This window comes from Paraburkholderia sp. A1RI-2L (assembly GCF_048957375.1).
Lineage (GTDB): Bacteria > Pseudomonadota > Gammaproteobacteria > Burkholderiales > Burkholderiaceae > Paraburkholderia.
This window is the reverse complement of sequence record NZ_JARBTA010000002.1, coordinates 1145300-1202970: the sequence shown is the minus strand read 5'-3', so window position 1 is coordinate 1202970 and position 57671 is coordinate 1145300. Positions and strand designations below refer to the sequence as shown.

Below are 57671 nucleotides of genomic sequence, written 5' to 3'. Positions count from 1 at the left end.
GCGAGGCGTTGCTGCGGCGCGATCTGGATCTCATCGTCACGAGTGACGCGTTGATAGACGCCAATGACGTCGTCCGGTTCCGGCTCTTCTCCGAGCAATACCTGGTCATCACGCCCCGGGATTTTCGCAGGTCGATCCGAACCGTGGAGGACATCCGGGCGTTGTCCAATGCATTGCCGATCGTGCGCTTTAACCGGAAATCACAGGTCGGCATGCAGATTGAGCGTTATTTGCGGCGCATCGAAGTGCGTGCACCGAACCGGCTCGAACTCGATACCGCCGATGCGCTCACGTCGATGGTGGCAGAGGGTATCGGATGGGCAGTGACCTCGCCGATGTGCCTGCTCCAGGGAGCGGCTTATGCCGACCAGGTGGCCACCCACGTGGTCGACAGGCTGGGTCTCGAACGCTCGCTGTACCTGGTAGCGCGTCGGGATGAATACAGCGCCTTTTTCGAAGATGCATGTGACACGGCATCCGAAGTTATCGAAACATCATTTCTGCCGAGAGTGAAAAAAGCACTCGGCCAGGAAATTGAACAACTCATTGATGTGGAAAACAGGAACACAAATGAATAGTCAAGCCAAAGCTGAAACGCGTACGGAACGCGACTACATCGGCGAAGTTGATATTCCCGTCGAAAAATTATACGGCGTCAACTCGGTAAGGGGCGTCGACAATCTGACGGTTTCGCTGCTCAGCATTGCGCACTATCCTGCGTTTGCGGTGGCCTTTGCGCAGTGCAAATGGGCGGCCGCGCTCGCGAACCGCGACAACGACGTGATCACGCTGGAACAATGCGATGCAATCAGCCGGGCGTGTCAGGAAATCATCGAAGGCAAGCTTGGCGACTCCCTGATCGTTGATCTGCTCGAAGGCTCGGGTGGAACCTCGACGAACATGAACTTCAACGAGGTGATCGCGAATCGGGCGCAACAGCTTTTGGGGCATGCGTCAGGCTCGTACGACGTGATCCATCCCAACGACCATGTCAACCGCTCGCAGTCCACGAATGACGTGTATCCGGCCGCGCTGAAAATTGCGACCTACGCGATGCTTGGACCGCTCAGTGCGGAAGTAGAAAAACTGGCTGAGAAGTTCGAGGGTAAGGCTCTCGAGTTTGCCGACGTCCTTCACCTCGGCCGAACGTGTCTCCAGGATGCGCAGCCTATGCGCCTCGGCCAGCTTTTCAGCGGTTATGCGTCGCTTGCGCGACGTCTGGCGGAAGAGTTGACGGCAGTGCGCGACAAGCTGCGGACACTGCCCCTAGGTGGTACGGCAATCGGTACGGGTTTCGGTGCGCCCGCGGGATATCGATCCGCGGTCTACCGGCACCTCTCGGACATCGCGGGTGTCGACTATGTCGCGCCGGCAAACCCGTTCGACGCGATGCAGAACATGGACGTGTTCTCGCGCGTTTCGGGGGAGCTTCGGACCTGTGCGGCGTCCATTGCGAAAATTGCATCGGACCTTACGGTGCTGTCCTCGGGTCCAGTGGGCGGAATTGGGGAGTTGCGCCTGCCGGAGGCGCAGGCCGGCTCCTCGATCATGCCGGGCAAGGTGAACCCCGTGCTGCCAATGGCCATGATCCAGCTGAGCTTTGCGGTTATCGGAAATGATGTCGCGGTGGCTCAGGCCGTGCAGTATGGCGAGCTGGAAATCAATCACTTCGAGCCTGTCGTGGCCTCGCGCGTGTTTGACAGCATCATGCTGCTGACCAACGGCATCCAGCGGTTCACGCAGAAGTGCGTTGCCGGCATTACCGCAGACGTTGCGTGCAACGAACGGCACCTGATGGATTCGATGGCTGTGGCGACGGCGCTCGTGCCGAAACTTGGCTATGCTCGAGTGAGCAAGCTGGCGCGGCAGTCGGTGGCGGAAGGTCGGCCGCTGGTGGAGATTCTCGACGAATCTGGCCTGCTGTCGCGCGATGACACCCTGTCGGCCATCGACGCGGCCTCGTACCCGGTTTATGAGCCGCGTTGATCGCCCCCTGGCCGGCCGCGCAAGATCACGGCCGGCCTTTGCAACATTGTGGAGCGAATGGGAAATGATAGAAAGGGACGAACTGCTCACGCTGCTCGAGGAGCAAGACGTGCCGTTTGAGTGTGAGTACCATGAGCAGGTGCTCAACATGACGGAATCCGGCGCGCTCAAGCTTTCGCTCGACGGTGCGCGCTGCAAGAATCTTCTGCTCCTGGACAAGCAGGGCGGTTTATACCTCGTCGTCACGACCGCGCATAAATCGCTGGACCTGCCCGCGGTCGCGAAGACGCTGAACAGCAAACGTCTCTCGTTCGCTTCGGCCGATCGCCTTTTCGATCTGCTTGGGGTTCGGCCCGGTTCGTTGAGCCCACTCGCTTTGGTCAATGACCGCGCTCATGACGTTCGCCTCGTCATCGACGATGACCTGGCGCATGAACGGGTCTTTTTGTTTCATCCGCTCGATAGCACAGCGACAATCGCGTTGTCGAGACAAGATCTCGAAGATTTTATGAAGCACATTGGTCACGCTCCGTCGTGGCACGCCCTCGCTGCCGGCGCGCCCTCGCAAGCCGAAGGATAAGGCGAAGGTCGAAGTCGGCGTGCAGATCGTCGAACGCTGGATTCTTGCCCGCTTCCGGAATCACCGGTTCCACAGTCTGGCCGAACTGAACAAGGCGATCGCTGGGTTGATCAACGATCTGAATACGCGGCCGTTCAAGAAGCTTGATGGCACTCGGCGCGAGCGGTTCGAGCGACTCGACAAACCGGCGCTGCGCCCGCTGCCGACGCGCCGCTACGAAATCGCCACCTTCCAGAAGTGCCGCATCAACATTGACTCGCATATCGAGGTCGATGGCCACTACTACAGCGCGCCGCACAGCCTTGTACGCCAGGAAGTCCACGCGCGCGTGACGCGCTACGGTGTGGAAATCCTGCATGGCGGCAAACGCGTCGCCGCCCACGCTCGCAGTCGGCTCAAGGGGAAGTACACCACCGTGGCCGAGCATATGCCTGCGGCTTACCGCGCCCACATGGAATGGACACCGAGCCGGTTGCTGAACTGGGGCGCATCGATCGGCGTCAGCGCCGAGGCGGTCGTCAGGCATTTGCTGACGAACCGTCCGCACCCAGAAATGGGATACCGCGCGTGCCTGGGCCTGCTGTCGCTGTCGCGCAAATACGGCAAGGAGAGGCTGGAAGCGGCGTGCCAGCGCGCACTCGTGATTGGCGCGCCAACCCAGCGGTCCGTGCGCACCATCCTGCAAACCGGCTCCGACAAGCAACCGCTGCCACAAAGCGGGACCACCGAATGGCAGTCGCCCCTGCACGAGAACGTGCGCGGGCCCAAGTATTACCACTGACCCAAGGAGGTCACGACGTTGATGCAGCAAACCCTCTCCCAGCTCAAGGCCCTGAAGCTGGACGGCATGGCTCGCGCGTTCGAGGAACAGGCCGCGCTGACGGCCAGCACGAGCCTGTCGTTCGAGGAACGCTTCGGCATGGTCGTGGATCGTGAGATCGCCTGGCGCGATACCCGCCGGCTCGAGCGATTGCTCAAGTCTGCGAAACTCAAGAATCCCCAAGCCTGCATTGAGGACATCGAGTACCGGCAGAGCCGTGGGCTCGACAAGGGTATGGTCGCCACGCTCGCCGGCTGTGACTGGATCCGCAATGCACAGAACCTCATCCTCACGGGGCCAACTGGTGCCGGAAAAACTTGGGTCGCCTGCGCCTTCGGCCAGCAGGCCTGCCGACAGGGCTTCTCCGTGCTGTACGTGCGCGTCGCGCGGCTGTTCGAGGAATTGAAGATCGCCCACGGCGACGGCAGCTTCACACGTCGGCTCGCGCAGCTCGCCAAGATGGACGTCTTGTTGCTCGACGACTGGGGACTGCAGGACGTCGACCAGGGCGCGCGCAACGATCTGCTCGAAGTGCTCGACGATCGCGTCGGCACGCGATCCACGATCATCACAAGTCAACTGCCCCTTGAACACTGGCACGCCTGGCTGCAAGACCCGACCCTCGCCGACGCAATCCTCGACCGCCTCGTCCATCAGGCTCACAAGCTTCCGTTGAAGGGCGATTCGATGCGCAAGAAGAACGCACCTGATCAAAAAGTAGCCTGATCTCGAACACCCGCAGTACAATCTAAGCACTACGCAGCACCTCCCTCCTGGCCTGTTCGACTTCACCGAAACGGGCGTTCAGCTTCCCCGAAATACGCACATAGGGCTGTGCCGGCAACGGCTGCAGTGCCGGCGCGTCCAACTGGGCGAACGCGCTGGCACGACATCCCGGCAGCTTCTGGAATGGCCTCTCATTCAGGTTCTTGAGCAGCGGGCAGATCGCCTCATTGACCGAGTGGACCGAGTCAAACCGGTGATGACGTAGGCGCGCCATGATCCAGCGTTCGACCACCTGGACCGCAACCTCTACCTTCGGTTTGTCCTGCGGACGATATACGCGCGCAGGAAGGAATGATGTGCCGTAGTGACGCGCGAAGTCCAGCACAGTGTCGCCGGCGCGAGGTTCATAGCGATCGGGATCGGCAATCATCGCACGCGGGTTATCCGGGACGATCAACTGCGGCACACCACCATAGAAGGTCAGCGCGCGAGCAATCCCGCCCAGCCAGTCCTCCATCGTCTCGGCCGGCGTCGCACATGCGAACGTGTAACTCGATGCGCCCATAGCCGCTACGAAGATGTGCGCGCGGCGTCCAGTCGTCAGTGGCAACGTGGGGCCGGCGAAGTCGACAAACAGCTTCTCGCCGGCGCGATGAATCTGACGCATCGAGCGCTTCAGGCGTTTTGTGAACGCCTTGTAGTGCCCACAGAACTGCGTATAGCGGTAGGTCTGCCGGTCCGCGAACTCAGCCTGGTATTCCTCCCATAGCAACGTCAGCGTCATGCCCTTGCGACGCAGCTCCTGATGGATGCGTCCATAGTCGGGCTGGGCATAGGCTGCTGGCCCCGTGGGCTTGCCGAGAAGCCGCCGCTCGAGTTCGCCTTCATCCATATCGCAGGCGCTTGCCCAGTCCAGCCCGGCGGCACTGGCTAGTCCGATGTATTTCGTGACCACGCCCTTGGATATGCCCAGTGATGCGGCGATCCGATCGTGCGAGAAGCCGCCGTCGAACTTAAGTCGTAAAACGTCCTTGATCATGCGCATGTTCATCCGGTGCGCGGGCATCGTCTCTCCGGCCAAAGCCGGCGAGCATAGCCCGCGAGGTTGATGTCATGCGCAACGCCAATCCTGCCTTCCGGTCCGCTCGGTCACGTTTCCGAAATGACCGGTCACGTTGCCGAAATCGCCGGTCACCATCCCGAAACGGCCGGTCACGTTCGTCCGAAATACGCAGTAATGAACCAGTCGGACCCGTGCTGAGTCATGTCCAGCGTTGAAGAGGCCGCAACTTGGGTCCGACTTCGCATCGCGTGATCGCCCGGAAGCAGCGCTAAAAGCTGCAACTGGTTGCGGGTTTCGGTTCACTGCGAACGGAAGAACCACGATGGACGCTGGTGATCGCGCGAAGTCAGGCGCATCGTTGCAGAAAACGACAGCTATTCGGTATCGAAGCCTGCATTATGATCAGGAATGCGAATGCAATAGGCGTGAGTATTCATGACGCGTAGCGCCCTCAGCGAAATACGATTCGTCGACGATTCAGCAGTAGTGACGCAGGTTGATCATCGTATAGGCAAGCGTCTTGAACGCGTAGTGCACGTCACTGATGCGTTCAAAGCGTAGCAGCAGACGGCGGAATTTGTCCTCCCAGGCAAAGACCCGCTCAATGGTCCTGAAGCGCTCCTCGAAGATGGCCGGATCATAGCGCTGCTTGCGGCCGCGCTTCGGTGTTTTGCGCCCGCGTGGATTCTCGGGGATGTTTGGGATCATGCCGCGGTTGAAAATCGCCTTGCGGTTGACCCTGCAGTCGTAGACGCCATCCAGGCTGAAGATTGAACAGCGCAGGTCCGCGCCAATGGCGCGTGCCATGGCGGTAAGACTGGGCAGCGCGTCGCGCAACAGCGGTGATTCGTTGCGGTTGCCGGGAGCACTGATAAATGGAGCAATGACGTTGCAGTTGCGATCACACAAGGCCACCACTTTGTCGCCCTTCATATGCTTGTGCCCACTGTATCCGAGATTGTCGCCACCTTTCTTCGCCGCCGTCGTGGTACCGTCACCGTGGATGATCGAAAGATCAAGCCGCTGGTCCTGATGAAGTTGCTGCACCGAGCCTGAAAAGATGGCATCGATGCAACCGTCGGCCTGCCAGCGACGAAACATCCGGTAGATACGTGTATAGTGGATTTCAGGGTGACCTTCTGCATTCCTCTCGATCGGCAGCATCTTCCATTGACAACCCATGTACAGTACCTGCAGGATGTAGTTGAAGATTTTGTGCAAGGCCAGCGTGGGGGAAGGTCCGCGCCGGCCCAGGCTCAGATGCGGCCAGACAAATTGCTCGAACTGCTCCAGGCTCAATCTTGTTGGAATCTCTTGCCAGCATGGGATTCGGGTCATTCGCTGCGTCCAGAAATCTGGACTTTAGCCGATCTGGCCACTCTGACCTGAGATCCAGTCCTGGTGCGGCTTGCAGACAAATTCCCCGACCGTCGAAAACCCGCAACCAGTTGTACTCGATAAGGTATCCTTCTTATAGGAACCTTCTAAACCTGCTTTCCTATTTGCACCAGAACCAATAATGACCCACGACGGAGGAGCAAATTTACAACGGCTTCGCGCCTATGATGGCGACTCAGTCTTGCCTTGATGCCATGTAGGCTCTACATCGCACCCGTATGGGTCGAACAATTTATGCGGAGTCCGGTGGCGCGAACCCCACTACCATCAGCATCGAGCCGCTGTCCGCCAACGCAAGGTTGCTTTTGGGACAACAGAGCACAGGTGACTACGCCTTGTTAAACAATTCTGCCAGCCGCATTCTGTGCACCTTTCGCGTGCTGGTCTGCGGAATTTCGTGCATGGGGACAAACACCACTTCACGCGGCACTTTGTAGGCGGCCAACGAAGCTCGACAGTATTCAAGCACCGCCGCCTTGTCGAGCACCGCTCCGCGCGCCAGCACTATCACCGCCGCGACCACCTCGTCGCGCACGGGGTCGGGCAGTCCGGTAACAAACGCCTCCTCAATGGCCGGATGGGTGCGCAACACCTCTTCCACTTCGATCGGCGCCACGTTGATGCCGCCGGTCTTCAGCATTTCCTTGATGCGCCCCTTGAAATGCAGGAAGCCTTCCGCATCGAGCACGCCGAGATCCCCGGTATGGAAGAATCCGTCGGCGTCAAAGCTCGCCGCCGTCGCGTCCGGATTCTTGAAGTAGCCGCGCATCACGTGCCCGCGCAGACACACCTCGCCTGCCTCCCCAGCCGGCAGGGTATGCCCGGTCTCCGGACATACGATGCGTACCTCCGTCCCCGGCAGCACCTGGCCTTCTGTTTCGGCGCGCTTGGCCACGGAATCGTTCGCGTCGTTCACCGTAGCAAAGCCATAACATTCGGTGAGCCCATAGCAGTGGCACAGCAGTGGCATGGCCGTTGCGATCAGCTTGCGCGACACCTCGGGCGATCCGGATGCCACACCCTTTCGCAGTCCAGAAAGATCGTATTCGCCGCGTTGTGGATGCTCGAAGATCGCGTGGACGATATTCGGCGTCGCGCCAAGCGCCGTGCAACGGTAGCGGGAGATGAGGTAAAGAGCATCTGTTGCGTCGAACTGCTGCTGCATGACGATATGCACGCCATGTGTCCAACTCGTCAACAGGAGGTTCTCGCAACCCATTCCCCAGAATAGCGAAACGGGCAGAAACAACGCGTCGTCGCTATCCAGATGCAAACGCTCGCCGATATTCCAGGTATTCTCGATCAGGCTGTCGTGCTGCAACAGCACGCCCTTCGGGTGTGAAGTGGAGCCCGACGTGTAGAGCAGATAAGCAATGTCGCGCGGTTGCACGGCGGCGAGCCTCGTGTGGATGGCCGTGTCGGCAACCGCCGCACCGCGCGCGATGAATTCCTCGTAGCCAATTGCCTGCGCGGCCGTGCGCTCCCCGAGCATGACTACGCGCTTGAGTCGCGGAAATGTCTCGGACAGAGGCGCGAGACCATCGAGCATTTCCACATAGTCGGCGCTCAGATAGCGATCCACGGTGACGAGCACGGAAACGTCCGCATGATCGAGCACATATGCCAGTTCCCGTGCGGTGTACCACGTGTTGAGCGCCACCATGGTCGCGCCCAGGTACTGGATGGCGAAGTTGACGACCAGCCATTCGATCCGGTTGCCCATCAGGATGCCCACCTTGTCGCCGGGCATGACTCCCTCCGCCTGCAAGGCCTTCGCGAACTCGATCGCCAGCGCGCGAAACTGCGCGAAGTTGACCGTGCGCCCTTCGAAACTGGCCGCGGGACGCTCAGGAAAGCGCATGGCCAACTCCTCGACTAGCGCCCCGAGTGTCCGGCTTTCAGGCTTCTTCATATGTCTCTCCAATGGTTTTAGATCGAAAGCTTTGCCCAGCGGTTTATTTTAAACAAATTGTATAAACTAGCCGTTTTTTACAAGTATACGTATTTACCCTGCACCCGGTGAGGACGCCTCTTAAACTGAAGTGGAGAAAGCGCAAAGCGGAGAATCGACGAGCGGCGCGCGAGCGCCGCGAGCGGAAAGCGGGGTACTGGCAGTGCGACGTTCAGGCGCCGAAACGCGCCATCATCGCGTCAACGAGAAAGCGCTCCAACTGAGGCGCGCCTAGCGACAGGCCGCTGATCGACCCCTCAATCGCGAGGCCGGCAACGACCCCCAGCAGAATGACCGCGAATTCTTCCTGAGCCTCTGGCTGGCTGTGCGGGAAGGCCTCCTTCAACACGCCGGCTATCTGATGATAGAAGCCCGCCCTCAGCTTCGCCAGCCGCTCCATGATGCCTTCGGAACCCAGCGCGTCCAGCCAGGTTTCCGCGAACAGCGTGGTCCAGCTGCGCCATTCCAGAATATCCTCTGCGAGCAGGGCCGCCACCTTGTTCACCCTCGCGGCGGGCTCGCTCGCTTGCAACACCTTGCGCAGCCCGGCCATCCGTCGGTCCATCAAATGTTCGAGCAGGCTCAGGAACAGATCGTCGCGCCCCTTGAAGTTGTAATAGATCGCGCCGCGCGTGACCCCGGCCGCTTTCGCGATACCTTCGAACGAGACCGCGCGCACGCCGTTACGCCGGATCAGGCGCGCGGCGGCGGTCAGGATGCGGGTGGGCGCTTCCTGCGAGTAATCGATACGATCGGGCGCGTCCGCCTGAACGTCCTTATCATCCGTCTGCATTGACAAGCCATCTCCGTGATTCGCCGGATTTTGCGCATGCCGGCGCATGGTAGTTCCGAATGGACAAATGCGCGGACATGCAAAATGTCATGTATCCACAGGCATTTGGCGCCGTTTTTTGCACAGCGTGTATATATTAGCATCCAGGCAATTGCACCGGCGCGTCGGGAGGCGAAGGTGGCTGGAGGCGGCGCACTAACGGCCCTGAAAATCCGGCGCACGCTTTTCGCGGAAGGCATCGATGCCCTCGCGGCAGTCGAAGCTGGAGGCATGACGAAGCCGCGCCTGGCGTTCGAGCCGCAGCGCCTCGGCGAGCGTGGCGTCCGCCCCGCTCGCGAGCAGGCGCTTCACGCTCGCCAGCATGAGCGGGCTGTTGGCGGCCAGTGTGTCGGCGAGCGCTGCGGTCGCCGATTCGAGCAAGCCGTCGTCGACCACGCGATGAATCAGAGCCGCCAGTAGCGGATCGTCGGCGGGGAGCATATCGCCGGAGAACAGCAGAAACCTGGCGTGCGCGGACGGCAAACGTCGCGGCAGGCGCGCGCTCGCGCCGGAGCCCGGCAGCGCGCCGATTTTCGCATGGCCGTCGCCGATGCGGGCGCTGCGCGCAGCGACGATCAAATCGCAGCACAGGAGCAGTTCGAGGCCGCCGCCCACCGTGAGCCCATTCACGGCCGCCAGCACGGGCTTGCTCATGCGGTCGAGGCGGCGCATCAAGGCCGCGCATTGATCGACGAGGCGGGCCGCGCGGCGCGCGCCGTCACCCGGCGCGGCTTGCGCCTGTCCGAGCGCGCGCAGATCGGCACCCGCGCAAAACGCTCGACCGGTTCCGGTGAGCACGACCACCCTCGCGCGGTCATCGCGCTGGGCCTGGCGCAAGGCGAGCCCCAAAGCGTGAACCGCCGGCCTGTCCAGCGCGTTGAGCAGCGCCGGGCGGTTGATACGCAACCATCGCACGCGGCCACGCGTCTCGACGCGCAGGCTGCAAGCGCCCTCTCCCACGCAATCCATCGAAGTGCTTATTGTTTTCGTCATGCGCAGTGTCGCTCGCTATGCGGCGCGACTGGCGGCACTAGCACCATAAACGCGCTCGATCAATCCAGCGGGCAATTCCCAGCCTTCGAGGATCTCGCGGTTATGCTGCCCAGGCGTCGCGGGACCGCTGTGCACGCTCGCCTGCGTACGGCTGAAGCGCGGCGCGGGGGCCGGCTGGATGACGCCGTCCACGTCGATGAAATTGTTGCGCGCGACATTTTGCTCATGGCGAGGTGCCTCATGCAGATCGAGGACGGGCGCGAAGCACGCATCCGTGCCTGCGAGCAGCGCACTCCATTCGTCGCGAGTGCGGGTCTTGAAGAGCTCGACAGTCTTCGCCTTGAGCGCGGGCCAGTTCGCTTCGTTCATCTGGTCGCGGAAGGCGTCGTCCGTCACTCCGCAGCGATCGAGCAGGAGTGCGTAGAAATGCGGCTCGATCGCGCCCACGCAAATATACTTGCCGTCCGCACATGCGTAGGTACCGTAGAAGTGCGAGCCGCCCGCGACGATATTGGTCTCGCGTCCGTCGCGCCACGAACCGTGCGCGAGAAAGCCGTGAATCATCGCGCCGAGCAGGTTCGACCCGTCCAGCATCGCGGAGTCGACGATCTGGCCGTGCCCTGACTGGCGCGCCTCGAACAGCGCGCATAGCACGCCGAACGCGAACATCATGCCACCGCCGCCGAAGTCGCCCACGAGGTTCAGCGGCGGCGTGGGCGGCACGTCGGCCGGCCCCATCTCGTGGAGCAAGCCAGTCAACGCGAGGTAGTTGATGTCGTGCCCGGCCGTGTGTGCTAGCGGCCCGGTCTGCCCCCAGCCCGTCACGCGCCCATACACCAGCTTCGGATTGCGACCCAGGCAATCGTCGGGACCAATGCCTAGTCGCTCCATCACGCCGGGGCGAAATCCTTCTATGATTGCGTCGGCCTTTTCACACAGGTGCAGCATGACGTCCCGCGCTTCGGGGTGCTTCAGATCGAGGGTCAGTGAGCGGCGGCCTCGCGCCATCACGTCAAAGCGCGTGCCAAGCATGGGATAGGGATTGGCTGCGCCCGGCACAGGTGGCCGGTCGATGCGGATAACTTCCGCTCCCATGTCGGCCAGCATCATCGCCGTGAACGGGCAAGGCCCGATGCCGACCATCTCGATGATGCGCAGCCCCTCCAGTGGTCCTGCCATGTTGTCTCTCCTCCAGTGTTTCGCGTTGATGCCGGGCTACGCCGGCGGATTCAATACTGGCCTTCGCCTGCGGGCGGCTTCCGGCGGCCCACGCGTTCATAAAAGTGCACCGGTATCGCTTCGGCCTTCTTGTAGAGCAGCCAGGCGCAGGGCCGCGAGGCATCCGGGTCGAACGCGGTGACCCAGAGCGGATGGCCGCCCCAGTCCATCGGCAGGATTTCGTTGATCGCGCAATGCGCGCAGTAGTACGGCACGTTTTCCTGGCCCCATGACCAGTCGTGTGCCTGCGTGGTCACGCCGAACTGATAGGGTGGCCCTAGGCGCGATGGCGAGCCGTCGGCCGGATCGCCCCGCCGCATCCGTCCGCCGGACCCGCAAGGGTCGAGCCGGATCGTGTACTTGTCTTCGTCCTCCTCGACCGTGACACCATTGGCGCCGGGCTCCGCACTGAATGCGTGCGAGCGCATCATTTCCACGCAAAGCTGCGTGCGCTCCTCGACCGTCATTTTCAGGAACGCCTTCCACGTGCGCCGCAGCATCCACGTCGACTGGACGTCCTGCAACATCTCGCCCACCGCGTCCTCGCCCCAGCGTTGCGCAATGCGGGTGAGCGAGTCCCACACCCAGTCGGCGCTGAGGTCGTGTACGGGCTTGCGCTCGTTCAGCGCGTAGCGCACCAGCGATTTCGCGCGCTCCGCGTCGCCTGCGTCGATTGCTTCGCATAGCAGGCGCTCGGTCGATTCCCCCAGGGTACGCCAGTCGTCGCGGCGCAGCGGGCGGCCGATCTTGTCGAACTGTTCAGGTTGGATCGGTTTGGTTTCGGTGTCAGTCACGGCTGGACTCCTCTTTTCTCCAGTTTTGAACTCGCAGCGCCAAACTGCCGGCTCAACGCTGCTTTCATGATCTTGCCGGTCGAGGTGTGCGGCATCGGCTCACCACCCAAGGGCCACCACGCACAGGCGAGCCACACAGTCGGGTGGCCTCACGCTCCGACGATCGCCTTGGTTTCCAGATATTCGGAGAATGCGTACTCGCCCCACTCGCGGCCATTGCCCGATTGCTTGTAGCCGCCGAACGGCGCGTCGGTGTCGAGGCTCGCGCCGTTGAGCACCACCTGCCCCGCGCGCAAGCGCGCCGCTACGCGATGGGCCTCGCCCGGCTCCCCCTGCACGTAGGCGGCGAGTCCATAAGGCGTGTCGTTCGCGATCGCGATTGCTTCTTCCTCGCTGTCATAGCCGATCATCACCAGCACCGGACCGAAGATCTCCTCACGCGCAATGGTCATGTCGTTGCGCACGTCCGCGAACACCGTGGGACGGACGAAAAAGCCGCGCTCGACGCCATCGGGCCGCCCGGGTCCACCGGCCACGAGCCTGGCGCCCTCCTCCACCCCGCGGCGAATCAGGCCCTGGACCTTCTCGAACTGCGCGCGCGAAGCCACTGGTCCGATGGTGCCTTGCGCGCCCCCGGGCCTGGCCTCGATCGCCTGAGCCGCAAGCCGCGCGTAGTCACTCGCCTGCGCAAGGCGCTCGTGCGGCACCAGCATGCGCGACGGTGCGTTGCAAGACTGCCCCGAGTTCAGCATCATCGTGCGCACGCCGTCGACCACGGCCGCTTCGAGATCCGCGCTGCGCAAGATGAGGTTGGCGGACTTGCCGCCCAGCTCCTGGCTCACGCGCTTGACGGTGGGCGCCGCGTTCAGCGCGACCTGCACGCCCGCGCGCGTGGAGCCCGTAAACGACACCATGTCGACGTCCAGATGGCTGCTCAGCGCCGAGCCGACCGTCGCGCCGTCGCCATGCACCAGATTGAAGACGCCGGCGGGCGTCTGCGCCTCGTCCAGGATTTCGGCGAACAAGGTGGCCGAAAACGGCGCCAGCTCGGATGGCTTGAGGACCATCGTGCAGCCGGTTGCGAGCGCGGGCGCCACCTTGCACGCGATCTGGTTGAGCGGCCAGTTCCACGGCGTGATCAGCGCGCACACGCCGATCGGCTCAGCAACGATGCGCGAGCGGCCGGCGTCGCGCTCGAATTCATAGCGATCGAGCACCTCACGCGCCGAGCGCAAATGTGCGAGACCAAGATCGACCTGGAGACCGGCGGCAAGCCAGGCGGGCGCGCCCATCTCGCGGCGCACGGCGTCGGCGAGTTCGGCGCGGCGCGCCGAGTAACACTCGATGATCCGCTCCAGCAGTTGCTTGCGCGTCGTGCGGCCGAACGTTTCGAAGGCGGCGCGCGCCGCGCGCACCGCGTCATCCACATCCGCCTTGCCGCCCAGCGCAAGCGTGCCGCAGCCGGATTCCTCAGCCGGATCGACGATTTCCAGAGTGCCGCCCATGCCCGCTTCGACCCATCGGCCGTTAATGTAGTGATGCAGGTTGTTACGCCATTCGCCGTCTTTGCTCATTTGCCCTCCTCGATGTGATTTTTTGATTGTACATGGTGTATAAACAAGATCAACCAAGGGATTTAACGGATGTCTTGAATCCGTTCCTCCATGGGCCTACAAATTATTTGAATTTTGCACACGCTGTATGTAGACTGAAAAACAAAATATCTTGTTTTGCACACATTGTTCAAAAGGAATGCCATGCCAGGAACCGGATCCGCCGAGCCGCTCGGCGAGCTGCGTTGCGACCTGGGCGAGTCGCCCATCTGGGACGAGCGCCGCTCATGTCTGTGGGGAATCGATGTCACCGCGCCCGCCATCTGGCGCATGACGCTCGATGGCCGCCATCATTCGATTCCCATCGAGCGCCCCATCGGGGCGCTGGCGCTCTCCCCCAGGACGCTGGTTTGCGTCCAGCGCAACCAGATTCGCTGTTACGACCCGGAGGAAGGCACATTCGCCGATCTTTGGCGCGACGACGTCTTTCTTGGCGACCAACGTTTCAACGATGCGGGCGTCGATCCCTCGGGCGCACTCTGGGTGGGTGGCATGGACCGGCGCGTGCAGGCGCCGCGTGGCAGCCTGTTCCGCTTCGAGGGCGGCGTGCCCGCCGCGTTCGACGCCGGCTTCGTGTTGGGCAACGGCCTGGCATGGAGCCCGGACGCACGCACCCAGTACTTCGTGGACACCTACCGCAATTCGGTCTGGCGCTACCCGTGGGCGCACGAGGAAGGGCTCGGCGGGCCGCGCACCCTGCACGCGAGGACCGAAGGACCGGGCCATCCGGATGGTTGCGCCATCGACGAAGCCGGCTGCCTCTGGGTCGCGATGGCGGGCGGCGGCCGGATTGACCGCATCGACCCGTTGGGGCGCGTCGCGGAGTCGATCCGGCTGCCGGTCAGCAAACCGACGAGTTGCGCCTTCGGCGACGCCGACCGACGCACGCTCTTCATCACCACGGCGCGCATGGGCCTTGGCGAAGCGACCCTGCACGACGAGCCGGGCGCGGGCGCCGTGTTCGCGGTGCGGGTCGCGACGCCGGGCCTCGTCCAGCCTTTTGTCACGCAATCATTTCAGGAGTGCAAATGAAGTCTTCTGTTGCAGTGGTCGGCGTAGGCACGACCGGATTCGGCCGCCTCCCGGATCGGACCAGCTTCGACCTGGGCGTCGAAGCGCTCCAGGCGGCTCTTGACGACGCAGGTCTGGAGGCCGCGGACATCGACGGCCTGGTCGTCGCCCGCATCCCCGACAACCAGCGTTTCGCCGAACTCGCCGGGCTCGCGCCCAAAGTCTCCTCCACGTGGCCCGCCGCCGGGCGCGTCTGCGGCATCGCCATCGCGTACGCGGCCATGCTGATAGAAAGCGGTCAGGCGCGCCGCGTCGCGCTCGTCTACGGCAACGACGGGCGCTCCGCGGGAGCCACCTATGGCGGCGCGGGCGACGCCTACGGCGGCGGCATGAGCTTCTGGGCGCCCTACGGCATGACTTCGCCGGGCGCGTTTCACGCGCTCATGTACGCCCGCTACGCTCATGAGCATCGTAGCGATCCGGCCGCGCTCGCCGAGATCTCGCTCACGTTCCGCCGCCACGCGGCGCTCAACCCGCTCGCGGTCATGAAAAAGCCGCTCACGCGCGACGATTACTTCGCATCCCGATATATCGCGGAGCCCCTGCGCCTGCTCGATTACTGCCTCATCAACGACGGCGGCGTCGCGATGATCATGAGCGCCGCTCAAGAGGCGCGAGGTCTCGCGAAGCCTCCGGTGTACCTCGCCGGACATGGGCAATGCGCGGACTTCGCCGGCGCCAGCTTTCCCCCCGCCGACCACTGGCGCGGCGCGCTCGCGAGCGCGCACGAGTCGGCCCGCGCGATGGCCGGGCGCGGGGCCGCCGAAGCCGACGCGCTGATGCTGTACGACAACTTCACGCCCGCCGTCCTGTTCGAACTGGAAGGCCTCGGCCTCGCCGAAGCCGGCCGCGCCGACCGCCTCGTGCTTGATGGCGCGCTCGGCCTGCAAGGCGCGCATCCCGCGAATCCAAGCGGCGGTCATCTCTCCGAAAGCTACATGCAGGGCTGGGCGCTCAACGTCGAAGCCGTGCGGCAGATTCGCGGCGAAGCGCTCGCCCGGCAGATTCCTGGCGCCGAAACGATCGTCTATGCGTGCACGGCGCCCCAAAGTTCCGTACTCATCTATGGAGGTGAAGCATGAACATCGAACCGCGGCCCATGCCGCCCATGCGCGAGCGCGACGCCCGCTTCTGGCGGGCGCTGCGCGCCGGCGAATTTGTCGGTGAAGCGTGCCGCCAGTGCGGCGCCGTGCGCTATCCCACCGCGCTGCGCTGCCCCGCTTGCCGCTCGGCACAAGCCGAATTGCGCGCGCTGTCCGGGCGCGGCGAGATTGTCAGCGCGTGCCGGTTCCATCGGCCGTATTTCGCCGAGTTCACCGATGCGCTGCCCTATACCGTGATCGTTGTACGTCTGGAGGAAGGGCCGCTGCTCTATGCCAATCTGGTCGACGAACCGGACGCGCTGCCCACGCCGGGCGAGCGCGTGCGCGCTGTCCTCGACCCGCTCGGCGAACACGCCGCGCTCGTACGCTTCGAAAGGGTGAACGCATGAGAGCCATCGTCGTACGCGAAACTGGCGGCGTGGACGCCCTCAAGCTCGAAACCCTGCCGCGCCCCGAAGTCGGCCCCTCCGATGTGCTGATCCGCGTGGCCGCCAGCGGCGTCTGCGCGCACGACATCGCGGTGCGCGCCGGCGTGCTGCACAAAGGCGTGCAGTTGCCGCTGATTCCGGGTCACGAAGTCGCGGGCATCGTGGAGGCTGCCGGGCCGGCCGTGCGCGGCTTCAAGCCAGGCGATCGCGTGGCCACCACGCAGCGGCGCTACATCTGCGGCGCCTGCCGGCTTTGCCGCGGCGGCTGGGAAACACTGTGCGGCGAGCGCGTTTTCCTCGGCGACTGGGGGCTCAACGGCGGCTACGCAGAGTTCGTCTCGGTCGATCAGCGCAACGTGGCGCGGGTGCCCGAGCGCGTGCGGCTCGCCGAGGCGTCGATTGCCGCGTGCTGCGTCGGTACCTCGCTGAACGCCGTACGCGACGTCGCGCGCGTCGCACCTGGCGAGCGCGTGCTGGTGACCGGCGCGGCGGGCGGCTTGGGCCTGCACGCGCTGCAACTGCTGCGCGCCGCAGGCGCCTTCGTCGTGGCCACCACGTCGTCGCCCGCCAAGGCGGCCATCATCCGCGAGAACGGCGCGCATGAAGTCGTAATCGCCCAACGCGGCGCGGATTTTTCCGCCGACGTGCGCCGCGCGTGCGGCGGCGAGGGCGTGGACGTGGTGCTCGACAATGTCGGCGGCGCGTGTTTTCACGCCACCCGCCGCAGCCTCGCGCCGCTTGGAACGTGGCTGCTGATTGGTCAGGTCGATCCCGCCTTCGTGAGCTTCAGCCCGGCGCAACTTATCCACGGCACGGTCAGCCTGCTGCCGGTTTCCAGTTGCTCGCGCACGCAGCTCGAAGACACGCTCGCGTTGATTGCGCGTTCGGTGGTGCGCCCCATCGTGGCCGAGACGCTGCCGCTTGAAGCAGCGGCGGATGCCCACGCGCGCGTGGAAGCGGCGCGTGTGTCGGGCCGCCTCGTCCTCACGCCCAACCCCGAACTGCTACAGGCCTGAGCGTGACCCGCCCTGCGGCCGCCGTGGCCGCAGGGCTTCCTCATCGCACCGTCCTTGCGCAAATCTTGCCAAGGCAAATCCACAGCAACAGCGCCGCCGCGCCGAGCACCGCGAGGCATACGAGGCCCAGCAGCAGGCTCAACGGCCGCCCCGCTGCGCCCCACAGATCATTCGCATAGCCGATGCACGCCGGGCCGCCAGCCGACCCGATCAAACCCGTGAAGATCAGATAGATCGACGAAATCTGCCCGCGCGAGCGCGCGGGCGCGAGGTCGGCGATTGAGAGCAGGCCGATCACCATGGCCACGCCGAGCGCCGCCGAGAGCAGCGCCGTGCCCGCGAGAACAATGCCCGCATTGGGCGCGAACGCGACGGTCGCGAATCCCGCGGCCGCGAACGGCAAGCACCACGCCGCCACGGCCACGCGCCCGTAGCCTCCAGCCCTTCGGCTGCGGTAGTCGCCGATCACGCCGCCGAGATACGCGGCGGCGCAGCCGATGACCGCGAGCATGCAGCCGTACGTCATGCCCGCTTCGCGCGCGGCGAAACCATGCTCGCGGATCAGGACCGTCGGCAGCCAGCCCGTAGTGGCGAACGAGCAGAACGTGACCAGCGCGAACGAGACGTGGTGCGGCACGTAAAGCGCGACGCCGTGGACCCAGTCGCGCAGCCCCGACCAGTCGAGCGGCGCCGCGTGCGAGGCGGCGAATGCGCGCGGCGGCTCCTGCACGAAAACTAGCAAGGCGCAGCAGAGCGCGCCGGGCAGCAGCATCGCGAACATCACGAGACGCCACGTTTCAATGGGCAACCCGGTGGCGGCGAGCCGCGCGGCGAGCGCATCCATGCCGGGCAACGCAAAGCCGACGATGGCGAGCGACAGACCGGCGCCGGCGTAGACGCCCGTCAGAAAGAAGCCCAGCGCCTTGCCGCGGCGCGACGCGTCGAAGTAGTCGGCGATCAGCGAGAGCGCCGCGGGCAGCAGCGCGGCCTCTCCCATGCCCACACCCATGCGGGCGATGAAAAGCTGCGTGGCGTTGTGGGCGAGGCCGCTCGCGGCCGCGCTGAGCGACCAGATTGCGATGCACGCCACCAGCACCTTGCGCCGATTGCGCTGATCGACGAGACGGCCGATGAAGGGCCCGGCCACCGTGAAGGCGAGCACGAACGCGGCACCCTGCATCAGTCCCATTTGCCCGTCGCTGAGTCCCAGCGAGTGCTTGATGGGCTGCACGAAGAGTGTGAGGATCTGGCGGTCCAGATAGCCCACCATGTTGATGAAGAACAGCGCCCCGACGACGAATTTCGCACGGCTCGCCGTCGTGCCGGCAGCCGATAGCGCGCGATTCGCGTTTTCGATCGATTCCATGGATAGCTCCGCATTGGACGGCCCGACCGCTTTCGCGGCGCGGGCAGGATGGCGCATGCGCGCCGACGGTTTAGAAGACATGACGAATGGCGAGGCGCAAGGCCGCCTGCCGGTTCGAGGACGAAGGCGTGAGCCCGAAGATCGAAGCGACCGCGCGTGTGCCCGTCGACTGCGTGCCCGAGGCAACCTGATACACGGCCGTGGCGTAGAGGTCGGTTCGCTTGGAAAGCGAGTACAGCGCGCCGAGATCGAACTGGCCATACTTGCCGCCGGGCTCGCCCGCTACCGCGCTGCCATGGCTGTATGACGCCTGGCCGCCCAGCAGCAGTTCCGGCGAAACCCGGTAGCGCAAGTTAAGTGCGACGTTGTTGAATGCCGCGTCGCCCTTGAGCCCGGTGGGATTGAGCACGCCCGCATGGCCGCTCAAGCCCTTGAACTGGCTGTTTGAATAGTTCATGCCGAGCGTGGCCTGCCCGAGCGTCCACGCAAGCGCGACGTTGACCATCTGGAGCGTGTGCGCCGAGGCGTAACCGCTGTTGACAGGCGTGTAGAAGTTGTTGGTCGCGGCAGTGGCATTCGGCAGGCTCGTCGCGTAATACGAGGCGTTCGGATTGCGTGCGTTCAGATAGGAGGTTCCGATCGCGATCCAGCCGTTCGCGTAGTTCGCGCCAACTGAAATGATCTGGTTCTGCGTGAAGTCGCCGGCCACGCCGCCAAGCGAGTAGACGCCGCCGAACGTCAAGCCGTCGAAACTGGCGCTTTTGTACTTGATCGAGTTGTTGAGGTGATTGGCGGCGCTGTAGTTTTCGATGTCGCCGGGATTCGTGACGATATAGCCGCCCCACTGGCTCGGCGCAGCGAGTGGCCCTACATAGTCGATCGACGCATCGTATTGCCGCCCGAACGTGACGCTCCCCCAACGCGCGTTCGACACGCCGACCCAAGCCTGCCTGCCGAACATCAACCCGCCCTGGCCGAGCTTGCCGGTGTTGATGTCAAACCCGTTCTCAAGCGTGAAAACCGCCTGTAGGCCGTCCCCCAGATCCTCGCTGCCGCGCAATCCAAAACGGTTGCCGCTCAGCACGCTGCCGACCATCGCGTACTGGCGGTGGCCGGCGGCGTTGTCGTTGAACAGCAAACCCTCATCGAGAATCCCGTAAAGCGTCACGCTGCCCTGCGCCCATGAAACGCCGGCATACAGACCTAGCAACGCACTTAACAGCACCTTTCCGTTCATGCCTGAGTCTCCTATTCACTGGTTTTAACTACGAACTACCAATCAACTTGAAGCGTTGCGCGAAGCCGGTCGCAGGTCCGCTAGCTGGACACGGGTGCACGGGGCCGTGGCAATTTGCGCGACTTGCGCGCAAATGCGGGCAAAAGGGTGCCCCGGCCGCGTGCGCCAAGGGCGACGTGGCCTTGCAGACAGGTCTTTCCGCTGGTGCCAAAAAGCGGCAACGGGCGGCGTTTGCGGGGCCTTAATCCAGCCGCGCTCGCTGGTTCGTGCCGCCTCGCGTCGGATCTCCCATCCGTTTCGCACGATATCTATTTTCCAGGCGATCTTATTAAACAATGTGTTTATACACTGTGTTTTTTAGATATTCAAATACGGCATTTCCCGCATGTGCCACCGCGCGTGCCAGCTGGCAAGGCGGCGCGACGCGGCAAGCAGTGCGATTGGAGGGGGAACGGCGGGAAAGGGTGAGCCGGGCATGGCGGCTCGAGACTCCCCAAAGCTTTGGGAGACGGTGGAAATAACGTGGCGGCGGCCAACGGCGCGCCACCCGCAGCATTACTTTAACGGTGAATACGCTTCCGGCAACGCGATCGTCGAAGTCGCGCGGGCAATCTGCTGGGGACCGCCAACGGGCGGCCAAAGACCTTGCGCATAATGCCGCGCGCGCAGCTCGATCCGCTCGGCGAAGCTCGAAAATCCCCAGATGTGGGTAATGCGCGGCGGCCCGTCGAGCGCGTAGAGGTTCACGACGAGATGCGACGTATACGCGTGCGCCGGTTCGATCGCCCGCTCCCAGCCCGCGAGGGTCGGCTCGAGGCCGCCGGGCCTCAGGCAATACGTCCGGAACTCGTACACGCCGCCAAACACCGCAGGCTTCACGGGCGGCAAAAATGAGAACGGCGCATAGCGCTCCATGCTCAAGCCCACGCTCGGCGTTTCGATATTGAAGGGCCGCGTGCTGGCGAGCGCGCGGGCGCGCTCCTGTTCCAGCGCCTCGGGCGTCTCGAACGCGCGCAGGAGCTTGATCTGAAAGAGCTCGCCGATTTCCGTGCGCCAGGCCCCGAGCAGACGACCCGACGCGTCGGCATCCGATACCCAGCGATATGCGCCGGCGGAAACGGTGTCCTGCTCGAACGGCAGGCAAGAAAGCGTCACGATTTCATATAGCATGTCACGATTCTCATGATGAAGAGGTCCATGATCCGAATGGCGCTCGCGCTTCATGCGAGCGCGGCCAGTTCGGGCGGCAACCTATGGCTCGAATGTTCGGCGAGCATGCCGAAGAGCGGGTCCCACTCCTCGATGGTGAGCGCGCAAATCAGGCCCTCGCGCGCAAAGGGATCGGCGTCGACAAGCGCCTGCACCGCCGCGCGGTCGTGGGCTTTCATGACGATGAAGCCCGCCCGGCGCGCGCCTGGTCCCGCCTTGAGCGGCCCCGATGCAAGCAGCTGGCCGCGGGCGATCAACGCTTTCAGATACTGCACGTGTTCGACGACGTGCTGATTCCAGCCTTCCCCGTCGGGATGCTCCATTCTGACAAGGTAGATGTGCATGGCGATTGCCTCGTTGAAAAAGGATGGCCAAGGATAATTCACCGCCATCTGGCGATAAACGCCCCGCGCGATATCTGTTTTCACAATATCGTATTAGACAAAGTGTTTATACACAGTGTTTTTTAGATATTCAAGTACGGCATTTCCCGCATGCGACACCGCCCGCGCCGGCTGGCGCGGGCGCGCGATCGTCTCCATGGAAACGCTTCCGCCCCATGCAGTTCGCGCTGCCTTCCCCGGCGAAGAGAGGTGGCTGCGCGAATTCGGACAGCCGGATAAGTGGAACGACCGGGGCCTGAGCCGGCGATAACGTCGGCCAAGGAACGTGAAAAATGACGAAGAGAACCCGACGGACCCACTCATCAGCATTCAAGGCCAAGGTGGCACTGGCGGCGGTCAAAGGCGACCGGACGCTGGCCGAACTGGCGCAGCAGTTCGATGTACATCCGAACCAAATAACGGAGTGGAAACGGCAGTTGCAGGAGCGCGCAGCGGACGTGTTCGGTGCGGCCGGCGCGCCATCGAACGAACCGCCGGTGGACCTGAAGTCTCTGCACACGAAGATCGGCGAGTTGACGCTGGAGAACGATTCCTAACAACTGATTGCGCGTTTTTCGGCGGGATGGAATTGTCTGAAAGGCTTGCCGGGCGAGGATCCGGGCTGCAGCGACGGGATCGGCTAGAATGTCGAGCCTTTGCCGGCCCACATGACCCGAAGCCAATCGCGGCAAGCGATTCCGAGGAAATTGAGCGAAGCGCAGTTCGAGCAATTCGTCTTGCCCCACCTAAGCCGCGGCCGACGCGGACCGCCAGGTTCTGGTGCAAATAGGAAAGCAGGTTTAGAAGGTTCCTATAAGAAGGATACCTTATCGGGTAGAAAGGACCGCATTCCATACGGCGGGCGCAGTGACCTCCTTGAGGCCGAGTTCCGTGAGATCGAACTGACCCTTGCGAATGCGATGCGTCAATTCGATGCCTGAAATTGTGGTCGCGGCGCTCCTGAACCGCTTGAATCCAAGCATCACGTTCGTTCTCGATTTGATGTGACGACGGTCCTGTTCGATCAAGTTATTCAGATATTTTGAGGACCGGACCTTCGTGTCTTGAGGCAGCAGACCATCGGCCTTCATTTCGCGCACCGCGCGGTGCGAGGCCGCATAGCCGTCGAGCGTGATGGTCTCCGGCGACTGGCCCTGATGCCTGATGGCCTTGCTGAAAAAGGCTTTGGCCGCGGCCACGTCGCGCTTCGCCCTGAGCAGGAAGTCCACCGTCTGGCCAGCCCGATCCACCGCCCGGTACAGGTAGACCCATTTGCCGCGAATCTTCAGGTAGGTCTCGTCGACGCGCCACGAGCGACCAGCTGGCGTAGCAAAGCGGTTCCAGCGTTTGACGAACTCGGGCGTATAGCGTCTCACCCAGCGCAGGATCGTCGTGTGAGCCAGCGATAATTTCCGTTCGGCCATCATCTCGACCAGATCGCGCAGGCTGAGCTTGTAGCGCAGATACCAGCGAACGCACAGAATGATGATCTCCCGATCAAAATGACGTCCACCGAACAACTCCTCCAGACTCTTCAGCTTGCTCATCGCGGTTCATCAGTTCATTTTGCTCCGACAACTCTAACCGATTTCCCCGACCCTATTTGCACCAGAGCCTAGCAAACAACGTGTAATGGCATAGTCGCGCATGCCCGTTGGATTGTTGTGGTCAAAGGCACCGAGCAGTTGCCTGATCTCCTCAACCGATAGCACATCGGGCAACCCAGCGAGCCGCCACGAAGGTACACGCGGCAATGCGGCGATGAGCGCTGTAGTTGGGATACCGCGACTGGCCGTGAATCGGAAATAGCGACGTAGCGAATTGCTCACGCCCCTGATGGTACCGGGTGCGAGTCCACGCGTTCGGTGCAGGACGAAGCGGGAGACATCCTCCGGCTTGAGCCTGGAAATGTCGACCTTGCGGGAGCCAAACCTATCAACGAGAAATTCTCCGACATGTAGCTTCCGTGTCCGTCGGGTGCTGTCGGCAAGCCCACAAACTTCCATCAAGTAGTGGTCGAAATCAGCAAGCTCTCGTGCGATGAACACTGACACACTCGAAACTGACTCTACATCGGTGACATTCGACATCTCCACAAAACTCATCACTGCGGCATGCATGTCGGCTCTTGTTCTTTTGCATTTGCGCGCACAATGGCAGTGCGGAAGATGTCCGGAGAGGAATCGATCAATCAATGGTCCGCTGAGTTCACGCAGGCCAATTCCCTGACCCGATATCCAGTGCAAGAAGTGCGCGACACTCCGGAAGTAGCTCTCGACGGTTACCGGCCGATATCCACGCTCGGTCAGATATCGGCAGTATGAATCTGCATGCGCCCCCAAGCCTGCCTCGGAAAACCACCGTTGCGCAAGTATATGGCCGGGTCTGACGCGTGAGTGCGTTTACATGATGATTCTCCTCAAAACCACAAGAAAGAAAAGAGGAAAGTACTCCAAATTATGGAAGGGTGCAGAGCGTAATCCACAGATTCTAGTCCGTGGAAATTGGGACTACTGCTCGCACGTTAGAGGCGAACCTTCGATAACTACCGGGCGTCGATAATTTCGATTAGAGAAATGTTTCTCTAATCGAAAGAGCTGGCTCTTTAGTTTGACTAAGGATGGTGCGAAAGCGAGCGCAATGGTGTACAGCCTGATGCTCACGTGTCGGGCCTGTGGCGTTGAACCCCATGCCTGGCTACTGCACGTGTTGAATGAGCTGCCACAGCGCGCACCGGACGCCGACATTACCGACCTGTTGCCGTTCAACTACGCGAAACGGCAAGCCGAAACGAGCGAGAGCTGATCTGCCGAATACGCGCCACCCATCCGGCCCGGCGCGTAGCCCCAGGACGCAGTCGAGGACATCGCCGGTCACGCCAGACCGCCGCGATGCGGCCATGCTCGCCTCTCAGTTGCGAACGATTCTCTATCCGGTGTGCTGGATTTAGCGCTTACGTCTAAAGCACAGTGCCGCACTGCTCGTTACGACCTACATAGACCTTTCAATCACGAAGCGCTGCTCAAGAATTAAGCCCTCACTGGCGACCGGGTGTCGCACCGCACAAACGGGTAAAACCTTTATATTGGCGGGGTTTGGGTCGCCCTCTTTTTGCAGTGCGGTCCAGATCGCCAGGCGCGATCGGACCCCGTGTGCGGCCTTGCCGGTTGTCGACAGCCATGGCACCAAAGTGATTCGCCCCCCTGTCAGCGTCGCCAGTTTCTGCCTATACCTCGAAAGGAAGTCCCTGTGAAATACATTCCCCGCATCGCCGCATCTGCCGCCCTCGTCGTCGTCGCCTTCGCTGTTGTCACGTTCGCCCAGATCAAGTTCGCGCCCCATTCCGCAGACAACAACCCGCTCGCACAGATCGTCCTCAACGTCGAGTCGCAACTGAACGGCTGATCCCCGCCGTCAAAGACAGGCGCCATCGTCCTCGGCACTCTCGCGCCAGTCGCGACCCGTCCGGCGGCACCACGCGCACTGCTGGCAGGCAGTGCCAAACTCATGTTTGAGCGCTTCCAATCCCTCGTCTCACGCCGGATTGCTGCACGGAAAGAACGTCTGCATTTCTCCCTCTGAGCGTGCACCAAAGCGCCAGCGCTCCCACATCAGCGCTTTTTGCTTCTCGCTGTAATAGATCCGGCGCCTCTGTTTCATTTGCAACACTGCGCTGTCGGTCGCCTACGGTGCCGGGCTGCGCGCGAGCGAAGTGGTGGCGCTGAAGGTCACCGACGTCGACAGCCAGCGCATGACACTGCGTATCGAGCAGGGCAAGGGCCGCCGCGACCGCTACGCAATGCTGTCACCGGTTCTACTTGAGCGTCTGCGTGTGTGGTGGCGCGTGGCCCGTGCGCAGGGCAAGATGCTCGACGGCGGGTGGCTGTTTCCCGGGCTCGATCCGGTCGATGCGCTGAGCACGCGGCAACTGAACCGCGCCATTCACGCCGCCGCCGAGGCCGCGCACATCGACAAGCGCGTGTCCATGCACACGCTTCGACACAGTTTCGCGACACACCTCCTTGAACAGAAGGTGGACATCCGCGTGATCCAGGTCCTGCTTGGCCATGCGAAGCTGGAGAACACCGCGCTTTACGTCCAGGTCGCCACCGACCTGCTGCAGGAGGTCACCAGCCCGCTGGACCGGCTGCCTCCCGAGTAAGCCCGCAGCCGCAACGCCTCATGCTGGAGGTTGCGGAGATCTTCCGCAGCCACGTGCCAGCGTGGCGAGCCACGACACACCTGAGCCTGGGGCAGCTGAAGGTCATGTCAGCCATCGAACGGTGCCGCACGGCGGCACTGGGCGGACATGTGCTGCGCTGTTCAGGCTGCGCAAGGACGGAGGTGTCCTTCAACTCGTGCCGCAACCGCCATTGCCCGAAGTGCCAGGCCAGTGCCGCACACCGCTGGCTGGAGGCGCGCCAGGCCGACCTGCTACCCGTTGAGTACTTCCACGTCGTCTTCACGCTTCCCGCACCCATCGGCGCGATCGCCTGGCACAACAAACGGATCATCTACGGCCTGCTGCTCGACATCGCCGCCGACACGCTGCGCACGATCGCTGCCGATCCCAGGCATCTCGGCGCGCAGATCGGGGCCACGCTCGTATTGCACACCTGGGGCTCGGCGCTCACGCATCATCCACACGCGCACGGCATCGTACCCGGCGGCGGACTCTCGCCCGATGGCGAGCGCTGGATTGCGTGCCGGCCCGGCTTCTTCCTGCCGGTGCGCGTGCTCTCACGCCTGTTCCGCCGGCGCTTCCTCGAAGCGCTCGAACTGGCCCACCGGAATCGCCAGCTGCAGTTCTTCGGCGAGTACACCGGGCTCGCTGATCCCGCCACCCTTGCCCGCTGGCTTGCGCCGCTGCGTACCTGCGAATGGGTGGTCTACGCCAAGCGCCCGTTCGCCGGACCGAAGGCGGTGCTCGAGTACCTCTCACGCTACACGCACCGCGTTGCCATCTCCAACCAGCGTCTGGTCGCCTTCGATGAGCGCGGTGTGACGTTCCGCTGGAAGGACTACCGCGCGAAGGGACACACCCGCTACAAGACCATGACCCTCGAAACCGGCGAATTCATGCGCCGCTTCCTGCTCCATGTGCTGCCTGGCGGCTTCCATCGCATCCGTCACTACGGACTGCTCGCCAACCCGGTACACCGCATCAGGCTCGCCAGGGTGCGCGATCTGCTACACGTCGAACCCGTGATCAGCCCGTCACCGGACAACGCCACCATCGAAACCCGGCCCGTCTTCATCTGCCGGCACTGTGGCGCACCGATGATCGTCGTCGACATCCTCGCGCGCAGCGCTCCGATCCGCGCACCGCCAATACGCCGGGATCAGACATGAACTTCATGGCTCCTCGATATCCGAACCGACCGTCGGCTTTGCGGCAACGCGGCCCACGAGCGGACGTTTGCGCGTGTCGCTTCTCGAAGCGCCTCCCAAGCCCGCGTCATCACCGCGATCGCACCTCAGCACCGCTTCGCCATCGCGTCAGTGCCCGTCCGGCATCCTGCCTGAACGCGCCGCATCCGGCACCACTGTGCATCCCGGCCTATCAATCGCCATAGCCGCGAAGACTTCAAGCGCTTCGGGGCACTCCGCGGTTTCCTCCATCGAGGCTTATTCGACGCCTGCCGACATGCGCGGAGGCACTGTCACAATCCTGTGGCCGATGGCAGGCATCGAATAACCCTTAACGCACAGCGACCGATGGCTGATCGCCGTCCAGCAGTGCCTGCGTTCACACGCAGGCCTGCTCCGCAATCTCAAGTGCGTCGTGGACCATAGTGTCAAGGTAGCCGTCACGTACCCGATCGATAAGAACAAGGCCTCGGCGCCTGTAGATGCCAAGGCTTCTTCATCGCAGCTCAAGAACGAAATGCGTTGCTGCGTCTGAGTATCGTCAGCGCATGCCGCCGCTCGCGACGATGCGGTCGCCCGTTAGCCAGCCTGAGTCGTCGGATGCGAGGAACACGGCAATCGATGCGATGTCTTCCGGCTGACCCACACGGCCGAGCGGCGTCTGGCTCACCGCCATCGTTTCGAAGTCCGACCCGACGATCCCTGCCGCGTGCGTGCCTTCGGTGATCACGACACCCGGATTGATTGCGTTCACGCGGATCTTTCGCTGCCCCAGTTCGCGCGAAAGCACACCCGTAATTGCGTCAACAGCGCCTTTCGTGCCGGTATATACAGCGCTCGCCGGCGGCGTGATTGTGGTCACCACGGAACTCACGTTGATAATGCTCGCACCCTCGCCTAAATGCTTCAGAGCGGCTTGTGTCGTGAGCAGCAGGCCGAGCACATTGATATTGAACTGCCGGTGGAATTGCTCTTCGGTGATCTCTTCGATCGGCGCCAACTCATAGACACCCGAATTATTGACGAGGATGTCGATGCGGCCATAGGTTTCGATCGCTGCGTCGATGATGCGCTGCGCGTCTGCAGCCTTGGACACATCGCCGCCAACTGCAATCGCCTTGCCGTTGGCCGATGTGATCCCGGCGACGACGGCGTCGGCACCCGCCTTGCTGCTTGCGTAATTGACAACCACCGAAGCGCCCTCCGCCGCGAGCGCCTTGGCAATACCTGCGCCGATTCCCTTCGACGCACCAGTGACGACGGCCACTTTGCCTGCGAGCTTGCCCATATCCTTTTCTCCAATCGATTCGATGGCATTGAACGGAACCGGCTGCTTCCCACGCCAACCGGCCTGCGATGGAATGAGTGTAGAAAGTCGCTGCGCTGCGATAAAGCGGCTCAAGGCGAATTGACCTGAAGGATCTCGCGAACAATCCCGCCCGCCTCCGAGACCGTGCAGCGGCTTATGTGGACATCCCTCCGGGCTATTTGAGCAGCAACGGACATATCGCCTGATGTGAACCTGACATTCTTTTGCGGCCGGAACGCTCGTGATCCTGGTGGAGGACCGTAATGACACACAGGATCTTCACTCCACAGACGCGGCGCTTTTGCCCACGACTGCATAGTGGATCAACCCGCGGCGCCTGCCTGAACACGGCGAAGCAGGTCGTCAGTCAGACCCTCCGACACCCGTTGCTCAGCTGTCTTATAGTCGAACACGGGCAAAGGCTCGTCTCGACCCTTCTCTGTCGTTCCACTCAGGCCGCAGTAGCGACCGCTATCGTGTGTAAAGCGTGCTCTGCCTGCTCGCGCGGACGGCTTTTGCGCTCATGCAATGGCCTCGCCCATTAGTCGTCCTCGCATCATCCATAGGTTGCTCAGGGCGAACAGCGTATGCATGCCGCGCGTTCTTCATCGACCGCAATAGCGCACCTTTAGATGCCACCGTGCGCAGCGATGAACATGGCGACGGCCGACCGGCAATAGGATTCGATTTCGTTGTCGTCCTCTGCTCTCGCCTCATCGAAGCGTACGATCAACAGGAGATCGGCTCCTTTGAAAAGCGCGGCAAACAAGCGGGCGGACAAGTGAGCATCGGGTACGTTCAGCATCGCTTTCGCATGCAACTGACGCAATACGGCCTCGATTTGAGCGATGACATGGGCTGGCCCGGCTTCGTAATGGAGCTTGCTTAACGCCTTTTGATTCGTCTTGTCGGCCAAGACCATGGCTTCGACACTGCGGACGTCCGGGCTCAGCAGCGTGCGAAGCAGGGATGATCCCACCGCCATGAGCTGATCTTCAGCCGAACCGTCAACGCCTTCAGAAAGGGCCTGCGGTGCAAATTGATCGCAGCGGGCCACCATGGCCGCGCTGAACAGCGCCTCCTTGTTCTCGAAGTGCCGATAGATGCTCAGCTTGGATATCTTCGCCCGCTGCGCGACCTTGTCCATGGTCGTCGCTTGAAAACCCAATTCCACAAAGAGTTCGCAGGCGGCGTCGACTATCGTTTGGCGAAGCGCCTCGTTGGCGGGCCGGCCCCGCCGGCCCTGGCTGTTTTCGGTCACGACAATTCCAGTACTTGACAGTATTCAAAGTCTTGCAATACGATACCACGCAGTATCTTAAATGTGCAAGCCAAGGGCAGGTCTCAACCGGTTGTCCGAATCAGGTTTCCCCGGCCGCCCGGCGATATCGAATGCGGCATTGTCCGACCGGTCAACACAGTGATGGGCGCCTTTCTCGCCGATGCCGATGCCCTGCCCGCTGGCCGTCTCGAACGCGTATCGCCGGACGATATTGCAAACCACGCCCAGCCCCCCTCCATCCACAACACGGAGCCCATCACCATGGATGACGTCATCATCATCGGCGGCAGCTTTGCCGGCCTAGCCGCCGCCCTGCAGCTTGGCCGTGCCCGCCGCAAGGTCACCGTTCTCGATACCGGCCGGCCGCGCAACCGCTTTGCGGGCCACTCGCATGGCTTGCTCGGCCACGATCATAAGCCGCCGCTGGACATCCTGATCGAGGCGCGGCAGCAGTTGACGCGCTATCCAACGATCAGGCTGGTCAATGCCCGGGCCGAGAGCGTGTCTGGTACCATCGACGATTTCTGCGTCGTCACTGACGATAACGAAAGCCTAAGGGCGCACCGCCTGATCCTGAGCTATGGTGTCGCCGACCAGATGCCGGATGTTCCGGGCTTTGCCGAAAGCTGGGGCACGTCCATCGTGCCCTGCCCCTATTGCGACGGCTTTGAAGTCGCCGGCCAGCATTGGGGCCTCGTCTGGTCCGGCCCGCAGTCGTACCAGTCGGTCAGGTTGTTCCGCGATTGGACGGACAAGCTGACTGTCTTCGCCGATGGTCATGACATTGCGCCCGATATCCAGGCCGATCTGGCGCGCCGCAACATACCTCTCGTCGATGGCCGGATCATCGAGATCGCCCACCAGAAAGGCCATATCACCACCGTCAATCTCGATTCCGGTCGCAACGTGGCGGTCGACGTCCTGTTCGCCAATCCGCGCAACAAGCCGTCGGCAAGCCTGCATGAATCACTGGGCCTCGCCACGGTGGATACGCCCACCGGCATCGTTCTCAAGGTCGACGAGCGCCGCCAAACCAGCATGCCCGGCATCTACGCCGCTGGCGACCTCGCCACGCCCTTCTTACCATCGGTTACCCAGGCATCCTCGCAGGGTGCGATGGCGGGCATCTTCGCCCAGCAGTCGATGGTGGTTTGAGAGCACAGATTCCCTTCTCCTGTTGCGTCGTCGCCTTCGAAAAGGTTGGCGTAGATCGACGCGGTGAAGGGTGGATCGTCGAGTCAAGGAGAATGACATGGCAAAGCAAAGTGCGAATCAGGTGGGTGACTGGAACGGTCAAAGCGGGGAGCGCTGGGTCGCCAACCAGGCCCGGCTCGACGCTCTGGTAGCGGTGTTCGGCCAGGCCGCGATAGAAGCCGCCGCGCCCGCGACGGGCGAGCGCGTGCTAGACATCGGCTGCGGCGCGGGCGCGTCAACTCTGACTCTGGCAGCCCGCGTCGGCGCGGGGGGCCAAGTGCTGGGCGTGGACATATCCGAACCGCTGATCGACCGAGCCCGCGCGCTTGCGCGACACGATACGCCGGCCCTGTTTCAGGTGGCCGACGCCAGCAGCGCCGATCTGCCCGAGGGCGCGTTCGATATCCTGTTCTCGCGTTTCGGCGTGATGTTCTTCGACGATCCGACAGCGGCGTTCACCCATATGCGACGCGCGCTCCGGCCGGGCGGCCGGGTCGCCTTCGTCTGCTGGCGCGGTGTGGCCGAGAACGATTGGATGCGCCTGCCGGTGGGCGCGCTCAAGGGCATCCTCCCACCGAGTGCGCTGCCCGATCCCGAAGCGCCCGGCCCGTTTTCTTTCGGCGACCGGGAGCGCGTGGCACGCATCCTGACGGCGGCCGGCTTTACCGATATCGCTATCTCGCCCTTCGACGCGGCCGTCCCATTCGGCGAGGGCGAAACGCGGGACGCTGCGATCGACGACGCGGTGAAGATGACGCTCGAGGTCGGTCCGCTGTCGCGCGCGCTCGCTGATCAGCCCGACGACATCCGCGCCCGCGCCTCGGCCGCGGTTCGTGCCGCCTTCGCGGGCCTCCCCGGCGAGCGGTCGGTAATGATCAACGGCGCGGCGTGGATCGTCATGGCACGCATTCCGGCAAGCTGACAGGTTACGTCGACCAATGTGTCAGAATCGGCAACTCCTCGTGTCTCGGGGAGGGTCTACCTTGAGCGCCGAACGGCCGGAACGCGGCGCTGATTGGCCATTGAGGGCGAAAAGAGCAGTGGCTCTTGATGGCCGCGTACCGACTCATGCAATTTGCATACGCAACTTGAACATCCCTAGGCTGTGGTAGGCAGCACGCGACCCATCTCGGCCAGTCACGGTGTTCATCCTGACCGTCGACAGCTCGCTCAGCAGCGGACGTTCGTCGATTCACATACGGCGCCAGCGGCAGTGTTTCGGCCGTTTTGAGAGCAGGCCGTTCTTTGTTTAACCACGACCGCGTCACCCTCAACCGCGAGCGTATATTGTGCCGGTCGGCGATGCTTACAATGTGCCTACCACTTCCTCGCCCTACCAACGAACTATCCTGTCGGAGAGCTCCGCTTGACAAGCGCCCGCCCAACGTGTGTTGCTGCCGTCTCGGGAAGCGAAAAGTGGCCTTGGCTGCCGCCATGGAGCTGAAAAGGCCCACCCGTAGAGGGCCTAACCCACGCCACGTGAGACATTGAGGAGACGCTTGAAAAGCGACCGCGCTGGCGTACGCATCTTCGATATGCGAACGCCAGTCGACCAGTCGATGCTTAAGCCAGCCACTGCTTGATGTTGGCCGCCATGACATTTGTCGAAATACCATAGCGGTCGTGGAGCGTCGGCAATGCACCTGCGTCGAGAAACTCATCGGGCAGCGCTACCTGTTTGAAGGTACACGAAACGCCGGCGCTCAAGAGCGTGGTTGCAACAGCTTCACCCAAACCGCCGATAACCGTATGATTCTCGGCGACGACGACCATGCGACCGGTCCGCTTTGCCTCGCGGAGGATGGTTTCTGTGTCGAGTGGCTTGATGGTCGGGACGTGCAGCACCGCGACGTCCACCTTGTCCGACGCCAGCGCTTTCGCAGTTTCCAGCGCACGCATTGTCATGATGCCCGACGAGATGATGAGAACGTCGTCGCCATCGCGCAGCATCTTGGCTTTCCCGAGTTCGAACTGATAGTTGTACTCGTCGAGCACCGCGGGCACGTTGCCACGCAGAAGTCGTGCATAGACCGGACCCTTGTGCGCGGCGATGGCCGGTACCATCTGTTCAATGTCGAGCGCATCGCACGGGTCAATTACCGTCATGTTCGGCATCGCGCGCATGAGCGCGAGGTCTTCAGCGGCCTGGTGGCTCGGGCCATAACCGGTCGTCAGGCCTGGCAGGGCGCAAACGATTTTGACATCAAGGTTGTCTTCGGCGATGGTCTGATGAATGAAGTCGTACGCGCGCCGCGTCGCGAATACCGCATAGGTGGTGACGAAGGGCTGCGCTCCTTCGTGGGCGAAGCCAGCGGCGGCACCCATGAGAAGTTGCTCTGCCATGCCCATCTGGTAGTACCGCTCCGGAAACTCCTTCGCGAAGATATGGAGGTCGGTGTACTTGCCCAGGTCGGCCGTCATGCCAATGACATTCGTCTTCGCTCGCGCCAATTCGACGAGTGCATGTCCGAACGGCGCGGAGCGTGTCACCTGGCCGTCACCGGCGATGGATGCAATCATCGCCGAGGTCTTCAGACGAGGCTTTTTATCGACGACCGAGTTCATGCTTTGCTCCCTGCAAAAGTTTCATCAAGTGCTTCCAGCGCCAACTTCCATTCATGTGCATCCACCCGGATGAAGTGGTTCTTCTCCCGTTGCTCGAGGAACGGTACGCCGCAGCCCATCTTCGTGTCGCACACGATGATTCTCGGCTTCGCCTCCTTCAGGTTTCGAGCGTTGTCGAAGGCTGCCTTCACGGCATTGATATCGTTCCCGTTCACGCGTTGTACGTACCAGCCGAACGCTTCAAGCTTCGGAACGAGCGGCTCGAAGGCCATGATTTGCGTCGACGGGCCGTCGGCCTGCTGATTGTTGACGTCGACCATCGCAATCAGGTTGTCCAGCTTCCAGTGTGCCGCTGAGAGAAGACCCTCCCAGATGGCGCCTTCGTCGAGTTCGCCATCGGAGAAGAGCGTGTACACGAACGATTTCGAGCCTTTACGCTTGAGTCCGAGACATCGGCCGACAGCAATCGTTAGCCCCTGGCCAAGCGACCCACCGGACATTTCCATCCCCGGTGTGTAGCTCGCCATGCCGGACATCGGCAGACGACTGTCGTCACTGCCATAGGTCTCCAGCTCTTCTTCGGGAAGAATGCCAGCTTCGAACAATGCGGCGTAGAGCGCGATTGCGTAATGACCGTTCGACAACAGGAATCGGTCCCGGTCCTCCCAGTCTGGCTCCGCCGCGCGATAGTTCATCGCGCCGAAATATGAAACGGCCAGAACGTCAGCGATGTCGAGCGCCTGGCCGATATAACCCTGGCCCTGTACTTCGCCCATCAGCAAAGCGTTGCGGCGGATGCGGTATGCGCGCTCAGCGAGCGACACATCCTCGATGACGGTTGTACTCATTTACTCGTCTCCTTGAAAGAGTTCGTTCAGCGATTGACAGTCTTTGCGGGCACGAAGAACACCAGAACCGCACCCAGCACGATGGCCGTCGAAATGAAGATGAGGCCTGCTGTTGCCTTGCCGGTACAGTCGTTGAGCCATCCGACAATGGCGGGCGAAAAGAAGCCGGCCAGATTAGCGAAACAGTTGACCGCGGCAATTCCGGCTGCGGCGGACATGCCGCTGAGAACCGCAGTGGGCAGCGCCCAAAATAGCGACGAAGAGGCGAGGATGCCGGCAGCAGCGATGCTTACGCAGACAATCGACGCGCCTACGCTTCCCAACATCGGCAGTGTGGCAAACGCGGCGGCAGAAACCAGCATTGGAATTGCCAGATGCAAACGGCGCTCACGTCGCTTATCGGCGCTACTTCCGAGAAGGGGCAACGCGATGATGGCGCAAATGTAAGGAATCGCGGTCAGCACACCAACCCACAGCGGGTCGGCGACACCTGTGCGGCGAACAATTGTCGGCAACCAGAACGTCAGTCCGTATTGACCGAGGACCACACAGAAGTAAATTCCAGCCATTAGCCAAAGACGGCGGTCGCGGATGAAGGCGCGGATGGACACGTGTTGGGTAGTCGCTGTACGGTCACTTTCCACGTTGCGCTTGAGTAACGCCTTCTCATCGTCTGAAAGCCATTTGGCACTGGCGATGCCGTTGTCGAGATACAGAAAAATTGCGATACCAAGAAGCAACGATGGGAGTGCCTCCAGCATGAAAAGCCACTTCCATCCTGCAAGTCCCTGGGCTCCCTGGAATGAATGCAGAATCCAGCCAGAGAGCGGGCCACCGAGGATGCCGGCCATCGGAATAGCCATGAAGAACATCGAGAGCGCTTTTGCGCGCCTGGCTGCGGGGAACCAGTAGGTCATGTACAAAATCACGCCCGGCGCAAATCCCGCTTCAGCAACGCCGAGCAGAAAGCGCAAAATATAAAATGTAGTGGGCGTTTTCACAAATACAAAGCTCGCGGATATCACCGCCCAGGTCAGCATGATGCGCGCGAGCCAATTTCTTGCGCCAACTTTGTGAAGGATGAGATTGCTCGGTACTTCGAAGAGGAAGTAGCCCAGAAAGAAGATGCCTGCGCCCACGCCATAGATGGTTTCTGAGAAGCGAAGGTCGTTGAGCATCTGCAGCTTTGCGAAACCCACGTTCACCCGGTCGAGATATGCGCCGAGATAGCAAAGCATCAGAAATGGAATCAGACGACGGGCGACCTTTGCGTAGGTTCTCGCCTCGAAGTTCGTTGCATCGCTGGAAGCGGAAAGGTCTGCACCGATTCCCGGTGTGGCCAGTCTGGATTTCATGGAATGTCTCCTGTCATCTGAGCCCATCGCAGTGATGGGCTCAGCGCAATGTCTCTGGGCCGCTTTAGCGGCAAGACGCCTCGGCTAATCCAAGTGCGCCGTATGCTTGGGCAACGTCTGAAGCGAACGCTACTTCAGTGAATCAGCATGCCGCCGTTGACGTCGAGCGTGACGCCGGTCAGATAGGTGGAGAGGTCGCTCGCCAGGAAGAGGCACGCGTTGGCGATGTCGTTTGCCTCGCCGAGACGCCCCAACGGGATGCCCTTGATGATGTCTGCGCGCATCTCAGGGGTCAGCTTGTCTCCCGTGATGTCCGTCTGGATGAGGCCAGGCGTAATCGAATTGACGCGGATATGGTCGCCGCCAAATTCACGGGCCATCGCCTTGGCAAGCCCGAGAACACCAGCCTTCGCTGCGCTGTAGTGGGGACCGCCGAAGATGCCGCCGCCGCGTTGCGCGGAAACGGATGACATGCACACGATGCTCCCCCGTTGCTGCTTCTTCATGTGGGGAATGACCGCCTGCGACATGTACAGGGTGCCTAGCAGGCTGACGCCGACAACCGCGTCGAAGTTGTTCTTGGAGATTTCGAGTGTCTTTATGGGCTGCGTAATCCCGGCGTTGTTTATCAACGCGTCGATTCGGCCGTATTTAGCAGCGACTGCATCTGCTGCGGCTACGCAGGCTTCCTTGTCGGTGACGTCGCACGCCAGACCGAGATGACCTTCCCCGAGGTCACGCGCAGCGCTTTCCGCGTCCGCCAGGTTCAGGTCCAGAATCGCGATGCGCGCGCCTTGCGCAGCCATCGCCTTTGCCGTCGCTTTACCGATGCCGCGTGCCGATGCCGCGCCCGTGACGATAACGACTTGATTCTCGAGCAACATGTGGGTGTCTCCATTGACGAACTAGGTGTAGGCGAAGTTTGTCCGCCGGCGAACCTTGCATCAACGCAGTTCCCCTCAACCGTAGCTGAGAAATTTTCAGCCCCTAGGGTTATCCCTGCGAGCCCACCTTGCAGCGTTCAATTTCCTCTTCAATCCAGGTCAAAAATTTTGCAACTCGGGGCAATTCGGCGTTCTGGCTAGGGTAAACGAGATGATGTGCGCCAACCTCGACCGAATGGCTATTGTCGAAGACCTGCACAAGTGCGCCGTCCTTTATCTTTTGCGAAGCCATCATCACGCTTTCCAGAGCAATTCCGAGCCCTAGCGAAGCTGTCTCGATGGACATGTAGGAACGGTCGAACGAGAAGTCGAACGTCTTGTTCGCACCAGCAACCCCGGCTCGCCCAAACCATTGCCGCCACTGAACGAGAGGCGTCTCCGAATAGACGAGCCGCTGGGCCAGCAGGTCATCTGGAGTCTTCACCGGATGCCGCTCGAGATAGGCCGGCGACGCCAGTGGGGCAATGAATTCGCCCCGGACCGTGCGCACTTCAAGGTTGCTCCATTCTCCATAGCCATGACGAATGTCGATGTCGTAATACCCGTTCGAAAACGATACGTTCTCGTACGAGCAGGCGACGTTCAACTGAACGTCGCCATTTGCTTCCTGAAATGAGGATAGCCGCGGCAATAGCCACATCAGGCCGAAACTCGGGCTCGAATGCACGCGCAGGATGTCGACTTCCTTCTGACTCGAGGCACGCTCAGTTGCCCGGCTGAGGTCTGCCAGCGACCCCGTGACATCCGCCAGATAGCGTTCGCCCGTTGGCGTGAGGACGAGACCACGTCCTGTCCGTTGAAACAGGGATTGGCCAATCATTGACTCGAGATTGCTTAGCTGATGGCTCACGGCCGACGCTGTGAGGTTAAGCTCTTCTGCTGCCCGATTAACGCTCTTCGTGCGTGCGATGCTCTCGAAGGCGATGATGGCCTTCAACGGAGGAATTCTCATGGTCAAATTTTTTTCAGCCGCGGTTGAACAAAACTGCATTGCCTTCGGACTGTGGTCGCTGCCATCCTCGACATCAAGCGATACGGACACGAAAGCAGATGAAATGTTACCCGTGTCAGGCACGCCTGGTGGCCTAAAGTCTTGCCTCATATAAATATTGCGCGGTGCAGCAACCGCTCAGGAGACGTTCATGGATTACCTGACTTCCCTTTCCCGAAAGCAATCGCCCCGTCACGACAAGGCCGTACAGAGCTAGCGCGGACGACCATGGCCGAGTTCGGCACGGCGCATTTCCAGCCACTCGGTTAAGCCTTCAGAAAATGTGACTGGCCGCCAACTGCTCTTGCGGCCGGCAGTTGGAGACGTTCGTTCGCAGATTTCGCGACGGAGATTTGCTATGTCTGAACAACCTGCATTGCTGCTAGCGAAGTCAATCGTAAAAAGCTTCGGGGCTACCAGCGTCCTTAGAAGCTTCGACCTGTCAGTGAGTCCTGGCGAGGTGCACGCGTTCCTTGGTGGGAACGGAGCCGGGAAGTCGACGTTCATCAACAACTGGTTGCGGGTTTCGGTTCACTGCGAACGGAAGAACCACGATGGACGCTGGTGATCGCGCGAAGTCAGGCGCATCGTTGCAGAAAACGACAGCTATTCGGTATCGAATCCTGCATTATGATCAGGAATGCGAATGCAATAGGCGTGAGTATTCATGACGCGTAGTGCACGTCACTGATGCGTTCAAAGCGTAGCAGCAGACGGCGGAATTTGTCCTCCCAGGCAAAGACCCGCTCAATGGTCCTGAAGCGCTCCTCGAAGATGGCCGGATCATAGCGCTGCTTGCGGCCGCGCTTCGGTGTTTTGCGCCCGCGTGGATTCTCGGGGATGTTTGGGATCATGCCGCGGTTGAAAATCGCCTTGCGGTTGACCCTGCAGTCGTAGACGCCATCCAGGCTGAAGATTGAACAGCGCAGGTCCGCGCCAATGGCGCGTGCCATGGCGGTAAGACTGGGCAGCGCGTCGCGCAACAGCGGTGATTCGTTGCGGTTGCCGGGAGCACTGATAAATGGAGCAATGACGTTGCAGTTGCGATCACACAAGGCCACCACTTTGTCGCCCTTCATATGCTTGTGCCCACTGTATCCGAGATTGTCGCCACCTTTCTTCGCCGCCGTCGTGGTACCGTCACCGTGGATGATCGAAAGATCAAGCCGCTGGTCCTGATGAAGTTGCTGCACCGAGCCTGAAAAGATGGCATCGATGCAACCGTCGGCCTGCCAGCGACGAAACATCCGGTAGATACGTGTATAGTGGATTTCAGGGTGACCTTCTGCATTCCTCTCGATCGGCAGCATCTTCCATTGACAACCCATGTACAGTACCTGCAGGATGTAGTTGAAGATTTTGTGCAAGGCCAGCGTGGGGGAAGGTCCGCGCCGGCCCAGGCTCAGATGCGGCCAGACAAATTGCTCGAACTGCTCCAGGCTCAATCTTGTTGGAATCTCTTGCCAGCATGGGATTCGGGTCATTCGCTGCGTCCAGAAATCTGGACTTTAGCCGATCTGGCCACTCTGACCTGAGATCCAGTCTTGGTGCGGCTTGCAGACAAATTCCCCGACCGTCGAAAACCCGCAACCAGTTGATTGTATTCGTGGCGCCTTGCTGCCCAGGTGAGGGACACTCAGCTGCGCGCCGCCGCGCGGACGGATCGCCGGGCGCGCCTGCATTGGCGCGACCATCGTCGTGCCATCGAAGTGCCCATTGAACCCCGACGCTTCAGTCAACTTTGCTGGAACCGCGCCAGTTCACTCGTTGTCGCTTGTATTGAGGCTCACTGGCGCAGGACGGAGCCTCTGAAAAGGGTCGCCAAGGAGACGGCGACGACGCCTTTGTAGCACTTCGGCCACCAAGTGAATCCATTCTTCGCTTTTTGTGTCCCAGGGGATACAAGCGCGCCTTGTCTCATTGTAGCCGTTAGGCTACAATTTCATCGTTTTTAGGCAATTGTGAGGCCCCTGGGCTACAAGTGACGAATCTGGCAGACGTTGGAGAGATGCTCAAGCAGGCGCGCAGCGACGCGGGCCTCTCGCAAAAAGACCTTGCTGAACGCGCGGGCGTCGCTCGCACAACGCTCGCGCGCATGGAGACGCTCGCGCGTGGTGACATGAGCGTGGCGGTGCTCGTCCGGCTCCTCGAAGCGGCCGGCTACGACCTCCGCGTCGTCAAACGCGGTCATGCCCGCACGCTCGACGACGTGCTCAAAGAACAGAAACAATCCGGAGCCTGAGCATGCGCCTTCACGTCTACGTCAAGGGCAAGCCCGTCGCGCAGTTGTACCGCCATCAAGACAATTATGCGCTTCGGTACAGCACCGATGCGTCACCCGAGGACTGCGTCAGCCTGGCCATGCCTGTTCGCGAAGAACCGTGGGTGTGGCCCCGCGATTTGCACCCATTCTTTCGCCAGAACCTGCCCGAAGGATTCCTTCTTCAGGTCATCCGTGAGGAATTCGGCCCCCTCCTCGACGGAACGGACCTGTCGTTGCTCGCCGTCATAGGCGGCGCCGGCATTGGCCGCGTGACAGTGGCGCCTGAGGGCGGCCAGCCCGGTGGTGAGCTCGACCCGCTTGACCTGAATACCCTGCTTCATCAGGACGTCTCGACCGAGCACTTCGCGGAGCTGGTGAGGTACTACGCGCGCGCCGCCATCTCGGGCGCGGTGCCGAAGTTCCTGGCGCCGGAGGTTTCCTCCGCGCAAACGCCAGTCGGCAAGCAGACGCTGCGCACCAGCCGGCACATCATCAAGGGTTCGGACGAGCAGACGCCCTACCTTGGGTTCAATGAGCATTACACGATGCGCGTGCTCGCGAGACTCGACGTAGTTCGAGTCGCCAAAACAACCATGTCTGACGACGGGCGTGTGCTGGTCGTCGACCGCTTTGACGTCGATGAATTTGGGATGCCTGCATACGGCGTCGAGGACGCATGCAGCCTCCTCGGTCTCCCGCCGCATGAGAAATATCGGCCTTCGACAGAGCAGGTGCTAAACGCAACGAAGCCCTACATCAGCAGTGCGAACTGGAGACAGCAGGCCGAACATTTTGGCTGGCTGATACTGACCAACTACGTTGTTCGCAACGCGGACTGCCACTCGAAGAACATTGCTCTGCTCTACTCGAACATCAACGACGTCGCGTACACCCCCGTGTACGACATTGTGACCACCCAGGCGTACCCCCGCTTTGCCAGCAATCCACCCGGGCTCAGTGTCGACGGACGCAAGACCTGGACCCCGGGCAAAACACTCGAGCGATTCTTCAACACGCGGCTGGGCATCCCGCCTCGGCGTTACCGCGAGATGGTCGAGGCGCTCTGCGATTCGGCCGTATCAACTGGGAAAGAAGTTGTCGAGGCTGCGAAGAACGAACCTCGATGGCACTGGATTGCGAAGCAGATGCTGTACGCGTGGAACGAGGGCATGGCGACCGTGCGAAGCGCAAAGCCGCAAGCAGAGCTCAAGGGCCTCACACCCATTCTTGAGGCGGCCGGATTCTCGGATTCAGACAAGCCGGAGAGCACGCGAGAAGTGATTGGACGTTCCGAGCTTCTCGCTCCTGCGAGAAAGGGTTGACCCCTGCACGTCCAGGTTCTGGACCGGGAAATGGGAGTTACGGGCTGGGTGCGCAACAGATGGACGACTCGGTGGAGGCTCGGTGGAGGTATTGGTGCAGAGTTCGCCGAAGCAGCTCTTCGGCATGTGCTCATGGCCAAGAGAGGGGGCGAGATGCTCGAGTTCATCCGGGAAGTCTTGAGCCCCGCCTTCGCCTTGGCCCGCTGGCTTCGCACAGCGCACATGCATCAACGGTGTTGCGCACAGGTACTCTCCCGCGGCACCTTGAGCCCGTCCAGGTAGTCACAAGGAGAAACTCCATGTTCAAGTCCAAGCTACGCCGAGCGCTGGCAAAGGAGCGGCGAACGACGATGGATAGCCGGCGCCTCGATCGGGCGGCTACCGCGCAGCGCCAGCCTGATCAGTCGGAGAGCGAGCCGAAATCAGATGTGCCGCGCTTTGGTGAACGCCCGTCTCGTCACTGAACGCCGACGCTTTCGCACACCCGTATTTCCTCGGTGACGCGATCCTTGCCGAGTGACACGCGTACGCAAGGCACCATGGATGCCAGGAAAGTCAATGCGTACGTTTAGATATCCGAATTAAACATCGACAAACTTAATTATGTTAAATACCGTGCCCCACCAACGCTAGCGTGCGCCGACTATCACGCTGCGTGAAAAGCGCCGATCTGGCCTGTGGAAGAAAGGATGGACTACGGCGCCAACCCTGAAACCTGCTCCGCGGCACACTGAATTCCCGCGCGCAATCTCTACATGACGGCGCCTGAGTTGCCAAGCTGGGCCCGGATCGTGGCCAGCTTCACATAAAGCGTACTCCTCGAAATTCCCAGTGTTCGCGCAGCCATCGAAATATTTCCATGGGCATTCGCGATCGCACCGAGTATTGCCTGTCTCTCCATTTCGTCGAGGCGACCGAATGAAGCAGGGATTGACGTGGAAGTTGATATGGGAAGTGAACTCCTGGTCTGCGCAATGGACGCGGGCAACAGAGATATATCGATAACGTTGCCTTCGCTGAGCGCGAACATCACTTCGAAGGCATTCTGCAATTCGCGAATGTTGCCCGGCCAACGATAGCTCAGAAGCGCCTGGTACACAGCCGGTTCAAGCCGCTTGGGCGCACAGCCATATTTGCGTGCGAGCTTGCCGTTCAGATGCTCGATGATTGCCTCGATGTCGCCAGGCCGGTCGCGCAGCGGAGGCAGTTGCAGGCTGACCGCGCAGAGGCGGTGGTACAAGTCTTCGCGGAAGCGCCCGGTGGCGATCTCATTTTGCAAATCACGGTTAGTGGCGGCGATGACGCGCACTGAAACACGCCGCTCGCGGGTATCACCAAGACGGACCACGATGCCATCCTGCAGCACCCGCAACAGGTGGGGCTGCATGTCGAGCGGCATCTCGCCGATTTCATCCAGGAACAGTGTGCCGCCATCTGCCTGCTCGAACTTGCCTGGAAGGCCACCACGACGCGCACCGGTAAAAGCGCCCTCGGTATAGCCAAAGAGTTCGCTGGCCAGGAGCTCACGGGTCAAGGCACCGCAATTGACGGCGACAAACGGGCCCTGGACGCAGTTACCCGCTCGATGCAACGCCCGGGCGAAGAGTTCCTTCCCGGCTCCGGTCTCGCCCAGGAGCAGAATTGGCAGGTCGAGAGGGGCAATGCGGCGAGCGCGTGCCTTGGTCGCCGCCAGAACCTCGCTTGCACCAACGATTTCGCCGAAAGGATCGTTTCCCGCCAGTGTCATCGTGGCCGCGGGCAGCGGCGATATGGTGGTTCGATTCCTTTGCGCACCGAGCGGAATCACGAGCATCGTACCGAGCGTAGCGTCATGGTCCTTCACTAAGTGCAGCCATTCTGGGCGCAACCATTCAGCGCGTTGGCCGCATCGCTCAGCGTCGGACAGTGCGAGGTTGAGTCCTGGCACCTGGCTGCCAGTTTGCAGAAGCGGCAACCGCACGTCGTGCATCTCTCTCGCCGCCTGCGCATTTCCGGAAGTGCGGACAATGCGTCCGCGGCTGTCGACGAGCACAACGTAGTCGCTGGCGTAGCGGATGAAATGATCGATGGCGCTGGCCAGCAGGCGCTCGTGGAGCTCCACGTCGAGGCGAGCCAGCTCTCCTTCGATCTGCCGTGCAGCGGTCAGCACCAATCCCAGGGTGTGGCCGTGAAACGTCTCCTTGACGCCGGAGACATCCACCACGCCTAGCAGGGTGCGAGTAAAGGGGTCAAGAATAGGTGCAGCAGCGCAGGTCCAGCGTTTGACGTCCAGGCAAAAATGCTCACTGGCATGGATCTGGACCGGAGCACCGGTGGCGATTGCGGTGCCAATTGCATTGGTGCCGATGACGTCTTCATTCCAGCACCCCCCGGTGGCGAGATTGACCTTCTCGCCGACGCCGCGGGCCTTGGTCTCGCCATTGAGTTGGAGAATGGTGCCGCCCGGATCGCAGAGCATGATGAGGGTGCCGCATTCCCTCAGGATATCGCGCAGACTATCGAGTGCCGGACGCGCAGCACCGCAGAGATCTCTGTTCTGCCATTGCAACTGACGGAAACGCTCGGCGGCGGCCCCAGGTGCAGAGTGCCTGGCAGGATCAACGGCCTCGGAACGGCACCGCTGCCACGAAGCCAGGACGACGCCGCGCACCCCCTCTCCCGCCAGGGGCTGATGCTGCAGAAAACGCTCCCAGGCCGAGGCCACGACAGGATCGTCGCTGCTGCGGGGAATCAGGACGCCGGATTGGGAGAACGGCATGGGACGGTCACACTCCATTGGTTGCAGCAACCGTAGCCCCTCGTCCTGGCAAAGTCAATAAACCCCTCAAATCAATAACTTGTGCTCTGCAGCAAGCGTAAGAATGCGTCCGGAATCCGGACACTTCTGTGTTGGACGTCCGGATTCCGAACAGCGATAGCAGCATTCAGGGCGTTGAATTCGCGAACGTCTTCCAGCGATACCGGATAGACCGAGAGTTCCCCGGGTCCGGGGCATCGCGACATCAGCGCTGTCCAACCGACGGAAGTGAGCATAACGCTTCCCCGCTGGGGACGATCGCTCCTGTTCCGAGTTGCAACTCGGGCCCGAAGCTCCCCCCCGCCGATCGCTGGTGGCGATGGCACACCGTATGCCTTGGTCTTGTACGAGAGTCAGCGCACTGCGGTGAAGACCATGAAAGATTCAACGAGAACGAGGCGCCCGGTTGTCAAGACCGATGCCGGCGCGGATCTGACAATCGGCACCCACCTGGTCACCGGCCGATTTGGTTACACGCATCACGGTCTCTATGCGGGGGCCGGGAAGGTGGTGCATTACGCGGGGCTCTCGCGCTCACTGCGTCGCGGCCCAGTGCAGGAGGTCTCGCTCGCAACGTTCGCACATGGGCACCCGGTCTGGATCAGGCAAAGCCCCGACGCCAGATTCGCCGGCATGGAAGCCAGCCGCCGGGCCTACTCGCGTCTTGGCGAGAATCGTTATCGGCTGATCTCCAATAACTGCGAGCACTTCTGCACGTGGTGTGTATATGGCGAGAGTCGCAGTGACCAGATCGATGCCTTAAAATTTTGGACAACTAATCTCATGGCAACTGTAGTCAATACCGTCAGGCAGCTCGCCGTCACCAATCGGGCCACCTGTCCGTGACGCGTCCGGATCCCGGACACCGCTGCACACGCGTCAGGAATCCGGACAGCGTCGGCAGCCCCCATGTATCGGCGATTGGCAAGGGGAACGCACGCAACGTATTGATTTCATTATCCGATCAAGCACGGCCCGAGGTGTTGGCCACCGCTGGCACGCCCCCTGCAATGGATGGGACGTGGGGATCTCCCACTACGACTACATCAATGATAGGAGGCACTATGCAACCTCAGTCCACCATCCAGGTGATGGGCATCGATGCCGGCGGCACGATGACCGACACCTTCTTTGTGCGCTCGGATGGCCGTTTCGTGGTCGGTAAGGCGCAAAGCAATCCGGGTGACGAATCCCTTGCCATCTACAACTCTTCCGAAGATGCCCTCGCCCACTGGGACCGGACCGTGGACGACGTCTATCCCGAACTGGTGACCTGCGTCTATTCCGGTACGGCCATGCTCAACCGGATCCTCATGCGCAAGGGCCTTGCGGTTGGCCTCATCTGCAACCGCGGCTTCGAGCAGATCCATTCGATGGGCCGCGCGTTGCAGAGCTACCTGGGCTACGCGCTGGAAGACCGCATCCATCTGAACACCCATCGCTACGACGAGCCCCTGGTGCCGGTCTCGCGCACGCGTGGCGTCACCGAGCGCACCGATGTGCAAGGCAAGGTGGTGATCCCCCTGCGTGAAGACGAAGTCCGCCATGCTACCCGGGAGCTGGTTGAGGCTGGCTCGCAAGCCATCGTCATTTGCCTGCTGCAATCCCACAAGAATGAATCCAGCGAACAGCGCGCCCGCGACATCGTGCGCGAAGAGCTAAAGAAGCTGAAGGCAGATGTCCCCGTCTTCGCCTCGGTGGACTACTACCCGTCGCGCAAGGAAAGCCACCGGATGAACACCACCATCCTGGAGGCCTATGGCGCGGAACCTTCGCGCCAGACGTTGAAGAAAGTCAGCGACCGCTTCAGCAAGCACGGGGCGAAGTTCGATCTGCGCGTGATGGCCACGCACGGCGGCACCATCAGCTGGAAGGCCAAGGAGCTCGCGCGCACGATCGTTTCCGGCCCGATCGGCGGCGTGATCGGCTCCAGGCTGCTCGGCGAGGCCCTGGGCGACGAGAACATTGCCTGCTCCGATATCGGCGGCACCAGCTTCGACGTGGCGTTGATCACCAAGGGCAACTTCGCCATCAAATCGGACCCGGACATGGCCCGCCTGGTGCTCTCCCTGCCTCTGGTGGCGATGGATTCGGTCGGCGCGGGCGCCGGCAGCTTCGTGCGCCTCGACCCCTACAGCAAGTCCATCAAGCTCGGCCCCGATAGTGCCGGCTACCGTGTGGGCACCTGCTGGCCCGAGAGCGGCCTCGACACGGTCACCGTATCGGACTGCCACGTCGTGCTGGGCTACCTGAATCCGCACAACTTCCTCGGTGGCGCCATCAAGCTCGATGTGAGCCGCGCTCGCCAGCACATCAAGGACCAGATCGCGGATCCGCTGGGCCTGTCTGTGGAAGATGCTGCCGCAGGCGTCATCGAACTGCTGGACCTTACCTTGTCCGAGTACCTGCGCGCCAACATCAGCGCCAAGGGTTACAACCCGGCGGAATTCACCTGCTTCTCCTATGGCGGAGCCGGCCCTGTTCACACCTACGGCTATACCGAGGGCGTTGGGTTCAAGGACGTGGTCGTGCCCGCCTGGGCAGCCGGCTTCTCGGCGTTCGGCTGCGCCTGCGCCGACTTCGAGTATCGCTACGACAAGTCGGTGGATCTCGGCGTCGCGCAATTCGCGCCGGACACTGACAAGGCAGCGGCCTGCCAGACCCTGCAGGAAGCCTGGTCGGAACTGGCGGTCAAGGTCGTCGAGGAATTCGAGAACAACGGCTTCAAGGCAAAGGACGTCATTCTGATTCCGGGCTACAAGATGCAGTACATGGGTCAGCTCAACGACCTCGAGATCGTCTCACCGGTCGCCACGGCCGCCACGGCCGCCGACTGGGACGCGATTGTCGAGGCCTTCGAGACCACCTATGGCCGCGTCTACGCGAGTTCCGCCCGCTCGCCGGAACTGGGCTTCTCGATCACCGGCGCGATCCTGCGTGGCATGGTCACCACCCAGAAACCGGTGCTGCCGGAGGATCCCGATGCCGGACCGACGCCGCCCCAGCAAGCGTATCTGGGTACACGCCCCTTCTATCGCCACAAGAAGTGGGTAGACGCCGCGCTCTGGAAGATGGAATCGCTCAAGGCCGGCAACCACATCGTGGGCCCCGCCATCATCGAATCCGATGCCACCACCTTCGTGGTTCCGGAAGGCTTCGAAACCACGATCGACAAGCACCGCCTGTTCCATCTCAAGCAAGTGAATTAAGGAGACACGTCATGAACATCATGAGCAACAAGGAAGTGGGCCTCGGTAACCTGCTGAAGAGCGGAGAGACCCTCAAGGAGTGCCGCGACGCGATCATCGAGCGCACGCAGGCTTCCGGCCACTACAACGGCCTCACCAAGCTGGAGTTCCGGGACCGCGACCCGATCGGCTATGAAAAGCTGTTCTCCAAGCTGCGCGGTGGCCTGGTGCATGCCCGCGAAACCGCAAAGAAGATCGCCGCCAGTCCCATCGTCGAGCAGGAAGGCGAACTCTGCTTCACGCTCTACAACGCCGTGGGTGACTGCGTGCTGACCTCGACCGGCATCATCATCCACGTCGGCACCATGGGTGCAGCGATCAAGTACATGATCGAGAATAACTGGGAAGCCAACCCCGGCATCAACCCCGGTGACATGTTCACCAACAACGACTGCTCCATCGGCAACGTCCACCCCTGCGACATCGCCACCATCGTGCCGATCTTCTGGGACGGCAAGCTGATCGGCTGGGTCGGCGGCGTCACGCACGTCATCGACACCGGCTCGGTGACGCCGGGCTCCATGTCCACGGGCCAGACCCAGCGCTTCGGCGACGGCTACATGATCACCTGCCGCAAGACCGGCGCCAACGACACGCCCTTCCGCGACTGGCTCCATGAGTCCCAGCGTTCGGTTCGCACACCAAAGTACTGGATTCTCGACGAGCGCACCCGCATCGCCGGTTGCCACATGATCCGCGACCTCGTCGAAGAGGTCATCCGTGCCGATGGCATCGAAGCCTACGACAAGTTCACCTATGAGGTCATCGAAGAAGGCCGCAGAGGGCTGCAGAGCCGTATCAAGGCCATGACCCTGCCCGGCAAGTACCGCAAGGTCTCCTTCGTCGACGTACCGTACAAGCACGAGGATGTGCAGGTCTCCAATGCCTTCGCCAAGCTCGACTCCATCATGCATTCGCCGGTGGAGATGACCATCAAGGCAGATGGCAAGTGGCGCCTCGACTTCGAGGGCGCAAGCCGCTGGGGCTGGCACACCTTCAATGCCCACCAGGTGGCATTTACTTCCGGGATCTGGGTGATGATGTGCCAGACCCTGGTGCCGACCCAGCGCATCAACGACGGCGCCTACTTCGCCACCGAGTTCCGCCTCCCAAAGGGCACGTGGTGCAATCCGGATGATCGTCGCACCGGCCACGCCTACGCCTGGCACTTCCTCGTCTCGGGCTGGGCGGCCCTGTGGCGCGGCCTCTCCCAGTCCTACTTCAGCCGCGGCTATCTGGAGGAAGTCAATGCCGGCAACGCCAACACCTCCAACTGGCTTCAAGGCGGGGGCATCAACCAGGAGGGCGAGATCCACGCGGTCAACAGCTTCGAGGCCAGCTCCTGCGGCACCGGCGCCTGCGCCGTCAAAGATGGCCTCAACCACGCCGCGGCCATCTGGAACCCCGAAGGCGACATGGGCGACATCGAGATCTGGGAGATGGCCGAACCGCTGCTCTACCTCGGCCGCAACGTCAAGGCCAACTCCGGCGGCTACGGCAAGTACCGCGGCGGCTGCGGCTTCGAGACGCTGCGCATGGTGTGGAACGCTCAGGACTGGACCATGTTCTTCATGGGCAATGGCTTCATGAACAGCGACTGGGGCATGATGGGGGGCTATCCCTCCGCCACAGGCTATCGCTTCGAGGCACACAAGACGGGCCTCGAGCAGCGCATCGCCATCGGCGACTCGTTACCTCTTGGCGGCGACATCGACCCAACGAACCCCGACTTCGAGCGCCACATCGACGCCACCGCCGAAGTCAAGCGCGACAAGCAGTGCATCACGACCGAGGACTGCTATTCGAATCATGACCTCTACCTGAACTACCTGCGGGGCGGCCCCGGTTTTGGCGACCCGCTTGACCGTGACCCGAAGGCCATCGAAGCGGACCTCAACCAGAAGTTCCTGCTGCCGGAATACGCGCAGAAGGTCTATGGCGCCGTCTTCGCCCAGGATAGCAAGGGCGTGTTCACAGTGGATGTCGCCGGGACCGAAAGCCGCCGCGCCGAGGTCCGCAAGGAGCGCCTGGCCCGGGCCCTGCCGACGCGCGAATGGATGAAGGAAGAGCGCGAACGCATCCTCAACAAGCACGCGTCCGTCCAGGTGCAGCACATGTTCGCCACCAGCTTCGCCCTGTCGGAGAAGTTCACGCGGGAGTTCAAGCAGTTCTGGAGCCTGCCCGCGGACTGGCAGTTGCTCGAGGAAGAACTGGGCGTGCCGTCCTACGGCGCGAAGCACCGCATGGATCTCTCCCTGTTGCCCGACGTCACCACCGTCGTCCAGGTCGAAGAGTAATCACCCCATAGAGGAGTAGAGAAATGTCAGCCTACACCAATGAACAGGTCGCGCACCTCGTCGAAGGCTCCCTGGACTGGGAAACCACGTTCCGCATGCTCTCGATGCCGAAGGACGAGAGCCGGTTCGAGCAGTATCTGGCAGCCTTGCAGGCCAAGGTCACGTTCGCCGACCGCATCGTGCTCCCGCTTGGCCCTCACCTCCATATCGTGCAATCGGCCAGGAGCAAGAAGTGGTTGGTCAAGTGCGACTGCGGCCACGAGTTCTGCGACTACCGCGAGAACTGGAAGCTGCATGCCGCGATCTACGTGCGCGACACGGAAGAGGCGATGACCGAGGTCTATCCGAAGCTGATGGCCCCGGACACGCAGTGGCAGGTCTATCGCGAGTACTACTGCCCGGCGTGCGGCACCATGCATGATGTCGAGGCGCCCACCCCGTGGTATCCGGTGATCCACGACTTCGAGCCAGACATCGAGGCTTTCTATAAGGAATGGGTGCAGCTACCGGTGCCGGAACGAGCTGCGGATTGACCGGCGGCTGAAGCAGAGGGGGCAGGTAACGCATGCCCCCTCCGTAACATGTGCTTCTCTGCACCGAGACAGAAATGAATGCAGCCAGAACGTCACTGAGAATGCAGATCCATAAGCGGTTCGGATGCGCTGTGCGAGAACGATCCATATCACGCGCACGAGCCTCGCGAACGGCGGGCGCGTCCGCTGCGTCACTGTCCGGGCCATACGGCCCGGTAACTTGCTTGTGGTCGCTGTCTTTCGGCACGAGGACGGATTGTGGCAAGTCTATCCGCCCCGATCCGATCATCAGTGCATGACCGGCTATCGGCGAGCTGCCTGAGCCACGTAACGCGTTCATTCAACTGAACGTTGCGCGCCCCTCATTTGACTGAACGCTTCGAGCAGGTTGTCCTTGTGGATCTTTTCACAGAGCGCACTCCTGACGATGCCGAGCTGGCTAGCGCGCCCCATCTGCTGCGCTCTTATAATGTGTTATGTCCTGCTTGACGTACAGAACGCGGCGTGCCACGGGCGCCTCGCCTGATTTCAATGTTGCAGGTCGTGACATCGTGGGATCCAATCGCCGCGTCCGTCACTCTCAAAGCGAACTTTGCCACTCCATCCTCTTATTTAGGATAACAAATATAACGACAAAAACGTCGACAATTAAATTTACGTAAAATTCGCGCCGCGATGGACCGTCTCTACGCGGCCGTGGTGCAAACAGCGATCAACGAATCAGTTAGAGTGGCGGGCTGATCAAATTGAGGGCCCGCGATGAGCAAATTGAAGAATATGGATGGGCTGTTCGCGGGCCGTCACTTCGACCGCGACGTGATCATTCTTTGTGTGCGCTGGTATCTGCGCTACAAACTCAGCCTGCGCGATCTCGTCGAGATGATGGCTGAGCGGGGGTTGTCGCTTGCGCACACGACGATCCTGCGTTGGGTGCATCGCTATACACCAGAGTTCGTCAAGCGCTGGAACCATTTTTCCACGTCTGCTGGACGGTCGTGGCGGGTTGACGAGACGTACCTGAAGATCCGGGGCAAATGGGTTTATCTATATCGGGCGGTGGATCGGGGCGGCCAGACGGTAGACTTCATGCTCAGGGCAAAGCGCGATGTGGCTTCGGCAAAGGCGTTTCTCAGCAAGGCGATCAGGCATCAGGGCCGGCCGCCCGAGACGGTCACGCTTGATGGGTATGCCGCCTCGCACCGGGCCGTGCGTGAGATAAAAATTGATGGCCTGCTTCCCGGGGGCACGAAGGTGCGCTCTTCGAAGTACCTCAATAATGTGATCGAACAGGACCATCGAAACATCAAGTCCAGAACGAATGTGATGCTCGGCTTCAAGCGATTCAGAAATGCCGCGACCACGATTTCAGCTATCGAGTTGATGCATCGCATTCGCAAGGGGCAGTTCGACCTCTCCGCTCTCGCACTCGAGAAAATTACCGTTCCGTCCGTCTGGAATGCAGTCCTCTTCAATCGATAAGGTATGCATATTTATAAGAGATATCGCGGATGCGCTACCTATTCGCACCAGATCCGCGGCGAATACGGCCACCATGTAGCTATAGTCGGTTTCCGTCCAGTTGAATTGCTCCGCGAGGTCCGGCTTCAGCAAGCCGAGAACCTGTCTGTCGAGATAGTTGATTGTCGTTGCGAAAAAAAAAGCAGCGCGCAAATGCGCCATCCGTAACTTGATCGATCCACCAGCCGCCCCTGTATATATTTCATCCTGCCCGCTGCCGCCGCGACGGCGGTTCTCATGAACGGCTTTGGATGCACTCGCCGCCCCATCGAGTGCACCTCACAGCCGTTCTGTCACGGATCCTCAGACGTGTACGGCCTTCAGTCCCGTATCACATCTACCGACGACGGTTCGTCTCTCCGCGAAACGAACGCCCCGAGCGCCGTGAGCGATCAGAATGCGGGCGTGACCTGATTGACGTTGTTCTTCGTGACGCGCACTGTCGGCAACACTACCTTTGGAGGTACCTTCTCCTCCTTCAGGACCTTGAGCGCGATTTCCATGCCTTCCGTACCAGCGGGGGGATACAACCAGGTCGCCAATTCGTCGCCAGCCCGAATGGCATCGAACTCTTCCTTCTGGCCATCGATCCCCAGCACCTTGATCTCCTTCGTGCGACCGCTTTCCTTGATTGCCTGGATAGCCCCCAGCGCCATCTCGCCGTTCGCCGCGAACACCAGATCTACCGTACCCGGTGGATGTGCCTGCAGGATGTTCTGCATCACTGCATACGCCTTCGGACGTCGATAATCGCCGGGCTGTCGCGCCACTACCTTGATGCCCGAGTACCTGTCGGTCACCGAGGTCAGCCCGCCGATCCGGTTCACTGAGGTCTCGTCACCCGGAATACCTTCCAGGATCACGATGTTGCCGGACGGTTTGCCATTCTTCTGCATCAGCGTGTCGACAATGAAGCGCCCTGCGTCCGCACCAAGCGCACGGTTATCTCCGGACACCATCGTGATCGCCCCGGCGTTGTCGATCGGCTTGCCCACGAACATGTAGGGAATCCGCTGTTCCTTCAGCGAGGCAAGCTCCTGACGCAACCCTTCCGCCTTGCCCGCCTGTACCATCAGAAGCTTGATCCCTTTGGATTCGAGATCCTCAATCCCTGCGATCTGCGTCGCCACATTGCCCTGGCCATCGGTTGCCAGCACCCGTATGCCAGCCTTGCTCGCCGCGTCCTCAATCTGCTTGCGCTGCGTGGCGAGCCGCGGATGATCGAGACTTTCCTGCGAGAGGCCAATCGTCTCGACTGCGAATGCGCTCGCGGCGCTGCCGAGCATGAGCGCCACCGCGGCGGCGTGCACGAGTTTCAACCTGAACATAAGTGTCTCCTTGATTTTTGTCCGCGTCAGCGGCCTTTTGAACGACTGAGTTGCGCATGAATCAGCACCGCGCCCACGATGATTGCGCCCTTGACGATCAGCTGCGTGTACGCCGGGATGTTCAGCAGGTTCAGCAGATTGTTAAGCACTCCAATCAGAAGGACGCCGACAATCGTTCCGCCTATGCCGCCGACCCCGCCCGAAAGACTGGTGCCACCGACCACTACCGCGGCAATCGCATCCAGTTCGAGCCCCTTGCCAAGATTCGCTTCCCCGATATTGAGCTGCGTGGACATCACGAGACCACCCAGGCCGGCGAAGAGACCCGACAGGCAATAGGCGATCACGCAGACCCTGTCGACCGGCACGCCGGAGAGACGCGCCGCTTCGGCGTTACCGCCCACCGCATAGACATGCCGGCCATAACGCGTCATCCGCAGGATCACCGCCGACGCAACCGCCATGACGATGAAAAGCAGCGCCTGCACCGGCACGCCAGCGAGGCGGCCGCGCCCTATCCATGCAAGCGCCCGCGGCACGCCAATAACCGGTTCTGCGCCGGAATAGGCGAGGCCCATGCCAACCAGCGCGGTCATCATCCCAAGCGTGACAATGAACGGCTGGACACGCCCCCGTGTAGTAATGATCCCGTTCAGCCATCCACACACGAGCGCGACCGTCATTCCGCCTGCCAGCGACACGAATGGACCGTATGGCTTGAGGCCCGCGACTGCAAGCGTCGTCAGCGCGAGAATGGAGCCTACCGACAGATCAATGCCTGCCGTCAGGATTACGAACGTCATGCCCAGCGATGTCACGCCGACGACGGACACCTGGCGCACGACATTCAACAGGTTTTCCGCGGTGAGAAAATATGGAGACGAGACGCCTGCAATCACACACAGGATCAGGAAGATGGTGAAAATGCCGAAGCGCTGGATGAGTTCAATGCGCCGCCACGCACCACCTGAAAAGCGACCGTCTGTCTGCGCACCTGAAAGGGATTTTGCGAATGCCATGAATTATCTCGCTATCATCTGAAGGACCGATTCTTCCGTCGCGTCGTGCGCGGAAATTTCTCCGGTGACCACCCCGTCACGCAGCGCGACGATACGGTCGACCATGCCGAGGAGTTCCGGCAGTTCCGAAGAAATCAGCAGTACCGCCTTGCCTGCGCGGGCAATCTCGTCAATCAGCCGGTAGAACTCGACCTTCGCGCCAACGTCGACGCCACGGGTCGGTTCGTCGAGGATCAGCAGCGTGTAGTCGTGCGCCATCCACTTGCCGAACACAACCTTTTGCTGATTGCCGCCGGACAACGTGCCAACGGGCACCTCAGCGCTCGATGCCGAAACGGCCAGTTGCTGGCACACGGACGCCACCCGGTCCCGTTCCTGACGGCGGTCGACGAAGCCGAAACGGCAAATTCCGGTGAGCGTGGGCAGTATTGCGTTCTCGCGGATGCTGAGGCCGGGCACGAGTCCCTGCGTCTTGCGGTCTTCCGGTACGAGCGCGATACCCGCCTCGATTGCCTGTGCTGGTGTGGCGGGCCGATGCGTGCGTCCGGCAAGGGATATCTCGCCCGCCACGATGGGATCCAGCCCGAAGATCGCGCGGGCCACCTCCGTACGCCCCGCGCCGACAAGCCCTGCAAGGCCCACAATCTCGCCCGCGCGAACATTGAACGAGACGTCCTGTACACGCTGATCGAGCCGCAGCCCCTTCACGTCGAGCACGATGCCGGTTTTCCCGCCAACGTCGCGCCGGTCGGGGAAGCGCGTATCGACCTCACGACCGACCATCAACCGGATCATGGACGCACGATCGAGCTCGGCCACCTTGCGCGTGCATACCGATCGCCCGTCTTTCATGATCGTGCAGGTATCGCAAAGATCGAAGATTTCATCCATGCGGTGCGACACGTAGAGAATCGTGACGCCATCGCGCGAAAGCGTGCGAACGACGTTGTAGAGCAGCGTCAGCTCGTGATCCGACGGCGTGGCGGACGGCTCGTCCATGATCAGCACCCGCGCCGAAACGGCCAGTGCCTTTGCGATCTCGACGAGCTGCTGCTCCGCAACCGACAGCGTACCGACACGCCGGCGCACGTCGATCGGCGCACCGATGCGCGCGAGCAGTGCCTGTGCCTCCCTGCGCATCGACACACCATCGAGCAGCCCGCGGGTGATCCGCTCGCGACCCAGAAAAATGTTTTCTGTGACGCTCAAGGCCGGGATCAGGTTGAACTCCTGAATATCGTCGAAACTCCGGCCGTCACCGCCTCGCTTGGCGAGCCCGGCGAGTACGGGTCGCCATCGAGCAACAGTTCGCCTTCGTCAGGCGCGGTAGCGCCGCTCAGGATCTTGATCAAGGTGGATTTGCCCGCCCCGTTCTCACCAACCAGTGCATGGACCGATCCGCGGCTGCATGAGAACTCGATACGATCCAGGGCCCGCACGCCCGGGTAGGTCTTGCTGATTCCCTTCACTTCCAGAGCATTCATGGAGTGCCTCTGTTACGCGATACGCCGTTCGGCTGATGCTGGCCGTTTCGGGCTACACAGATCCGCTGCAGCCGCTCACGCGACCTGCAGCCGAATCTTCAGGACGCTCCTGTCCTCCGCCAGGCGTTTGAACGCCGCCTGCACGTCGTCGAGCCGATAGATCGTTGTGAGAAAAGGTGCAACGTCCACGCGCCGGTAGCCAAGCAGGGTGGCCGCCTCGTGCATGTCGTCACCCATTCCCGCGACGGTTCCTTGCACCCCCTGCTCGCGCAGCACGAAATCGAGCGCAGCAATCCTGAACGTATGACCTGGTTTGGCAAGCCCAAACGCAATCACGCGGCCGCCCGGCCGGATCAGTGTGAAGGCCTGCTCGTAAAGGTCGGGCAGCCCGACGCTTTCGATGGCGACGTCAATGCCACGGCCATCGGTTGCGGCACGCACGGCGGCCTCAACCTGCCCCTCGGAGCTGGATGCGCGATCTTGCGCGCGATGATCGATGCATTCGCTGCTGTCGGGCCGAGCTTCATTCGAGGCTCCGTCTGGGCGCGCCTGCTAACGGTCGGACCGAGCGCTCTCGTCGCGTCGAGAGGTCAGAGTCTTGTCGATACGATGATTGAACTGAGCATGGTCTACCTCGCGGCAATCAGTCCGATACTGGTGTTCCAATTACTTCGGGTACGGGTGTCCGATACGACCGCAAACGCTTCAATGGCGGCGGGATCCGCAGTTGCCCTATCCTGCTATTTGCTGCGGTGGACGGGTATGGTTGCCCTGCCAGAAACGTCGGCACTGTGTCTTGCGATTCCGATCGCCTTGGGATTTGCAGCGGCGGTTCACTACTGCACTGGGACGTGGCATCGTGGAAACCGCGGCCCGGAAGAGCTGCGAGCACAGGGGCACTCTGTGACGGCCGTACATCTCACGCGCTGGGCATCGCAGGAGTCGGTTGCACCAAACAGCGGCGAGCGTGATACATCACCTTTTCGCTAACTGTTCGCGCATTCGCTGGCGCCGTCGTCCAATGATGCCAATACAACGCAACGGAAATTTTGTGGTTCGGAGCCAAGGCAACCAGAGCTCCGGATTCCGTCAACGGTCTCGCCTGCAGACACGGTACGAGACCGTAACCGACTCCTGCCTGGATCGCAGCCAGTAAAGCGCCGGGCGACGGAAAATAGTGCGTTGAATAACCGCTCACAGGAAATCCAAGCAAGCGCTCCAGAAATTGCCCGTGCAAACCATCTTTGCGATTGAAGAGAACAGCGGGCACGGCCAGGATGCTGTGCAAAGTAAGGCCGTGGGCAAAGTGCGCTTGTGCAAACGATGGACTGGCGACGCATTCGTATTCCATCGCCCCGATGTGTTCTGCAACAAATCCGATCGGCGCTGCGTTTTCCGTCGACACGCCGCCCATAGCTTCCCCACGAGCCAGTATGGGAAGCGTGTGGTCTTGATCATCGACGATGAACTCCAGCACGAACTCGTCTTTCGCAATGTCGCAGGCAACGCTCTCGAACCACGTCGCGAGGGAGTCAGCATTGACCGCGATTGCCACTCGCGTACGTTCGTTTGCTTCAGGCTTGATCTGTTTAAATGTCTCCGCCTCCAACGTTCGGAGCACCTGGATGTGTCGGAGGAGAGCCTCGCCCGGAGGTGTCGGCACTGCTCCTTCTCGCACTAGCAGCGGCGTCCCCAGCGAAGCTTCCAGTGCATTTATACGTTGAGAAACGGCGCCGCGAGTGATGTTCAAAGCACTAGCCGCACGCCCGAAATGACCCAGTTCTACGACAACGGCGAAGGTTTCTAGCTGTTGGCGATCAAATACCATGCGCCCTCCTCGTCAGTCTCTTTTACATTGCGCCGGCCCAACGATCATTCTGCCACTGCAGCGTCAATCTGTAGACGAATAGACGGGAATGTAAATTGCAAGCGCCCATATAAATTAGGGTATGAACCTTTTTGCACATTCAGCTGGTGAGCCAATGCGCGGAAATGCAAGGCGGCACTAGCCGTCCGCGCTCCGCTGTGCTGCCACCAAAAGTTGAGGTCGGCTACTCCGTCGGGCACTTGATGGGCTGATGGCCGAGCGTCTCAGCCGAATCCATCAATTCGGGCCGCTCAAATCAGGCACCGCAGCGATGTATTCCTGGCGACAGCATGGTTAGCTTCCCAAGCCACGCAATCCATATCAGTCGTAACATGACGAAGTTAGATCTC

General features: G+C 61.5%; 49 protein-coding genes and 8 pseudogenes (2 of these 57 running past the window's edge). 25 read left to right on the top strand and 32 right to left on the bottom strand.

Going from position 1 to position 57671, the window contains the following annotated elements:
• The 5 genes and pseudogenes from PWP93_RS20245 to istB form a co-directional block, all read left to right on the top strand.
• On the top strand, positions 1 to 578 hold the 3' portion of the coding sequence (locus PWP93_RS20245) for a LysR family transcriptional regulator (protein ID WP_421045691.1). 409 nt of this gene lie to the left of the window's left edge; 578 of the gene's 987 nt are visible here — the last part of the coding sequence; its start codon lies beyond the left edge, outside the window; it ends in the stop codon at positions 576 to 578.
• A complete protein-coding gene (locus tag PWP93_RS20240; RefSeq protein ID WP_421045690.1) occupies positions 571 to 1986 on the top strand; it encodes an aspartate ammonia-lyase in 1416 nt (471 codons plus the stop codon). Before PWP93_RS20245 ends, PWP93_RS20240 begins: the two co-directional genes overlap by 8 nt.
• Positions 1931 to 2566, top strand: a complete 636-nt coding sequence (locus PWP93_RS20235) for a prolyl-tRNA synthetase associated domain-containing protein (RefSeq protein WP_421045689.1) — start codon at positions 1931 to 1933, stop codon at positions 2564 to 2566. Before PWP93_RS20240 ends, PWP93_RS20235 begins: the two co-directional genes overlap by 56 nt.
• A pseudogene (locus PWP93_RS20230) lies at positions 2526 to 3347 on the top strand (Mu transposase domain-containing protein); the annotation flags it as partial. The gene PWP93_RS20235 and the pseudogene PWP93_RS20230, both read left to right, overlap by 41 nt.
• A gap of 21 nt (positions 3348 to 3368) precedes the next feature.
• Positions 3369 to 4112, top strand: a complete 744-nt coding sequence (gene istB / locus PWP93_RS20225; RefSeq protein WP_421045688.1) for an IS21-like element ISBmu3 family helper ATPase IstB — start codon at positions 3369 to 3371, stop codon at positions 4110 to 4112.
• A 100-nt stretch (positions 4113 to 4212) separates the two neighbouring features.
• Here the strand turns inward: istB and istA are convergent.
• The 8 genes and pseudogenes from istA to PWP93_RS20185 form a co-directional block, all read right to left on the bottom strand.
• Positions 4213 to 5157: pseudogene (gene istA / locus PWP93_RS20220) on the bottom strand (IS21 family transposase); the annotation flags it as partial.
• A gap of 495 nt (positions 5158 to 5652) precedes the next feature.
• Positions 5653 to 6513: an IS5 family transposase gene (locus PWP93_RS20215; protein ID WP_421045687.1), complete on the bottom strand. Its 861-nt coding sequence runs from the start codon at positions 6511 to 6513 to the stop codon at positions 5653 to 5655.
• Between the two features lie 388 nt (positions 6514 to 6901).
• Positions 6902 to 8434, bottom strand: coding sequence for a class I adenylate-forming enzyme family protein (locus PWP93_RS20210; RefSeq protein WP_421046133.1), 1533 nt, complete (start codon positions 8432 to 8434; stop codon positions 6902 to 6904).
• Between the two features lie 262 nt (positions 8435 to 8696).
• Positions 8697 to 9317 (bottom strand): TetR/AcrR family transcriptional regulator, encoded by a 621-nt coding sequence (locus tag PWP93_RS20205; protein WP_421045686.1) that lies wholly within the window; start codon positions 9315 to 9317, stop codon positions 8697 to 8699.
• Between the two features lie 195 nt (positions 9318 to 9512).
• On the bottom strand, positions 9513 to 10349 hold the full coding sequence (locus PWP93_RS20200) for an enoyl-CoA hydratase/isomerase family protein (protein WP_421045685.1): 837 nt from the start codon (positions 10347 to 10349) through the stop codon (positions 9513 to 9515).
• Positions 10350 to 10364: 15 nt separating this feature from the next.
• On the bottom strand, positions 10365 to 11528 hold the full coding sequence (locus PWP93_RS20195; protein WP_421045684.1) for a CaiB/BaiF CoA transferase family protein: 1164 nt from the start codon (positions 11526 to 11528) through the stop codon (positions 10365 to 10367).
• Positions 11529 to 11578: 50 nt separating this feature from the next.
• A complete protein-coding gene (locus tag PWP93_RS20190) occupies positions 11579 to 12361 on the bottom strand; it encodes a hypothetical protein (protein WP_421045683.1) in 783 nt (260 codons plus the stop codon).
• A 149-nt stretch (positions 12362 to 12510) separates the two neighbouring features.
• Positions 12511 to 13935, bottom strand: coding sequence for an aldehyde dehydrogenase family protein (locus tag PWP93_RS20185; protein ID WP_421045682.1), 1425 nt, complete (start codon positions 13933 to 13935; stop codon positions 12511 to 12513).
• Between the two features lie 183 nt (positions 13936 to 14118).
• On the opposite strand from PWP93_RS20185, the gene PWP93_RS20180 reads away from it, so the two are divergent.
• The 4 genes from PWP93_RS20180 to PWP93_RS20165 are packed head-to-tail and all read left to right on the top strand — an operon-like array spanning position 14119 to position 17592.
• The gene (locus PWP93_RS20180; RefSeq protein WP_421045681.1) at positions 14119 to 15006 is read left to right on the top strand and encodes an SMP-30/gluconolactonase/LRE family protein; all 888 of its coding nucleotides are present in this window, start codon (positions 14119 to 14121) and stop codon (positions 15004 to 15006) included.
• Positions 15003 to 16127, top strand: coding sequence for a thiolase family protein (locus PWP93_RS20175; protein WP_421045680.1), 1125 nt, complete (start codon positions 15003 to 15005; stop codon positions 16125 to 16127). The genes PWP93_RS20180 and PWP93_RS20175 overlap by 4 nt, the downstream gene beginning before the upstream one ends.
• Positions 16124 to 16537 carry a Zn-ribbon domain-containing OB-fold protein gene (locus PWP93_RS20170; protein WP_421045679.1) on the top strand — a complete coding sequence of 138 codons (414 nt, stop codon included), beginning with the start codon at positions 16124 to 16126 and terminating at the stop codon, positions 16535 to 16537. The genes PWP93_RS20175 and PWP93_RS20170 overlap by 4 nt, the downstream gene beginning before the upstream one ends.
• Positions 16534 to 17592 (top strand): quinone oxidoreductase family protein, encoded by a 1059-nt coding sequence (locus tag PWP93_RS20165; protein ID WP_421045678.1) that lies wholly within the window; start codon positions 16534 to 16536, stop codon positions 17590 to 17592. Before PWP93_RS20170 ends, PWP93_RS20165 begins: the two co-directional genes overlap by 4 nt.
• Positions 17593 to 17632: 40 nt before the next feature.
• On the opposite strand, the gene PWP93_RS20160 is transcribed toward PWP93_RS20165, so the two are convergent.
• The 4 genes from PWP93_RS20160 to PWP93_RS20145 all read right to left on the bottom strand — a co-directional run bounded on the left by PWP93_RS20160 (position 17633) and on the right by PWP93_RS20145 (position 21748).
• Positions 17633 to 18958 (bottom strand): MFS transporter, encoded by a 1326-nt coding sequence (locus tag PWP93_RS20160; RefSeq protein ID WP_421045677.1) that lies wholly within the window; start codon positions 18956 to 18958, stop codon positions 17633 to 17635.
• 70 nt (positions 18959 to 19028) lie between these two features.
• Positions 19029 to 20195 (bottom strand): porin, encoded by a 1167-nt coding sequence (locus tag PWP93_RS20155; RefSeq protein ID WP_421045676.1) that lies wholly within the window; start codon positions 20193 to 20195, stop codon positions 19029 to 19031.
• Positions 20196 to 20750: 555 nt separating this feature from the next.
• Positions 20751 to 21365, bottom strand: coding sequence for an NIPSNAP family protein (locus PWP93_RS20150; RefSeq protein WP_421045675.1), 615 nt, complete (start codon positions 21363 to 21365; stop codon positions 20751 to 20753).
• Positions 21366 to 21415: 50 nt separating this feature from the next.
• Positions 21416 to 21748, bottom strand: a complete 333-nt coding sequence (locus tag PWP93_RS20145) for a YciI family protein (protein ID WP_421045674.1) — start codon at positions 21746 to 21748, stop codon at positions 21416 to 21418.
• A 332-nt stretch (positions 21749 to 22080) separates the two neighbouring features.
• On the opposite strand from PWP93_RS20145, the pseudogene PWP93_RS20140 reads away from it, so the two are divergent.
• Positions 22081 to 22338: pseudogene (locus PWP93_RS20140) on the top strand (transposase); the annotation flags it as partial.
• Between the two features lie 276 nt (positions 22339 to 22614).
• On the opposite strand, the gene PWP93_RS20135 reads toward PWP93_RS20140, so the two are convergent.
• Positions 22615 to 23325 (bottom strand): IS6 family transposase, encoded by a 711-nt coding sequence (locus PWP93_RS20135; RefSeq protein ID WP_421046132.1) that lies wholly within the window; start codon positions 23323 to 23325, stop codon positions 22615 to 22617.
• Between the two features lie 42 nt (positions 23326 to 23367).
• Positions 23368 to 24129: a site-specific integrase gene (locus PWP93_RS20130; RefSeq protein WP_421045673.1), complete on the bottom strand. Its 762-nt coding sequence runs from the start codon at positions 24127 to 24129 to the stop codon at positions 23368 to 23370.
• A gap of 241 nt (positions 24130 to 24370) precedes the next feature.
• On the opposite strand from PWP93_RS20130, the pseudogene PWP93_RS20125 reads away from it, so the two are divergent.
• The 4 genes and pseudogenes from PWP93_RS20125 to PWP93_RS20110 form a co-directional block, all read left to right on the top strand.
• Positions 24371 to 24592: pseudogene (locus tag PWP93_RS20125) on the top strand (transposase domain-containing protein); the annotation flags it as partial.
• A gap of 444 nt (positions 24593 to 25036) precedes the next feature.
• On the top strand, positions 25037 to 25192 hold the full coding sequence (locus PWP93_RS20120) for a hypothetical protein (RefSeq protein WP_421045672.1): 156 nt from the start codon (positions 25037 to 25039) through the stop codon (positions 25190 to 25192).
• 262 nt (positions 25193 to 25454) lie between these two features.
• A pseudogene (locus PWP93_RS20115) lies at positions 25455 to 25949 on the top strand (tyrosine-type recombinase/integrase); the annotation flags it as partial.
• A 20-nt stretch (positions 25950 to 25969) separates the two neighbouring features.
• Positions 25970 to 27139, top strand: coding sequence for an IS91 family transposase (locus tag PWP93_RS20110; RefSeq protein ID WP_421045671.1), 1170 nt, complete (start codon positions 25970 to 25972; stop codon positions 27137 to 27139).
• 559 nt (positions 27140 to 27698) lie between these two features.
• Here PWP93_RS20110 and PWP93_RS20105 read toward each other — a convergent pair.
• From PWP93_RS20105 to PWP93_RS20095, 3 genes and pseudogenes are all read right to left on the bottom strand, one after another.
• The gene (locus PWP93_RS20105) at positions 27699 to 28445 is read right to left on the bottom strand and encodes a glucose 1-dehydrogenase (RefSeq protein WP_421046131.1); all 747 of its coding nucleotides are present in this window, start codon (positions 28443 to 28445) and stop codon (positions 27699 to 27701) included.
• A gap of 542 nt (positions 28446 to 28987) precedes the next feature.
• Positions 28988 to 29101, bottom strand: a pseudogene (locus PWP93_RS20100) (IS5/IS1182 family transposase); the annotation flags it as partial.
• The gene (locus PWP93_RS20095) at positions 29095 to 29727 is read right to left on the bottom strand and encodes a TetR/AcrR family transcriptional regulator (RefSeq protein WP_421045670.1); all 633 of its coding nucleotides are present in this window, start codon (positions 29725 to 29727) and stop codon (positions 29095 to 29097) included. The pseudogene PWP93_RS20100 and the gene PWP93_RS20095, both read right to left, overlap by 7 nt.
• Positions 29728 to 30009: 282 nt before the next feature.
• On the opposite strand from PWP93_RS20095, the gene PWP93_RS20090 reads away from it, so the two are divergent.
• On the top strand, positions 30010 to 30903 hold the full coding sequence (locus tag PWP93_RS20090; protein ID WP_421046130.1) for an NAD(P)/FAD-dependent oxidoreductase: 894 nt from the start codon (positions 30010 to 30012) through the stop codon (positions 30901 to 30903).
• A gap of 97 nt (positions 30904 to 31000) precedes the next feature.
• Entirely contained in the window at positions 31001 to 31864 is an 864-nt protein-coding gene (locus tag PWP93_RS20085; protein ID WP_421045669.1) for a class I SAM-dependent methyltransferase, read from the top strand.
• A gap of 641 nt (positions 31865 to 32505) precedes the next feature.
• Here PWP93_RS20085 and PWP93_RS20080 read toward each other — a convergent pair.
• The 5 genes from PWP93_RS20080 to PWP93_RS20060 form a co-directional block, all read right to left on the bottom strand.
• Entirely contained in the window at positions 32506 to 33507 is a 1002-nt protein-coding gene (locus tag PWP93_RS20080; RefSeq protein ID WP_421045668.1) for a transketolase family protein, read from the bottom strand.
• Positions 33504 to 34355: a transketolase gene (locus tag PWP93_RS20075; RefSeq protein WP_421045667.1), complete on the bottom strand. Its 852-nt coding sequence runs from the start codon at positions 34353 to 34355 to the stop codon at positions 33504 to 33506. The genes PWP93_RS20080 and PWP93_RS20075 overlap by 4 nt, the downstream gene beginning before the upstream one ends.
• A 26-nt stretch (positions 34356 to 34381) precedes the next feature.
• On the bottom strand, positions 34382 to 35710 hold the full coding sequence (locus tag PWP93_RS20070; protein ID WP_421045666.1) for an MFS transporter: 1329 nt from the start codon (positions 35708 to 35710) through the stop codon (positions 34382 to 34384).
• A gap of 134 nt (positions 35711 to 35844) precedes the next feature.
• Positions 35845 to 36594 carry an SDR family NAD(P)-dependent oxidoreductase gene (locus PWP93_RS20065; RefSeq protein WP_421045665.1) on the bottom strand — a complete coding sequence of 250 codons (750 nt, stop codon included), beginning with the start codon at positions 36592 to 36594 and terminating at the stop codon, positions 35845 to 35847.
• A gap of 109 nt (positions 36595 to 36703) precedes the next feature.
• Positions 36704 to 37606 (bottom strand): LysR substrate-binding domain-containing protein, encoded by a 903-nt coding sequence (locus PWP93_RS20060; protein WP_421046129.1) that lies wholly within the window; start codon positions 37604 to 37606, stop codon positions 36704 to 36706.
• A gap of 397 nt (positions 37607 to 38003) precedes the next feature.
• On the opposite strand from PWP93_RS20060, the gene PWP93_RS20055 reads away from it, so the two are divergent.
• A complete protein-coding gene (locus PWP93_RS20055) occupies positions 38004 to 38213 on the top strand; it encodes an ATP-binding cassette domain-containing protein (RefSeq protein ID WP_421045664.1) in 210 nt (69 codons plus the stop codon).
• A 97-nt stretch (positions 38214 to 38310) separates the two neighbouring features.
• On the opposite strand, the gene PWP93_RS20050 is transcribed toward PWP93_RS20055, so the two are convergent.
• Positions 38311 to 39129, bottom strand: coding sequence for a transposase (locus PWP93_RS20050; protein ID WP_421045663.1), 819 nt, complete (start codon positions 39127 to 39129; stop codon positions 38311 to 38313).
• 497 nt (positions 39130 to 39626) lie between these two features.
• Between PWP93_RS20050 and PWP93_RS20045 the strand changes: the two genes are divergently transcribed.
• The 3 genes from PWP93_RS20045 to PWP93_RS20035 all read left to right on the top strand — a co-directional run bounded on the left by PWP93_RS20045 (position 39627) and on the right by PWP93_RS20035 (position 41694).
• Complete coding sequence (locus PWP93_RS20045) at positions 39627 to 39887, top strand: helix-turn-helix domain-containing protein (protein WP_254357385.1); 261 nt, start codon at positions 39627 to 39629, stop codon at positions 39885 to 39887.
• A 2-nt stretch (positions 39888 to 39889) separates the two neighbouring features.
• The gene (locus PWP93_RS20040; RefSeq protein ID WP_421045662.1) at positions 39890 to 41230 is read left to right on the top strand and encodes a type II toxin-antitoxin system HipA family toxin; all 1341 of its coding nucleotides are present in this window, start codon (positions 39890 to 39892) and stop codon (positions 41228 to 41230) included.
• A gap of 299 nt (positions 41231 to 41529) precedes the next feature.
• Entirely contained in the window at positions 41530 to 41694 is a 165-nt protein-coding gene (locus tag PWP93_RS20035) for a hypothetical protein (protein ID WP_421045661.1), read from the top strand.
• Positions 41695 to 41981: 287 nt separating this feature from the next.
• Here PWP93_RS20035 and PWP93_RS20030 read toward each other — a convergent pair whose 3' ends face one another.
• Positions 41982 to 43988: a sigma-54-dependent Fis family transcriptional regulator gene (locus PWP93_RS20030; RefSeq protein ID WP_421045660.1), complete on the bottom strand. Its 2007-nt coding sequence runs from the start codon at positions 43986 to 43988 to the stop codon at positions 41982 to 41984.
• 414 nt (positions 43989 to 44402) lie between these two features.
• Between PWP93_RS20030 and PWP93_RS20025 the strand changes: the two genes are divergently transcribed.
• The 5 genes from PWP93_RS20025 (at position 44403) to PWP93_RS20005 (ending at position 51584) form a co-directional block, all read left to right on the top strand.
• Positions 44403 to 44873, top strand: a complete 471-nt coding sequence (locus PWP93_RS20025; protein ID WP_421045659.1) for a lecithin retinol acyltransferase family protein — start codon at positions 44403 to 44405, stop codon at positions 44871 to 44873.
• A gap of 218 nt (positions 44874 to 45091) precedes the next feature.
• Positions 45092 to 47236, top strand: a complete 2145-nt coding sequence (locus PWP93_RS20020) for a hydantoinase/oxoprolinase family protein (protein ID WP_421045658.1) — start codon at positions 45092 to 45094, stop codon at positions 47234 to 47236.
• Between the two features lie 11 nt (positions 47237 to 47247).
• Positions 47248 to 49572: a hydantoinase B/oxoprolinase family protein gene (locus PWP93_RS20015; RefSeq protein ID WP_421045657.1), complete on the top strand. Its 2325-nt coding sequence runs from the start codon at positions 47248 to 47250 to the stop codon at positions 49570 to 49572.
• A 23-nt stretch (positions 49573 to 49595) separates the two neighbouring features.
• Positions 49596 to 50105 (top strand): acetone carboxylase subunit gamma, encoded by a 510-nt coding sequence (locus PWP93_RS20010; protein WP_421045656.1) that lies wholly within the window; start codon positions 49596 to 49598, stop codon positions 50103 to 50105.
• A 759-nt stretch (positions 50106 to 50864) separates the two neighbouring features.
• Entirely contained in the window at positions 50865 to 51584 is a 720-nt protein-coding gene (locus PWP93_RS20005) for an IS6 family transposase (RefSeq protein ID WP_421045655.1), read from the top strand.
• Positions 51585 to 51638: 54 nt separating this feature from the next.
• On the opposite strand, the pseudogene PWP93_RS20000 reads toward PWP93_RS20005, so the two are convergent.
• From PWP93_RS20000 to PWP93_RS19965, 8 genes and pseudogenes are all read right to left on the bottom strand, one after another.
• Positions 51639 to 51829 (bottom strand): annotated as a pseudogene (locus PWP93_RS20000) (MFS transporter); the annotation flags it as partial.
• A 186-nt stretch (positions 51830 to 52015) separates the two neighbouring features.
• Positions 52016 to 52933, bottom strand: a complete 918-nt coding sequence (locus PWP93_RS19995; protein WP_421045654.1) for a substrate-binding domain-containing protein — start codon at positions 52931 to 52933, stop codon at positions 52016 to 52018.
• Between the two features lie 44 nt (positions 52934 to 52977).
• On the bottom strand, positions 52978 to 53970 hold the full coding sequence (locus PWP93_RS19990) for an ABC transporter permease (protein WP_421045653.1): 993 nt from the start codon (positions 53968 to 53970) through the stop codon (positions 52978 to 52980).
• A gap of 3 nt (positions 53971 to 53973) precedes the next feature.
• Positions 53974 to 54753, bottom strand: a complete 780-nt coding sequence (locus PWP93_RS19985; RefSeq protein WP_421046128.1) for an ATP-binding cassette domain-containing protein — start codon at positions 54751 to 54753, stop codon at positions 53974 to 53976.
• Positions 54754 to 55014: 261 nt separating this feature from the next.
• Positions 55015 to 55454: pseudogene (locus tag PWP93_RS19980) on the bottom strand (ATP-binding cassette domain-containing protein); the annotation flags it as partial.
• Between the two features lie 75 nt (positions 55455 to 55529).
• A complete protein-coding gene (locus tag PWP93_RS19975) occupies positions 55530 to 55952 on the bottom strand; it encodes a zinc-binding dehydrogenase (protein WP_421046127.1) in 423 nt (140 codons plus the stop codon).
• A 421-nt stretch (positions 55953 to 56373) separates the two neighbouring features.
• Entirely contained in the window at positions 56374 to 57282 is a 909-nt protein-coding gene (locus PWP93_RS19970) for an HTH-type transcriptional regulator ArgP (protein ID WP_421045652.1), read from the bottom strand.
• A gap of 380 nt (positions 57283 to 57662) precedes the next feature.
• Positions 57663 to 57671 carry the end of a helix-turn-helix transcriptional regulator gene (locus PWP93_RS19965; RefSeq protein WP_421045651.1) on the bottom strand. It continues 243 nt past the right edge of the window, so only the last 9 of its 252 coding nucleotides appear in the window; its start codon lies beyond the right edge, outside the window; its stop codon occupies positions 57663 to 57665.

Excerpts from the sequence above, each read along its gene's own strand:
- PWP93_RS20240 (WP_421045690.1), top strand. The coding sequence starts at position 571 with ATGAATAGTCAAGCCAAAGCTGAAACGCGTACGGAACGCGACTACATC.
- PWP93_RS20235 (WP_421045689.1), top strand. The coding sequence starts at position 1,931 with ATGACACCCTGTCGGCCATCGACGCGGCCTCGTACCCGGTTTATGAGC.
- istB (WP_421045688.1), top strand. The coding sequence starts at position 3,369 with ATGCAGCAAACCCTCTCCCAGCTCAAGGCCCTGAAGCTGGACGGCATG.
- PWP93_RS20215 (WP_421045687.1), bottom strand. The coding sequence starts at position 6,513 with ATGACCCGAATCCCATGCTGGCAAGAGATTCCAACAAGATTGAGCCTG.
- PWP93_RS20210 (WP_421046133.1), bottom strand. The coding sequence starts at position 8,434 with ATGCGCTTTCCTGAGCGTCCCGCGGCCAGTTTCGAAGGGCGCACGGTC.
- PWP93_RS20205 (WP_421045686.1), bottom strand. The coding sequence starts at position 9,317 with ATGCAGACGGATGATAAGGACGTTCAGGCGGACGCGCCCGATCGTATC.
- PWP93_RS20200 (WP_421045685.1), bottom strand. The coding sequence starts at position 10,349 with ATGACGAAAACAATAAGCACTTCGATGGATTGCGTGGGAGAGGGCGCT.
- PWP93_RS20195 (WP_421045684.1), bottom strand. The coding sequence starts at position 11,528 with ATGGCAGGACCACTGGAGGGGCTGCGCATCATCGAGATGGTCGGCATC.
- PWP93_RS20185 (WP_421045682.1), bottom strand. The coding sequence starts at position 13,935 with ATGAGCAAAGACGGCGAATGGCGTAACAACCTGCATCACTACATTAAC.
- PWP93_RS20180 (WP_421045681.1), top strand. The coding sequence starts at position 14,119 with ATGCCAGGAACCGGATCCGCCGAGCCGCTCGGCGAGCTGCGTTGCGAC.
- PWP93_RS20175 (WP_421045680.1), top strand. The coding sequence starts at position 15,003 with ATGAAGTCTTCTGTTGCAGTGGTCGGCGTAGGCACGACCGGATTCGGC.
- PWP93_RS20170 (WP_421045679.1), top strand. The coding sequence starts at position 16,124 with ATGAACATCGAACCGCGGCCCATGCCGCCCATGCGCGAGCGCGACGCC.
- PWP93_RS20165 (WP_421045678.1), top strand. The coding sequence starts at position 16,534 with ATGAGAGCCATCGTCGTACGCGAAACTGGCGGCGTGGACGCCCTCAAG.
- PWP93_RS20160 (WP_421045677.1), bottom strand. The coding sequence starts at position 18,958 with ATGGAATCGATCGAAAACGCGAATCGCGCGCTATCGGCTGCCGGCACG.
- PWP93_RS20155 (WP_421045676.1), bottom strand. The coding sequence starts at position 20,195 with ATGAACGGAAAGGTGCTGTTAAGTGCGTTGCTAGGTCTGTATGCCGGC.
- PWP93_RS20150 (WP_421045675.1), bottom strand. The coding sequence starts at position 21,365 with ATGCTATATGAAATCGTGACGCTTTCTTGCCTGCCGTTCGAGCAGGAC.
- PWP93_RS20145 (WP_421045674.1), bottom strand. The coding sequence starts at position 21,748 with ATGCACATCTACCTTGTCAGAATGGAGCATCCCGACGGGGAAGGCTGG.
- PWP93_RS20110 (WP_421045671.1), top strand. The coding sequence starts at position 25,970 with ATGCTGGAGGTTGCGGAGATCTTCCGCAGCCACGTGCCAGCGTGGCGA.
- PWP93_RS20105 (WP_421046131.1), bottom strand. The coding sequence starts at position 28,445 with ATGGGCAAGCTCGCAGGCAAAGTGGCCGTCGTCACTGGTGCGTCGAAG.
- PWP93_RS20090 (WP_421046130.1), top strand. The coding sequence starts at position 30,010 with ATGGATGACGTCATCATCATCGGCGGCAGCTTTGCCGGCCTAGCCGCC.
- PWP93_RS20085 (WP_421045669.1), top strand. The coding sequence starts at position 31,001 with ATGGCAAAGCAAAGTGCGAATCAGGTGGGTGACTGGAACGGTCAAAGC.
- PWP93_RS20080 (WP_421045668.1), bottom strand. The coding sequence starts at position 33,507 with ATGAACTCGGTCGTCGATAAAAAGCCTCGTCTGAAGACCTCGGCGATG.
- PWP93_RS20075 (WP_421045667.1), bottom strand. The coding sequence starts at position 34,355 with ATGAGTACAACCGTCATCGAGGATGTGTCGCTCGCTGAGCGCGCATAC.
- PWP93_RS20070 (WP_421045666.1), bottom strand. The coding sequence starts at position 35,710 with ATGAAATCCAGACTGGCCACACCGGGAATCGGTGCAGACCTTTCCGCT.
- PWP93_RS20065 (WP_421045665.1), bottom strand. The coding sequence starts at position 36,594 with ATGTTGCTCGAGAATCAAGTCGTTATCGTCACGGGCGCGGCATCGGCA.
- PWP93_RS20060 (WP_421046129.1), bottom strand. The coding sequence starts at position 37,606 with ATGAGAATTCCTCCGTTGAAGGCCATCATCGCCTTCGAGAGCATCGCA.
- PWP93_RS20055 (WP_421045664.1), top strand. The coding sequence starts at position 38,004 with ATGTCTGAACAACCTGCATTGCTGCTAGCGAAGTCAATCGTAAAAAGC.
- PWP93_RS20050 (WP_421045663.1), bottom strand. The coding sequence starts at position 39,129 with ATGACCCGAATCCCATGCTGGCAAGAGATTCCAACAAGATTGAGCCTG.
- PWP93_RS20040 (WP_421045662.1), top strand. The coding sequence starts at position 39,890 with ATGCGCCTTCACGTCTACGTCAAGGGCAAGCCCGTCGCGCAGTTGTAC.
- PWP93_RS20035 (WP_421045661.1), top strand. The coding sequence starts at position 41,530 with ATGTTCAAGTCCAAGCTACGCCGAGCGCTGGCAAAGGAGCGGCGAACG.
- PWP93_RS20030 (WP_421045660.1), bottom strand. The coding sequence starts at position 43,988 with ATGCCGTTCTCCCAATCCGGCGTCCTGATTCCCCGCAGCAGCGACGAT.
- PWP93_RS20025 (WP_421045659.1), top strand. The coding sequence starts at position 44,403 with ATGAAAGATTCAACGAGAACGAGGCGCCCGGTTGTCAAGACCGATGCC.
- PWP93_RS20020 (WP_421045658.1), top strand. The coding sequence starts at position 45,092 with ATGCAACCTCAGTCCACCATCCAGGTGATGGGCATCGATGCCGGCGGC.
- PWP93_RS20015 (WP_421045657.1), top strand. The coding sequence starts at position 47,248 with ATGAACATCATGAGCAACAAGGAAGTGGGCCTCGGTAACCTGCTGAAG.
- PWP93_RS20010 (WP_421045656.1), top strand. The coding sequence starts at position 49,596 with ATGTCAGCCTACACCAATGAACAGGTCGCGCACCTCGTCGAAGGCTCC.
- PWP93_RS20005 (WP_421045655.1), top strand. The coding sequence starts at position 50,865 with ATGAGCAAATTGAAGAATATGGATGGGCTGTTCGCGGGCCGTCACTTC.
- PWP93_RS19990 (WP_421045653.1), bottom strand. The coding sequence starts at position 53,970 with ATGGCATTCGCAAAATCCCTTTCAGGTGCGCAGACAGACGGTCGCTTT.
- PWP93_RS19985 (WP_421046128.1), bottom strand. The coding sequence starts at position 54,753 with ATGGTCGGTCGTGAGGTCGATACGCGCTTCCCCGACCGGCGCGACGTT.
- PWP93_RS19970 (WP_421045652.1), bottom strand. The coding sequence starts at position 57,282 with ATGGTATTTGATCGCCAACAGCTAGAAACCTTCGCCGTTGTCGTAGAA.